The sequence below is a fragment of the Anaerotaenia torta genome, assembly GCF_050433395.1.
GTDB lineage: Bacteria > Bacillota > Clostridia > Lachnospirales > Lachnospiraceae > Mobilitalea > Mobilitalea torta.
This window is the reverse complement of record NZ_JBNPXH010000014.1, coordinates 57,672-115,342: the sequence shown is the minus strand read 5'-3', so window position 1 is coordinate 115,342 and position 57,671 is coordinate 57,672. Positions and strand designations below refer to the sequence as shown.

Genomic DNA, 57,671 nt, shown 5'->3' with positions numbered 1-57,671 from the left:
GTAACAAAAAGTCCGTGTGAATCTCCAGGAAGGAAAGCTTGCTCTGGTAATCCAGCCGGAAGCTGGGAGCAAATAACGGCTCATATTGCGGTGTAAACAAGCCCTTCTTTCTGGTATAGCAGTTGGAGGGCTTTGCTTTTATCCGGAACTCCTTGTCCACATATTGGGCAAGACTTTTATGAATCACACTGTCCTCTGAGGTAAGATAATAGTAATCCCGGTAATTCTCATAAAAATATTTTAACTCTCCGTCATAGATCTGTATCTCCAGGGCAGCATCTCTGCCTTCTGCCGTCAGGCGGGCCAGATCATTCCCCCCGGAAATTCTCGCGGGCAGGGAAGAGGACAGCTGAAAGCGGATCAGGAAATGAGCCCCTTCTACCTGGGCCTGAAGAATCCGGATAGGCTTTTCAAGCAAATCCGTATAGCTTAAGACGGAACTGACCAGCAGAAGGCCTCTAAGGTCATCCTCATTATGTAGCAGAAGCAATCCCAGCAATTCCTCAGCCTGGGAAGGCTCTGTGGAGTGTTCATCCGGAACACGCCGGCTGCGGAGAAGCTCATAATGTCTCTTGCCCAGATAGCTCTGGTATACCTGTATCAGTTCTCCGCCGTCAAAGAGATCCTTACGCTGAATCCCTAAGAAGGTCTCAATGGATTTCAGCCGGAGGCTGGGCAGCTGGAGCAGCTTCTTCAAGGGGAGAAGCTTCTTGTAGATATCAATGCTGATAAGATGGTCAAAGGAGTAATCCAGCTTCCACTGGGCGCATTTTTTCAAAAGATAGGGAAGATCGAAGCCGGAGCCGTTGTAATGGATCAGTATCTCATAGTCCTTCAGAAACTCGAAGAAAGAGGACAACAGCAGCGGTTCTTCCTTAATATCCTCGGCAAACCATTGAATCAGGAAAAAGGAGGAGTCCTTATAAAAGGTACAGCCGATCAAATACAGATAGGTGGAGTTGGCGGCAAAGCCCGTGGTCTCTATATCAAAAAACACAAGCTTTTCAAGCGGGTACTCCTGTTCAAAGGGATATTCCGGCATTTGTTCCAGGGAAAGCTGTCTGGTGATCATAATATTCCTCCTTTTGTCGAATCGGTTTATGTCGATGAATATAAGGGTATTCTAACATAAATTCTGTTATAATAGAAGTGCCTGCACGGATATCCTGATGGAACATTCAGCCTGTAATTTCATTGAGTCAGGCCAGGGAGGAGCAGGAACACTTCCTCACTGCTATATGGCAGCCGGATAATTCGTTGAATTCTATAGCATGATTTAGTATAATATAAATATTATGGGAAATGGAGCATTATAAAAGGATGGATGTGTTCCGGTTCTGAGGAATTATCATGAGGGATGGAGGATTGCCGGGTGGGATAACCTGTTTCCAATCTGACAGCTTCAGAAGAAAGGGAGATTGCACAGCGTATGTGGAGCATAAGATTGTTCGGACAAGAGTTTTACTATATATTCTATGTGTTTGTAATATATGGGGTGGTTGGATGGATCTATGAGTCAATCCTGGGATCTGTGAAAAGCAAATCTTTTATAAACAGAGGCTTCTTAACGGGGCCGCTGATACCGATTTATGGCTGCGGGGCCCTGCTCTACTATCTTGTATTCTGGAACAGCAGGGATCAGTACCTGCTGGTGTTCTTCGGGAGTATGGTTCTGGCTACGGTTCTGGAATATGTTACCTCTTTGGTGATGGAGCTTTTATTCCATGCACGCTGGTGGGATTACAGTGATTATCCCCTTAATCTGAACGGCAGGGTATGCCTGCCGGTGTCCTTCTTCTGGGGAATTCTTGCCTTGCTGATGCTTCATTTCATCCATCCGCGGATGGAGCAGGTGATCGCATTACTGCCCAGAAGGACAGGGGAGATGGCGGGTTATGTCATCCTCCCGGTATTCGTCCTTGATACAACGGTATCGGCAGTGACCTCTGTGAAATTTGACCGGATTCTGGCAGGGCTTCAGAAGCTGCGTCAGGATATGACGGAATATATTGAATCCAGCAGGTTATATGAGACCGGCAGTGAGCTCAGAGAGAAGCTGGCGGGAATGCATATGCCCGCTCTTTTTTCCGAGATCCGGGCGGGCATTGAGGCAAGGATGCAAAATACCAGACAGACCCTGTCCGGTGCCAGGCTGACGATTCAGAATGTGGGAAAGGTCCGGGAGCTGATCCCTGAGATCGAGGCTAAAATGGCGGAGTTTGTAAGACGTTATCAGAACATCCGGATACTGCCTGCTCACGTCCGTCTGTTGAGAGCCTTCCCTACCATGAAGGTGAGCAAACGGGAATCGGCACTGAGTGACTTGAGAGATAGACTGGCGAAGAAGGGTGTGCGTGAGGTGAGCAAGGATTTGAAGGAAGAGGTAACCGGAACCATAAAAAATAATCTTAGCGGGATTCTGCGGGCAGCTCTGGTAGGGCTTCTGGTTCTGGCCCAGTTTGCGCTGATTATCTATCTTTCCTTTGAATTAAGGGGCTATACCATATATTTCTATTCCCTCCTCCAGGTGTTGAGTATGATTATCGTAGTGGCTCTTGTGAACGGCAACCGCAATGCTTCCTACAAGATCAGCTGGATCTGTATTATTGCCGCCCTGCCGGTGACCGGACATATTATGTTTCTACTGTGGGGTAACCGCAGGAGGAAGAAGATTGATAAGGAAATCCTGAGAAGGCTGCGCAGGGGAGCGGAGAATCTGGAGTGCAATCCGGAGGTGGTGAAAGCATTCTCAGAGAAATATCCTACCAAGAGCAGGATGGCAAGGTATCTGGAATCCAACACCTTTCCTTTATATAAGAATAATAAGGTGGATTACTACCCCATGGGAGAGGATGTGTTTGAGGCGATTTTTGATGAAATTGAAAAGGCGGAGCAGTTTGTGCTGCTGAATTTCTTCATTATCGGGGAAGGCGCGCTCTGGAGCCGCCTGCATGAGCTGATGCTGCGAAAAATAAAAGAAGGAGTCCGCGTCATGTTTCTCTATGATGATTTCGGGGCAATGCTGCGAACGCCCACGAATTTCAGGAGAAGCCTGGAGGCGGAGGGCTTTGAAGTCCGCGTATTCAATCCAGTGCACCGATATACGGATAAGCTGTATCTAAATTACCGTTCCCACCAGAAAATCATAGTAGTGGATGGGAATGTAGGATTTACCGGAGGAATGAATCTGGCGGATGAATATGTGAATCTGGTACAGCGCTTCGGCGTATGGAAGGACAACGCGGTTCGGGTGGAAGGAGACGCCGTATGGGGGCTGACGGTAACCTTTCTGCAGATGTGGGAGGTGTCCTCCTCCGCCGGAGAGCCCATGGATTACTCTCCCTATCGTCCAACCAGGACATTCCCGGAAAACAATGTATTCTGCCAGGTGTTTTCTGACGGACCTGCCAACAATCCCAGGAATCCCGTGGAGAATATATATAAGCAGATGATGTATTATGCGAAGAAGCTATTGTACATTACCACACCATATCTTATAATTGAAGATGACATGAGGGAGGCTCTGATTATGGCAGCCTCCAGCGGGATTGATGTGCGGATTATCACCCCCTTTATCCCGGATAAGAGAAATGTAAAGATACTGACGAATTATAATTATGGAAAGCTATTGGAGAGCGGGGTAAGGATTTTTGAATATACCCCCGGCTTCATTCATGCCAAGACTATTATCACAGAGGATTGCGGTATTGTAGGAACGGTCAACATGGATTACCGCAGCTTCCATCTTCACTATGAATGCGGCGTATGGATCTGTGACAGAACTACGGTTGATACAATTAAGGAGGATTTGCTGGGGACCATGGAGCAGTGCCGTGAGGTAAGCTATGAAGAATGGAAGAATCGCCCTGTGACCGTGAAGCTGCAGGAGCTGTTTCTGAATTTGTTTTCGACACTGATGTAAGGCGGAGGAGATTATGTATACAAATGTTTGCAAGCATTGTCATAAGGTGTTCCTGTCCAGGCTGAAGAGCTATTCCTGTACAGAGTGCAGACAGACGGACAGCGATCATTTCGATGATATTGAGGCCTATCTGAAGGAATATCCCAACAGCAATGCTCTTCAGATATCCGAGGCCCTGGGAATCACAGCCTTCGAAGTGCTGAACTATCTGAAGGAGGGCAGGTTGAACATATCCCGGGGGCGTTTTGAAAGGCTGCCGGATCACTATGACGAATGACGGGAGGAAATGAGTTTGATTGGATATTTGAAAGGGGAATTGGCAGAGGTTAAGGAAAATTACGCGGTAATAGAGGTGGGCGGCATAGGTTATGAAGTGTATCTTCCTTCCTCGGCCATCACGGAGCTGCCCTCTAGAGGGAGTGCCGTCAAGCTGTATACCTATCTTCATGTCAGGGAGGATGCCGTCAGTCTCTTTGGCTTCCTGACGAAGGATGACCTGGAGATGTTTAAGCTGTTAATCACCGTCAACGGAATAGGGCCCAAGGGAGCCCTGGGTATCCTGTCCGGAATATCGGCGGATGAGATTCGCTTTGCTGTTCTGGCCGAGGATGCCAAGACGATTGCCAAGGCGCCGGGAATCGGAAATAAAACAGCGGGCAAGCTGATTCTGGAATTGAAGGATAAATTCAAGCTGGAGACCGCGTTTGAACAGCGGCTGATCAACCAGGAGGAGAATCGGGAAGGCTCCGGCATCTTCGGAATGCGTGAGGAGGCGGTGCAGGCTTTGACGGTGCTGGGATATTCTGCTGCGGACGCTTTAAAGATTGTAAATCAGGTAGAGATTACGGAAGATATGACTTCAGAGGAATTGCTGAAGCGTTGTTTAAAGAGAATGTAAAAAGAGTTGGAAGTATTGGAGAAGGTAATGGCAAAACGAGTGATAACAACGGAATTGACAGAAGAAGATAAGAGGGTGGAGGGTTCCCTCCGGCCCCAGCTGCTGACGGATTACATCGGACAGGCTAAGGTGAAGGACAACCTGAAGATCTATATCGAAGCGGCAAAGCAAAGGAAGGAAGTGCTGGATCACGTTCTTTTCTTCGGACCGCCGGGACTGGGAAAGACCACACTGGCAGGGATTATTGCCAATGAGATGGGGGTTAATATTAAGATCACCTCCGGTCCGGCCATCGAAAAACCCGGTGAGATGGCGGCTATATTAAATAATCTGTCGGAGGGGGATGTACTGTTTGTGGATGAGATCCACCGCCTCAACCGTCAGGTGGAGGAGCTGCTCTATCCCGCCATGGAGGATTATGTTATTGATATTGTCATAGGAAAGGGCTCGACAGCCAAATCCATCCGGATTGACCTGCCCAAGTTCACCCTGGTGGGAGCCACCACCAGAGCGGGGATGCTGACTCCGCCGCTGAGGGACCGCTTCGGAGTAGTGAGCCGTCTTGATTTTTATACCATTGAGGATTTGAAGAAGATCATTGTCCGCTCGGCAGAGGTGTTCCAGGTAGAGATCGATGAAGAGGGAGCGCTGGAGCTGGCCCGCCGTTCCAGGGGGACGCCCCGCCTGGCAAACCGGCTGTTGAAAAGAGTGAGGGATTTTGCCCAGGTGAAGTATGACGGAAGGATCACCAGGGAGGTGGCAGGCTTTGCCCTGGATCTGCTGGAGGTGGACAAGCTGGGCCTGGACCATATTGACCGGGAAATTCTGGTCACTATGATTCAGAAGTTCGCGGGAGGTCCGGTAGGAATTGAAGCGGTTGCAACTACCATCGGCGAGGATGTGGGAACCATTGAAGAGGTATATGAGCCCTATCTTGTCCAGAACGGATTAATCCTTCGGACTCCAAGGGGAAGGGTCGCCTCGGAATTGGCCTATCAGCACCTCGGTCTCAGAATGGAATCTTAGCTTGTCAACAAATATAATGTGGGATATAATGAAGGCGTAATGAGCATGATGCGAGCTTGCTCGTAATCTTGCGATCGGAGCCGGAGATTATGAGCATGTTCTTTGCTCATAATATAATGTCCAAGAGAAGCTAAATCGTCTACAAAATTCAGAGAATAGTGGGACAAGGCTGTGTAAGAATGATGCGGGAGGCTGGGAGAATGAATAAGTATCACGATATCGAGGTCATAATCAATAACAAGAGATATACATTAAGCGGCTACGAGAGCGAGGAATATTTACAGAAGGTCGCCTCCTACATCAACGGCAAGCATACGGAATTCCGCAACAAGGATGCCTATAAATTCCTGGATTCTGATTTGAAGAATATTTTAATGCAGATTAATATTGCGGATGATTATTATAAAATGAAAAATAGAAATAGTGAGCTGGAGGCAGAGAATGAAGCCAAGGACAACGAGATCTTTAACCTGAAGCATGAGATCGTTTCTGCACAGACGAATCTGGATGCCGCCCGGAAGGAGATCGAGGAGCTGAGGCAGGAGTTTTACGAGGCTCAGAAGAAGATAGTACGGCTGGAAACGGAAATAGCGGAAGGGGAAAAGCTTAAGCAGAAAGCGGTAAAATAGCAGGAATAGGGAAAATGGGACAAGGCTGTCTAAGGTTACTTACGGCTCCGAAAGAAGCTTCGGGGAATGTGAGAGGCCGGGCAGCCGTTTCTTGTTTTCAATGTCTGTACAATGCCGGAATGCGCAGGAAGCATGTGCGGGAATGGAGGAAAGGATGAAACAATCAATTGAGATACTTGCCCCTGCCGGTTCCTATGAGGGAATGCGGGCGGCAATGAATGCCGGGTGTGATGCGGTTTATATCGGGGGCAGCAGCTTCGGGGCCAGAGCCTATGCTAATAACCTGGATGAGAATACTTTGCTGGATGCCATTGATGAGGCTCATATCAGAGGCAAGAAGCTTTATCTTACGGTCAACACCCTGCTAAAGGAGAAGGAGCATAGGGGGAAGCTCTATGGTTTTCTGGAGAAGTTCTACCGACAGGGCCTGGATGCGGTTATTATTCAGGATATGGGGGTACTTCATTTCATCCATGAGTATTTTCCGGAGCTTACGATTCACGCAAGCACGCAGACGACCCTGACCATGGCGCAGGGAGCCAATCTGCTTAAGCCCTACGGAGTAACCAGGCTGGTTACCGCCAGGGAGTTAAGCCTGCAGGAGATAAGGGCTATTCGCGACAATACGGATCTGGAGATTGAGACCTTCGTCCATGGCGCCTTATGCTATTGCTACTCCGGTCAATGCCTGATGAGCAGTATGATCGGGGGAAGAAGCGGCAACCGGGGCAGGTGTGCGCAGCCCTGCCGGATGACCTATCAATTCTATTCCGGCAAGAAGAAATTATCCTCCGACCAGGAGAAATATTTGCTGAGTCCCAAGGATATCAATACCCTGGCTTATATCCCCGAGCTGATGGAGGCGGGAATCAACTCCTTAAAGATAGAGGGAAGAATGAAGAGACCGGAATATGCCGCAATGGTTTCCAATCTGTACAGAAGCTATGCGGATCTTTATCTGGAACGGGGGAAAGAATATTATAACGATCATATCCATAGCGAAAGCTTCCGCAGGGATATGCAGAAGCTTCAGGACCTTTATAACAGGGGAGGCTTTTCAGAAGGATATGGGAAGACTTATCACGGCAAGGCTATGATGAGTTTGAGCCGCCCCAATCATAGCGGAGTGTATGTGGGAGAAGTGGAAACGGTCAAGGGATCACAGGTCTCCATCGCTCTGGAGGAGGACGTTAATCCCCAGGATATCCTGGAAATCCGGCACCGGGAAGAAGAGGGCTATGAATTCACTGTGAAGGATGCCCATAGTAAAGGAACGCTTCTCTCAGTCAATGCGGGGAGAAGGCCGGAAACAGGGGAAGAGAAAGGAAAACAGCGCAGAGACAGATATTCTAACCCGGGGATTCAAACGGGTGATAAAGTATACCGGACAAAAAACAACCGGCTGCTGAAGGAGCTGGAGGAAGAGTATTTGTCGAAGAACAAGAGAGTTGGAATCGATGGAATACTCACGGCAAAGAAGGGTGAAAGGCTGAAATTGACCTTAACCCACGGGGAGCTTCAGATCTGTGCATATGGGGATCAGGAGGTTCAGGCAGCCCAGAAGCAGCCGATGACTAAGGAAAAAATATTGGCCGCCATTGATAAAACCGGGGATACTTTTTATTATTTTAACAGTCTAATGATTGATATGGATGAAGAGATCTTCATACCTGTTTCCTGGCTTAATGAACTGAGAAGACAGGCGGTCGGACTGCTTATGGAAGCGGCGGCGGGAAAATACCGCAGAAATCCTGCGGAGCAGATGCCTCATTCTGTACAGGAAATCCAGACTTTGCGGGAGGAGCAGCCGGATAAAGGAAGCCGGATCTGTGTTTCCGTTCAAAGGAAGGAGCAGTTAGAGGTGGCGCTGCGTTATGAAGAGGTATCCGCCATCTATGCAGACTATGACTGGCTGGGTGATTCCGCCGCGGAGCTGGCACAGAGAGCACGGGAGGCAGGAAAGGAATTTTACCTGGCATTGCCCCATATCTGCCGTTTGATGCAGTATGAAAGGTTAAAAACAGATTTATTAGAGATAATAGATGATGATGCAGTTACCGGTTTTCTTGTGAAGAATTTTGAAGAAATTGAGTTGCTGCAGTCGTTACAGTATTATGAAAAGCAAAAAAGGTTACTTGCGAATTATAATATGTATATCTATAATTCGGAGGCAAAGACCCTTTTTGAAGAATTAGGCATCACCCATTATACCGCACCGGTGGAGCTGAATTACCAGGAACTGAAGGAACTTGGGATTTCAGACTGTGATCTGATCGTATACGGATACCAGCCGGTTATGGTGTCCGCCCAATGCCTCTTTGCCAACACCTCCGGCTGCCGGAAGAATAAGCAGGGAAATACGGGCAATCTGGTGGACCGCCTGGGGAAAAGCTTCTTTGTACAGGCCCGCTGCAACAGCTGCTATAATATCATTTACAACAGCCAGGTACTGTCGCTGCTGAAATATTCCAGAGAGATCGCCGAATTGGGACCGTCCGGGCTCCGGCTTGATTTTACCCTGGAGGACGGGGAAGAGGTACGGAAGGTATTGTCGGCTTTTGTTACGGAGTTTTATCAAAAGAAAAACGGCGGGCTGGAGCTTACGGATTATACAACAGGCCATTTTAAGCGCGGGGTGGAATAGAAAGCAGGTTATCGTTATGAATCTGATCTCAGAATTAATTAAATATATGATGATATTTTTGATCGGGATCTATACCTATTACAGCTTTAATGTTTTCCGGTTCAAGAGTAAACGGCATCAGAGCAAAACCTATGCTATGTTAACGGTTGTTACCTTTTTGCTGCATTTTATCGGCCATTTTACCCTGTTTATGCAGAGTATCAATAGCGGGCAGTATTCGATTGTCATGGCAGAGAAGGGACAGCAGCCTTCCGGTGCCGGTCTTATCTTAAATAATAAGCTGTTTTATCTGTACTGCGCCGAGGTAGTGCTGTTTGTGCTGGTCTTAGCCCTGTACCGGATCATTTATCCGAAGATATCAAGGCTGCTCCTTCATAATATGCTAATGCTTCTGACCGTAGGATTTCTGATACAGACAAGGCTGTCTTTTTCCAAGGCCCTGAGACATGTGGTAATTGTGGGAGCGGTCTTTCTGGTCAGCCTGGCGGTGCCCCAGATCATCCGCAGGGTGGGAAGCCTGAAGTATTACGGCTGGCTCTACGGGGGAGCGGGAATTGCGCTTCTTCTGGTCGTCCTGATTGCGGGAACCACCAGCCACGGAGCTACCAACTGGCTGGATCTTGGCGGAATCATCAGCGTCCAGCCCTCGGAGGTGGTTAAGCTGCTCTTTGTGTTCTCGGTTGCCGGGCTTCTGGGAGAGGGAAGGAATTTCAAAAGGGTGATGCTGATTTCCCTGCTGGCGGGCGCTACGGTTATTCTGCTGGTGCTGCAGAAGGATCTGGGCGGCGCCCTGATCTTCTTTATCACCTATATCTTTATGCTGTATGCCGCTACAGCAAAGCCTTTGTATCTGGTCTCCGGGCTGGCAGCAGGGAGCGGGGCGGCTTACCTGGCGTACCAGGTCTTCGGCCATGTCAGAGTGCGAGTTCTGGCCTGGAAGGATCCGTTTTCCTATATTGATAACGAGGGTTATCAGATCACCCAGTCCCTGTTTGCCATTGGAACCGGAGGGTGGTTTGGAATGGGTCTGAACAGAGGGCTGCCCACAGGGATTCCGGTGGTTGGCAGTGATTTTATATTCTCAGCCATATCCGAAGAGCTGGGAGGATTGTTTGCAATCTGCATTCTTCTGATCTACGCCAGCTGTTTTGTTATGTTTTTAAATATAGCCTTGGAGCAGGAGGAGCTGTTTTACCGGCTGATTGCCGTCGGCTTCTCCGTAATGTTTGCATTCCAGATTGTGCTTTGCATCGGAGGGGTGATTAAGTTCATTCCTTCCACGGGAGTTACGCTTCCCTTGATCAGCCTCGGAGGCAGCTCCATGCTGTCTGTCATCGTTATGTTTATGATCCTGCAGGGAGTATCCCTGGCAGGCAGGGACGCAGTCAGGGAGGAGAGGAAGCAGGAGGAGGGAACAGGACAATGAAGCGTTGGAAGGAAGCGGTAAAGAAGATAGCTGCCGCGTGGACCAAATATTTTTCGGAGAAGAGAGCCGGTGAGCTGGCGGCAGCCAGGGAGACACAGGAGGCTTCCGGGCCGCAGGATGTGAGAAAGCCAATTTTCAGCATCCTGTATATCTTTCTGGGAATTTTTGTTCTTATTGCGGGATATTTTTCCTACTACCTCATTATCCGCAGCGATGATGTGATCAATAATGCCTATAACAGACGGCAGGAGGTATTGGAGCAGCGTGTTATCCGGGGCAGCATCCTGTCGGCGGACGGAGAGATTCTTGCACAGACACTGGTGGACGGAGAAGGCAAGGAGACCAGGGAGTATCCCTTTAAGAAGGTCTTTGCCCATGTGGTGGGGAGATATTCCAAGGGTAAGAGCGGAATTGAAGAAATGGAGAATATACGGCTGCTGACCTCCAATATAAACAGCATTGAGGTTATGTATTCCGATCTCATGGGAGAGAAGAGCCAGGGGGATAATGTGATTACCACTCTGGATTCAAAGCTTCAGAAGCTGGCCTATGATGCCCTGGGAGATAACCGGGGAGCGGTGGTGGTGCTGGAGGTTGCCACGGGCAGAATTCTGGCTATGGTGTCCAAGCCCTCCTATGATCCCAATCTGGTGGATCAGGAGTGGGAAACGATTCTGGAGGACGAGGATAAGAAAGCTCCTTTGCTGAATCGGGCAACCCAGGGGCTGTATGCTCCCGGATCCACCTTTAAGGTGCTTACGGCGCTGGAGTATATGCGGGAAAATATGACCTATCTGGAATATGAATATGATTGTGACGGGGCAATTGAATATGAGGATGAATATGGTGAAATGGTCATCCACTGCCATTTCAGCAAAGCTCACGGAAAGTTGAGCCTGCCCATGGCCCTGGCTAAATCCTGCAACACTTCTTTTGCCAATATCGGCATGAGCCTTGATCTCACCAAATTCCATGCGTTGTGTGAAGATTTTCTGTTCAACCGGAATATTCCGGTCAGGATGGCCGCCAGCGTCAGCCAATTCTCCCTGCAAAAAGGTGTCTCGGGAACGAAGGAGGCGATGCAGACAGCGATCGGTCAGGGGCAGACCCTGATCTCTCCCCTGCATAGTGCGATGATAGCTGCCACAATAGCCAATGACGGAATGATGATGAAGCCCTATGTGGTGGAGCGCATTGAAAATGCGGAAGGGGCTGTGGTTAAGGAGTATTCCCCGGATAAAATCGGAAGAAAGATGTCCGGCTCCGAGGCGGAGTATCTGACCAAAGCAATGCGGCTGGTGGTTACCAAGGGCACCGCGACAAAGCTGAGTGATCTGAAGGTGGCGGTGGCGGGAAAAACAGGTTCCGCAGACAACCCAGCCGGAAAAGCCCACTCCTGGTTCATCGGCTTTGCACCGGAGAAGGATTCGGAAATCGCAGTCAGCGTCATTGTGGAAAATGTGGGGACCGGCAGTGAGTATGCTGTCCCCATTGCGAAAGAGATATTTCAGGAATATTATAAAAAGAAATAGAGGATTAGGAGTAAAAATCTGTATCAGCTGTTTGGAACCGGCGGCGTTATTATAACTCAGTATCGGTACAATGCAGTTTTGCAGGGCAAAAAAGGGAATGAAGAAGAATACCTGCATCTTGTGAAGCGGAGCGTTCTGAACGCACGAAGGTAAGGCAAGTAAAAGCAACTTGGTGGAGTGACTCCCTTTGACATATAACCTTCGGTGCTTTTTAACATCTTAATCAATAATTTCGGGTTGAAAACTTGTGCATATTGATGTATACTTCTACTAGATAAGGCGATACACCAAAAAGCAGGAGGAATTGCGATGGTAGAAGCAACGAGCTGTGGTGGTGTAGTTATATTCAGAGGAAAGATTTTATTACTGTATAAAAATTACAAGAACAAGTATGAAGGGTGGGTGCTACCGAAAGGGACCGTAGAAGAAGGAGAGGAATATAAGGAGACGGCAATCCGTGAAGTATTGGAGGAGTCAGGAACCAATGCTTCCATTATCAAATATATCGGAAAAAGCCAATATTCCTTCAGCACACCACAAAATACAGTATTAAAGGATGTTCATTGGTATTTAATGATGTCTGATAGCTATTACAGCAAACCACAGAGGGAAGAGTTTTTCATGGACTCCGGTTACTATAAGTTTCATGAAGCGTATCATATGTTGAAATTCGCTAATGAAAAGCAGATCCTGGAGCGGGCTTACAATGAATACATGGATTTGAAGAAAAGTAATCTATGGGGTAATAAAAAGTATTTTTAACATCCGTCGTACCGGGAGGACGCAACGCACAACTTAATTCGAACAGGATGCGCTGCGTCCTCTTACTATGTTATGGGTGATTGGGAACACAGCAATGTCAGAAGAAAAACGATACTGGGAGAGAAGAGCGGAAGGACTTGAGAAAGTGAGGACGGGGAATGATTGATATTCCAGGTTATGCAGGCTTTATCAAAATCAAAGAGATTACCAAGGGCATGTCCGGTGATAAGAAATATTATATCGAAACCGCGGATGGAAAGCGTCTGCTTCTTCGTATTGCGGATATCACCAATAATATGTGTTATGACAATAAAAAAGCGGAGTTTGAGACCGTAGGCTGCGCTGCGGCGCTGGGCATTCCTATGCCGCAGCCGGTCTATTTCGGAACCAGTGAGGATGGTAAGAGCGTATATACTCTGCTGACCTGGGCTGACGGCGATGAAGTGAAGGAGCTTCTGCCCGCACTATCAGACGAGGAACAATATGCCTTAGGTGTAAAGTCCGGTGAGGTTCTTCGCAAAATTCATGCAATGCCCGCCCCGGAAGCTGCGGGTGACTGGGCAGAGCGGTACTTTGCCGTAATTGACAAACGGCTTGAGGCATTTCGGACGGAGGGTGCGGCTTTTGAAGGAAATGAAAAGATTCTGCAATACCTGGAAACCAACCGCAGTCTGCTGAAAGGGCGTCCGCAATGCTGTCATCATGGAGATTATCATGAAGGCAATCTGATTCTGTCAGAGGACGGAAAGCTGTCTGTGATCGATTGGCATAAAGTTGATTTTGATAACTATGGTGATCCCTGGTATGAGTTTAATCGTATCGCCTGTGCTTTTCCGCTGTTCGCATCGGGGCAGATTGACGGTTATTTCAGCGGAGACCCTCCGGAGGAGTTTTGGAGTTTATTTGCCTATTATCTTGCGGCGAGTGCAATCACCTCCATTACCTGGGCCAAATATTTTTCGCCGGAAGAGCTTGATTCAATATTACAATGGAATGCAGATATCCTGCGCTGGTTTGATGGCATGGATAATCCCGTACCGTCATGGTATCGGAAGGGCTCACTTGTACAAACGAATTCAGAGGGAAGGCATGAGTATTATGAAGCTGATAAAAAAAATCACGGATAAAGAGATTGTCGGTACGGACCGGCTTTCCAGTGCTTCACCAAGAGTAGCGGTCAGGGCAGTCCTATTGGATGACAGGGAAGAGATGGCCGTGATGTATATGGGGAAGTATGGGTTTTATACAATTCCCGGCGGCGGAGTTGAGACAGGCGAGACTTTAGAGGCTGCTTTAAAGCGGGAGATCCGGGAAGAGACCGGATGTGAGTGTGAGGTTTTGCAGGAGCTGGGGTATATTGAGGAGAACCGGGCCGAGCATAATTTTACCCAGATCTCAAATTATTATCTGGCCAAGGTGATAGGAGAAAAGGGGCTTCCATGCCTGACAGAAGAAGAAAAAGGCGGAGATATCCGCGTGGAATGGCATCCCATCCGGGAGGTCTTTGACATGATTGCTTCTCCCGTTCATGAAAAATACCAGAGAAAATACATACAATGCCGGGATGTGGCGGTATTAAAAGAAGCAATAAAAAAAATCCCCAAAGCTTTTGAATTTATAAAGCTCTGAGGAATTCTCATCTTACTGCGGATAGAGGGACTCGAACCCTCACGAAGTCGCCCTCGGCAGATTTTGAGTCTGCTGCGTCTGCCATTCCGCCACATCCGCATTAGTGACGAGGATTATTCTAACACAATTAGTTTTATATTTCAAGTATGAAAATAATATATTAGCTCAAAATATGAAGGATATGCTGTTCTCTGGGAAATAAGGAGTGGATTAGAAGAATGACTTGTAATAAAGCCCAAAGTATGATTATGCCATTTATCAACAATAAGCTGCGATTGAAGGAACTGGAGGAGTTTGTTGATCATATCGGCACCTGCCCGGCCTGCAAGGAAGAGCTGGAGGTGTACTATGCACTGCTGACAGCGATGAAGCAGCTGGACGAGGATAAGAATCTGTCCTCGGATTTTGGCCTGGAGCTGAATCAAAAGCTGGACCGGATCAGGGATAGAATTTTCCATGCGAAGTTTACATATTATCGTAAAAAGGTTATTCTGATATTAACAATTTTATTTTTTGCATTTGTCATAAGCTTTGGGTATGTTAATCGAAGCACGGAAGAGGAGAGGAACATCACAGAGAGCGAGTTTCGGATGCGCCGAGCCTTCCATACGGGGCGGAATGCCTATTATGATGGCTTGCTGCGGGAGTATCTTGAGGAGCAGGAGCGATTGCAGCCCGAGAAACCCGAGCTGTTTCCGTAGAGGTATCCGCATTAGGGACGTTGCACTAACCGGTTATGAGTAAATGAGGGACGGGATATCCTTCCTTGAACGATATGCCGGAATAAAATAATACGCCTGTATCATGGGAAGCAGGGCTTCCTCATAAGATCCGCAGGCTATGAAAGGTATGGTTATTAATTATGAATAAGAAGCTTGTTTTGATTGACGGACACAGCATACTGAACCGGGCATTTTACGGATTGCCGGACATGACTACCTCGAAGGGGGAGCATACCAACGCGGTTCTGGGATTTCTTAATATTATGTTTAAAATACTGGAGGAGGAGAAGCCGGATCATCTGGCGGTGGCTTTTGATACCCATCATCCCACCTTCCGCCATGAGCGGTTTGCCGAGTATAAGGGAACGAGAAAGGGAATGCCGGAGGAGCTTCGGGAGCAGGTACCTGTGATGAAGGAAGTCCTGAAGGCTATGAAGATTCTGATTTTGGAAAAGCCCGGCTATGAAGCGGATGATATTCTGGGGACCCTGGCCACCAGAGCCGAGAAGGCGGGGGATATTGTGTCGCTGATCTCCGGTGATCGGGACTTGCTGCAGCTTGCCAGTGAGAAGATTAAGATCCGGATACCCAAAACAAAGAAGACCGGCACGGAGATAGAAGATTATCTGGCTCCGGATGTGATGGAGACTTACCATGTGACCCCAAAGCAGTTTATTGATCTGAAAGGGCTTATGGGAGACCCCTCGGATAATATCCCCGGAGTGCCGGGAGTGGGAGAGAAGACAGCCGCTAAATTGATTGAGACCTATCGCTCCATCGAAAGCATCTATGAGCATATCGAGGAAATGAAACCCGGCAAGGTTACGAATTCTTTGAAGGAGAACCGGGAGCTGGCTTTCTTATCCCGGGAGCTGGCCACCATCTGTGTGGATTGTGAGCTGGATTTTGATCCGGAGGAAGCGGTGCTGGGGAATCTGTACAACGAAGATGTATACATGCTGTTTAAGCGGCTGGAATTCAAAAATTTACTGACCCGTTTTCAGACGGAGGAAGTGAGCCACTCTATAGGGATTGAGAAAGGATTTATCCTGATTGATGATCTGGGAGAGGCAGAGCGGATATTTGAAGAAATGGGCGGAAGGAGGGAAGCTCCTCTTCCCATGGGAATACAAGTAGTTTTCGAAAACGGCTGCATTCTGGGTATATCCCTTTGTGACAATGAAAAGAAAGCATATTTTCTGTGCTGCCGCGGCTTCCTTACGGAGGATTATCTGCTGGACCGTTCCCGGAAGCTGGTCCGCAGCGGCAGAACGATATCGGTGATAGGGCTGAAGGAACAGCTTCCCTGGCTTCAGCTTACGGAGGCGTATCCGGTATTTGATGCGGCAATCGCGGCATATCTTCTGAATCCGCTGACAGATACCTATCTTTATGATGATATTGCCAGGGATTATCTGGGTATGACGGTTCCTTCCAGAGCGGATTTATTGGGGAAGGCATCCTTAACAGAGGCATTGGAGCAGAAGGAAGAGGCTTTCTTATCCTATGCCTGCTACTGTGCGTATATTGCAATGCATTGTGTTAAGCGTATGGAGGAGCTGCTGTCAGAAGAAGGAATGCAGGAGCTGTTTACCACCATTGAGATGCCTTTGATCTATACTCTGTACGATATGGAAACGAGGGGCATTCGTGTTAATAAAGAGGCTTTGAAGGAATATGGTGATCATCTGGCAATTGGAATTGAAAGGCTGGAGAAGAGCATCTACCAACAGGCCGGAGAAGAATTCAATATTAATTCTCCGAAGCAGCTGGGAGTCATACTATTTGAGAAGCTGGGGCTGAAAGGCGGGAAGACGACAAAGACAGGCTACTCTACTTCGGCGGACATTCTGGAGAAGCTGCAGGGCGAGCACCCGGTGATTCCGATGATTCTGGAATACCGCCAGCTGACCAAATTAAAGTCAACCTATGCGGACGGCCTGGCGGAGTATATCAGAGAAGACGGACGGATTCACGGAAAATTCCATCAGACAATCGCGGCGACGGGCCGGCTCAGCAGCACGGATCCTAATCTGCAGAATATCCCCATCCGGATGGAGCTGGGCCGCCAGATCCGTAAGGTATTCATTCCGAAGGAGGAGTATGTGTTCCTGGACGCGGATTATTCCCAGATTGAGCTTCGGGTGCTGGCCCATATGTCCGGGGATGAGAGACTGATTGCGGCATACCGGGAGGCGAAGGATATCCATCGGATCACCGCCTCCGAGGTGTTCCATACTCCTTTTGAGGAGGTAACTCCTGCCCAGAGAAGCAGCGCCAAGGCGGTGAACTTTGGTATTGTATATGGAATCAGCTCCTTTGGACTGGGGCAGGATTTGAATATTACCAGAAAAGAAGCAGAACGTTATATTGCAAAGTATTTTGAAACCTATCCCAAGGTAAAAGAGTATCTGGACCGGCTGGTGGCCGATGCCAGGGAGCTGGGATATTCCTCCACGCTCTTTGGGAGGAGGAGACCGCTTCCGGAATTAACCTCCAGCAATTTCATGCAGCGTTCCTTCGGGGAACGGGTGGCTATGAATGCGCCGATCCAGGGAACGGCGGCCGATATCATCAAGATCGCCATGATCCGGGTGAACCAGCGCCTGAAGAGGGAAGGCTTCCGTGCGGAGCTGATTCTGCAGGTTCACGATGAACTGCTGGTAGAAGCCCACAAGGATGAGGCGGAGCAGGTATCCGGGATTATCGTGGAAGAGATGCAGGGTGCTGCCCGGCTCTCCGTCATACTGGAAGCGGAGGTCAAGGAAGGCAGCAACTGGTTTGAAGCAAAGTAAACGGGGTAAAAAAATAATAGCAGGGATGAGGATAAATGAAAGTAATCGGTCTGACCGGCGGGATAGGGAGCGGTAAATCCCTGGTTGCCAGGATTATGAAGGAGCAGTATGGTGCCGGAATTCTCGATACGGATGGAATTGCGCGGGAGCAGATGGAGCCCGGCGGCGCAAGCTATCAGGAGGTTGTGGATTATTTCGGGCAGGGAATTCTGGCGAAGGATGGAAGAATTGACAGAGGAAGACTTTCCGCCGTTGTATTTGAGAATAAAGAAAATCGTCTTAAAATAAATGAAATTACGCACCCTAAGGTACTGATAAAGGTTCGGGAGGAGATCGACCGCTGCCGGAGGAGGGGCGGAATCGCCTATCTTCTGATTGAGACGGCGCTGATGATTGAAGCCGGATATGATTTCCTCTGTGATGAGGTCTGGTATGTCTATGCACCGGAAGAGCAGCGCAGGAGCTGGCTGAAGGCGGAGCGGGGATATACGGAAGAGAAGATAGATGTGATTATAGGGAATCAATGCACGGCAGAGGAATTCCGGAGTAAATTTCCCAAAGTCATAGAGAACACAGGGGATCTGCAGTGGCTGGAACAGCAGGTGAAGACGCTGCTGGCAGAACAGGAGTAGAAGGATAGCACTATTTACAACATAATGGACAGTAAGAGCTCTTATCATGCTGTATAATATCGATATAATAGTATATATCAAGATATTATAAAGAGATGGGGAGGGTTCATCTGTGAAAAACTTTATAAAGAATTACAAGATGTCATTGCTTCTGTTACTCTCTGTGATAGTGGGCGGAGTCCTGGGTCTGGTCCTGGGGCCGGAGGCAAGGGTACTGGAGCCCTTGGGGCAGATTTATCTGAATCTGATGTTTACCATTATTGTGCCTCTGGTATTCTTCAGCATCACCTCATCCATTGCCGGAATGAAGGAAATGAACCGGCTCGGTAAGATTATCATCTATATAGCGGTCATTTTCACGGTGACGGCATTGCTGTCCGGGATACTGGCTATTCTTGGAGTATTTGTTGTAAATCCCACAGAGGGCCTGGCTCAGGATACGGTCCGGTCCATCCTGGCCGGATCAGGCGAAGAGCTGGTATCGGAGGCACAGCAGCTCTCTCTTGCCGAGCAGCTGGTCAAAACCATTACCGTGGGGGATTTCTCGGAATTATTGTCTCGGAATAAGATGCTTCCTTTAATTATCTTCTCTGTCATGTTTGGAACTGCCGCAGCCATGGTTGGTGACAAGGCCCGGCCTGTAAGAGAATTTGTCGCAGCCGCCTCGGAAGTGCTTATGAAAATGATTAATATTATCATGTATTATGCTCCCATCGGTTTGGGCTGCTACTTTGCATCGGTGATCGGCCAGCTGGGATCGCAGATACTGGAAGGTTATCTCCGGGTGTTTTTATTATACCTGGGCTTATCCGTCATCAATTATTTTCTTTTCTTCAGCATTTATGCCTATATTGCGGCGGGGAAGGATGGGGTCCGCAGCTTCTGGAGAAATGCCCTTGCTCCGACGGTTACCGCTCTTGCCACCTGCTCCAGTGCGGCTACGATTCCGGTGAACCTGGCTGCCACGAAGAAAATAGGCGTGTCCGGAGATATCGCCGAAACAGTAATTCCTCTGGGGGTCAACACCCATAAGGACGGCTCTGTGATCGGAGGAGTACTTAAGGTGGTGTTCCTCTTCGGCTTGTTCGGAAAGGACATGAATAGTGCCGGAGCGTTTCTTTCCATTCTGGCAGTTGGTTTTTTGGTGGGGGCGGTTATGGGAGCCATACCCGGCGGCGGGCTCATCGGAGAGATGCTTATTATCAGTATCTACGGGTTTCCTCCGGCAGCTCTTCCGGTTATTGCTGTCATCAGCACCATCATTGACGCGCCTGCAACGGTATTAAATTCCTCAGGCAACACGGTATGTGCCATGATGGCCGCTAGATTTGTGGACGGCAAGCAGTGGCTGAAGAAGAAAAATTAATCTGCGGCAGGGCAAAAGGCGCGGAAGAAAATCGTTCCGTATAATATACTTGCATTTCATATGGAGGGCATGTATTATGTTAGAGGGTATGCGGCCTGTGCAGAATGAGATTTTGCCTGAGGCAGGATGCACGTTATGTGGCTGCATAACTCCGGAGAGCATAAGGAGACCAGCATATGAATAATTTGTTAGTAGCACAATCCGGCGGACCGACTGCTGCCATCAATGCAACATTGGCCGGTATATTGCAGGGAGTGCAGGGAAGTGAAGGAGTGAACCGGGTGTACGGTGCAAAGAATGGAATTGAAGGGGTGCTGAAGGAGCAGTTCCTTGACTTGAGCGAGCTTGCGAAAGACAATCGGTCCCTCGATATCCTTGCCTGCACGCCCGCCTCGGCCCTCGGTTCCTGCCGCCGCAAAATGAAGGACTGGCATGAGGACGAAGAGACCTATAAGAAGATCATAGCAACTCTTGACCGGTATGGAGTTCAATATTTTATCTACATCGGCGGAAATGATTCCATGGATACCGTAAATAAGCTTGCCAGGTACTGCAAGGCAAAAGGACATGACAAAATCATTGTGGGTGCGCCTAAGACAATTGATAACGATCTAAGCCTTACCGATCACAGTCCCGGCTATGGCTCCGCGGCGAAATATATTGCAGCTACCATATCAGAGCTGGCCTGTGACATTGGCGTCTATGATATTCCGTCAGTGACCATTGTCGAGATCATGGGACGTGACGCAGGATGGCTGACGGCTTCCGCAGCGCTGGCCAGAGTGAACGGAGGGCGGGGGGCCGATCTGATCTATCTATGCGAAAGGAAATTCGACAGTACCCGTTTTATAATGGATGTTAAGGAGAAGCTGACGCAGAAGCGGGGAATTCTTGTTGCCGTCAGCGAAGGAATTAAGGATAAAGAGGGTGCCTACATATCCGATCAGGTTTCCAGCGGAAAAGTAGATAATTTCGGTCATAAATATATTGCGGGGGCGGCCCGTGTACTGGAACAGCTGGTGCGCCGTGAAATAGGCTGTAAGGTTCGTTCTGTGGAGCTGAATTTAATGCAGAGATCCGCCGCGCATATCACAAGTAAAACAGATATTATGGAATCCAAGATGCTGGGAGAAAAGGCATTGCTCTGCGCGCTGAGCAAAGAAGCAGGCCGCATGGCGGCAATCGGGCGGCTGAGTGACCGGCCTTACCGGGTGGAGCTCCTCTCCGTTCCGGTAGATGAAGTGGCAAACCGTGAGAAAACAGTTCCCCTAAATTGGATTACCCCGGACGGACATGATGTGACAGAGGAATTAATAGACTATATGATGCCATTAATTCAAGGAGAGACGGAAGTAAAATTTAAGAATGGAATACCGCTTCAACTAAAGCTGTATTAAAAGAAAGGCTGGACGGCTGCCGGGATAACACCCAGAACAGCCGCCAGCCTTAAAATCTGATGGGATTTTCAAGGTTCCAAAATCTGTCCTTCAAGAAAATTTCTTGACAAAATGGAAGAAATGAGGGATACTCAGTTTATTGTAAATGCAAAATGATGATGACAGAATAGGGAGATAAATATGAAGCTATGCAGTATTGCAAGCGGCAGCAGCGGAAACTGTATTTATGTCGGCAGTAATCATACAAATTTATTGGTGGACGCCGGAGTGAGTGCAAAGCGTATTGAAAACGGATTAAATGGAATTGATATTCTGCCGGATTCGATACAGGGAATTCTGATTACCCATGAGCATTCCGACCATATATCCGGTCTTGGGATACTGGCGCGGAGATATCATATCCCCATCTATGCCACTTATGAAACAGCATGTGCCATTAGCAGAATGAAAAGCATTGGGGATATTCCGGGCGAACTGTACCGTTATGTGAAGCCCGATGAGAGCTTTATGATAAATGATATCTGTGTGGAGCCATTTTCCACCTCCCATGATGCTTCCAATCCGGTCTGCTATACCATGAGATCCGAGGGGCAGAAGGTGGGAATAGCAACCGATCTCGGGAAATATGACGATTATATTTTATCCAAGCTGGAGGGATCCGAGCTTCTGCTGATAGAGGCAAATCACGATGTAAATATGCTAATGGTAGGTAAGTATCCCTATATGTTAAAGCAGAGGATATTGGGTGAGCGGGGACACCTGTCCAATGATACCTCGGCAGATATGATCAGCCGTTTGATTCACCCCGGGCTGCATCATATATTTTTGGCGCATCTGAGTAAAGAGAATAATTATGAGGAGCTGGCGTATGAGACGGTTTGCTACGAGTTATCGAACCGGGGCAGCGCTTTTTCTGCAAAAAATGTAAGTGTGGCCCATCGGGAGCAGCCTTCTCAGATAGTTATGATATAATGAAAGCGTAGTGAACAGTGCGAGAAGGGCACTTGCACATCAAGCTTGCGATCATGTGAACGGAGCCGGAGATCATGAACACGTTTTATGTTCATGATATAATGAAAGCGCAGGGAACACGTCTTTGGTACATAATAATGATAAGGAGGAGCGAGGGTATGAAACGTACGGTTATAACTGTAGTGGGTAAGGATACGGTTGGTATTATCGCCAGGGTATGTACCTATTTGGCGGATAATAACATTAATATATTGGATATTTCCCAGACCATCGTCCAGGACTTTTTTAACATGATGATGATCGTTGATATGACAAATATGAGCAAGGATTTTGAGGTGATATCGGAGGAGCTGGAGAAGCTCGGTTCCGAAATTGGGGTAATGATTAAATCCCAGCGTGAAGACATATTCGACAAGATGCATAGAGTTTAACACTGGGGAGAAGGCTATGATAAATATAAATGAAGTTCTTGAAACCAATAAAATGATTAACCAGGAGAATCTCGATGTCAGAACCATCACCATGGGGATCAGCCTCCTGGACTGTATCGATCCCGATCTTGACGAACTGAACCGCAAGATTTATGATAGAATAACAACAACAGCAAAGGATCTGGTGTCCGCAGGCAATAAGATTCAGAGAGAGTACGGTATTCCCATTGTCAACAAGAGAATCTCGGTAACTCCCATCGCCATCATCGGGGCTGCGGCCTGCAGGACGAAAGAGGACTTTGTAACCATAGCAAGGACCCTGGATCGTGCCGCAACGACCGTTGGCGTGAACTTTATCGGAGGATATTCGGCTCTGGTCTCCAAGGCAATGACGGCTGGTGACGAGCTGCTGATTAAGTCGATTCCCCTGGCGCTCAGCCAGACGGAGCGGGTATGCAGCTCTGTCAATGTGGGATCCACCAAGACCGGCATCGATATGAATGCCGTCAAGCTTCTGGGAGAGATCATCCTTCAGACGGCGGAGGGAACCAAAGACAGGGATTCCATCGGCTGTGCGAAGCTGGTGATATTTTGTAATGCTCCGGATGACAATCCCTTTATGGCAGGGGCCTTCCATGGGGTCACAGAGGGAGATGCGGTGATCAATGTGGGAGTCAGCGGTCCGGGGGTTGTGAAGAAGGCCTTAGAGTCTGTCCGGGGGCAGGATTTTGAGATGCTTTGCGAGACCATTAAGAAAACAGCCTTTAAGATTACCAGAGTAGGCCAGCTGGTAGCGCAGGAAGCGTCCAGAATGCTGGGAATTCCCTTTGGCATCATAGATTTGTCCCTTGCTCCTACTCCGGCTGTCGGCGACAGCATAGCGGAGATTCTGGAGGAAATGGGGCTGGATAAGGTGGGAGCACCGGGGACAACGGCGGCTCTGGCCCTGCTCAATGACCAGGTTAAGAAAGGCGGCGTTATGGCCTCTTCCTATGTGGGAGGATTGAGCGGCGCATTTATTCCTGTCAGCGAGGATCAGGGAATGATCAACGCGGTTGAGGCGGGAGCGCTGACCCTGGAGAAGCTGGAGGCAATGACCTGTGTGTGCTCCGTGGGACTGGATATGATCGCTGTACCGGGGGATACGAAGGCAACCACCCTCTCCGGGATTATTGCAGATGAGATGGCAATCGGAATGATTAATCAGAAAACAACGGCAGTCCGGATTATTCCGGTCATCGGAAAAGAAGTCGGTGAACGGGTGGAATTCGGCGGTTTGTTGGGATATGCTCCGGTAATGAGTGTGAATTCCTTCGGGTGTGACCGTTTTATCAACCGGGGAGGAAGAATTCCTGCGCCAATTCATAGCTTTAAAAATTAATCATACTGTGGAAAAGACATAAATAATTGAAAGAAATTGTTAATGAATTACAGGAACCGGGCCGGAATCTTTGTCGTCTAATTATTATCATGACATCGGGAGACTGCTTCTCGGTTCTTTCCCGCTTTTGTTTATGCCCAGGGATCAAGAAAGACAGAGGAAAGGAAGAGTTATGGTGAATCAGACATTGGAGCAATTAGATTATAAAGGAATATTCAGATACTTTGCTGAGATTTCAAAAATTCCCAGAGGGTCGGGAAATGAGAAGGCGGTCAGCGATTATCTGGTAGCCTTTGCACAGAAGCATAATCTGGAGTATACACAGGATGCCGCATATAACGTTATCATGATTAAGGAAGCAACACCCGGATATGAGCAGGAGCCGGCCATTGTTCTTCAGGGACATATGGATATGGTGTGTGAGAAATGGAAGGACTCCGCTCATGATTTTCTGAAGGATGGGATTAAGCTCATTGTGGAAGGAGACTTTCTCCATGCCGACGGAACCACCCTGGGAGGGGACAATGGTGTGGCGGTTGCCTATATACTTGCCATGCTTTCCGATAACAGCCTGGAGCATCCAAGACTGGAAGCCATTATTACCACGGACGAGGAGGTGGGGATGGGCGGCGCAAAAGCCCTGGATCTGTCCCGGCTTCAGGGAAAGTTCCTCATCAATCTGGATTCCGAGGAAGAGGACTGTGTTCTCACCAGCTGTGCCGGAGGCATGAGATGCAACTGTACCCTTCCGGTTCAAAGGGTCGAGGCCGCAGGTAAGAGGATTAAGCTCAGTCTCGGAGGAATGCAGGGCGGTCATTCAGGTACGGATATTGTTAAGAACAGAGCTAACGCGCCCAGGCTTTTGGGACGGCTTCTGTTTGAATTGCGTGAAAACTACAGCTTTGCCCTGGTTCATATGCAGGGCGGTTTCAAGGATAATGTTATCCCAAGAGAAGCGCAGGCGGAATTGCTGTTAGTGGGTACGTCCCAGGAGACAGGGAAGAAATATAAAGAGATCAGCTCCGGTATTGCAGAGTTGATGAAAGGGTATCAGCAGGAGTTTTCAGCCAGCGAGCCCCAGCTTAAATATGAACTGGAGGAGTTGGATGAGGGAAGCTTCCAGGTACTTCATCCCCTGTCTTTTGAAAAAATGCTGTTTATGCTGATCAATATGCCCAATGGCGTACAGGTTATGAGTTCCCATATTCCGGGACTGGTGGAAAGCTCGTTAAATCTTGGAGTGTTCCAAACAGAGGAGGAGCATGTGACCTTTGTGTCAGCCATTCGCAGTTCCGTATATAATTATAAGCATTATATGAGCAGTCAGCTGAATTATTTGATCGATTTCCTTGGCGGCGAATTCCGTGAGTATTCGGAATATCCCGGCTGGGAATATAAACCGGATTCTCTGCTGAGGGAGCATTACAAGAGAATTTATCGTGAAAGTACCGGAAAGGATATGAGAGTAGAGGCGATTCATGCCGGTTTGGAGTGCGGCATCCTTGGTGAAAAGCTTCCCGGTATCGATGCGATTTCCATCGGGCCGGATTTGTTTGATGTTCATACTGTGGAGGAAAGGCTGAGTATTTCCTCTGCAATCCGTGTATATCAGCTGCTGGAGCGGGCCGTTAAAGAAAAGATCAGGGCATAGAGGGGATAAGCGATTGATTAGGAGATGAAGAAATGGGTAACGAGGGTAAGAATGATACCGGTTCAAAATTTGATTTTGACCAGGATCCGGAATTCAATGCAAATTTTTACAGGAACATCGAGAAGGTCCTTAACGATTCCTATGTTGAGGAGCCGGATGACACCAAGGAGTCAGGGCGTCCCGATACGGCGGAGACTGCCGGGGAAGCAGCTGATGCCGGTGTATCCCAGGAGGGGAAGGAGTCCGAAGACAGCGGAGCAGCCAGAGAGGACAAGGAATCGGAAGGCAGCAGTGTCTCCGATATGAATATGGAGTCGGAAGGCGGTACCGCTGGAAGAAATGAGGAAGCGGAAGAAGATGGAACCTCTTTGGCGGACAGGGAATCAGAGGATGAGGGAAGCGATGAAAGTGCCGTGTCAGGAGAGGCAGCTCCCGCATCGGATGGGGAAGCCGTATCAGAAGACGCTGCCGGAAACGAGTTAAGACAAGAGCAGGAACCGTCTGAGGAGACGGCGGCAGCCGTTGCCGCGGAAGATGCTGACACCCAGGGATTGTCTGAGGAGGAGCTGGAAGAGGCTTTAACCGGAATTAATGCGGCACTGGCGAGGAAGATCTGTGAGGAGATGGACTGCATCGGTGCAGAGCAATCAAAGGAAGAGGGAAAAAAGAAGCATTCCGTGAGAATTCGCAACAGAATACTGCTTACCCTGCTCTGTTTGGTTGGCTTCGGCTTCTTTTTCGGCTTTACCTCACCCGGTAATATGCTGTTGATGAGAATGGGAATCAATCTTTCCAGTGCCGTTTGGGGTACTTTTACAGATGATTTTGAAGAGGATGTCCCGATGGTTGAGGATATCGATGTTCCGGACCCTATTGAAGATAATACGGATTTGGTTAAGGTAGATCCGGATACCATTGAATGGACATCCAACACTCACGGGGACGGAAGGCATGAAGAAGGGGTATACAATATCCTGGTTCTTGGAGAAGAGGCAATTGGCTCCGGATCAGCCAGGGGCCGTACGGATGTTATTATCATTGCTACCATGAATACCAATACAAAGAAATTAATGCTGACCTCTCTGATGCGGGATACTTTAGTCCAGATTCCCGGCTACAAGGATAATAAGCTGAATTCGGCCTATGAAAAGGGAGGACTCGATTTACTCTATAAGACCATAGCCCTGAATTTCGATATTCAGCTGGAAGGCTGTGTAATGGTCAATTTCGAGAGCTTTGAGAAGATCATCGACAAGCTTGGCGGATTGGAAATTACTCTGACCCGCGGAGAAGCCAATTACCTGAATACCACCAATTATATCTCGAAACCGCAATACCGTAATGTGGTTGCCGGCACCCAGATTCTGAACGGCAATCAGGTCTTGGGTTATACCCGTGTCCGCAAGAAGGCAACCATCACCGGAAATAACAATGATTATGGGCGTACTGACAGGCACCGGATTGTCTTAAATGCTATCTTTGAAAAATATAAAACCAAGAGCAAGATGGAGCTTGCCACCACGATGCTCGGCATGCTGCCCATGATTACAACCGATATCAGCAGCAAGGATTTTGAATTGCTTTTGAATAAATTCATCGAAATGGGAACCATGGATATCGCTCAGCTGAGAATTCCGGCAGACGGAACCTTTACCGATAATGTAGAAGTACGGGGCATGGATGTGCTTATTCCTGATTTGCAGGAAAATGTCAAGCTGCTACATAATTTTATTTTCGGTGAGAATTAAGGATAGTTATTCTGTGCAAAGTGCATCAGACCTCCGGAAAGGGAGGTCTGATGCATTTGCTCGGTTATATTCATTCCAATAGAGACATATAATTAGTTGTCCAAAAGTCTTTGATTGGAGTGTGAGTAAAACATGGGGCAGATATGGTATACTAATAAGTATGGGGGCGGAAAAAAGAGAACACGAAAGGATATAAAAGTCCTGGCGGTGCTTCTGATGATGCTGCCTGTGATAATTGTCACGGGGCTTCAATTGAATGCAATATCAACAACTCTGCTTCTGCGTGACATAGAGCGTCGGGGAATTGATTATGATGCCTTCCGTGAGCTGAAAATAGCGGAGGATACCCTTGAGCTGGCGAAGGCTAGGACAGGGAAGCTGATGCAGAAGCATAGCGGGCTGGGATCGCCTAAGGGAATTGATCCCATTGAATATCTGACCTTTAGTATGCTGGCCAGATCCTTTGATCTGGAAAAAGAAGAGCCGGTAAAAGAAGCTCTTTTTCTAAAAGGCATCGGTTCCATTGGTACTCTGAAGGGATATCAGCGGCTGTACGGTTATTATAGGGCGATTTTTCAAGATCTGGAGTACTTTCCGGTTCCAAGAATAGAGGGTGATGCTACGGACATTTTTTATTCGGATACCTGGAGTGAACCGAGAAGCTATGGAGGCAATCGCAGACATGAGGGGACCGACATCATGTCGGGAGATCATCCCAGGGGATACTATCCTGTTATCAGTATGACCGAGGGAATTGTTGAGAAAATAGGTTGGTTGGAGCAGGGAGGATACCGAATCGGAGTACGCTCCCCTTCTGGCGGTTATTTTTATTATGCCCATCTGGCCTCCTACGCCCCGGATATGAAGGAGGGAGCCTGCGTCCTGGCCGGGCAGCTTCTGGGCTTCATGGGAGACAGCGGCTACGGAGCGGAGGGGACTGTGGGAAAATTCGATGTACATCTGCATCTCGGAATTTATGTGGACACCGCTGCAGGCGAACTGAGTGTAAACCCTTACCATGTGCTGAAGATGATGGAGAGCCGCAGGCCAAGCTATGGGGGATATCTCAGATGAAGTTTGGGAGACTTTTTATTTATAAGTAGCTTATTGATAGGATGTTATGGTATAATGTCGGCAGACATTATACCTGCGCATTTATGTGCATGCGCATTTATGCGTGTGCGCCGGAGCAAAGCGGAGTGCCATACCATAGGGGCTTGCGACTATGGTATAATGTCCACGATAAGCAGATTAGTCCATGAGTTTCTAATCTGCGGAAGAGATATAAGAAATAGTCCATGACGGATGGAGTAAACAATGGAAATATATTTAGATAATTCAGCAACTACAAGAGTAACAGAAGGAGTCAGAGATAAGGTTCTGCAGGTGATGTATGAGGATTACGGCAACCCTTCCTCCATGCACCGGCTGGGAATCCGGGCGGAGCAGCATGAGAAGGAAGCGGCGGCGGTCATCGCGTCTCATCTGAAGGTGGAGCCCAAGGAGCTTATCTTTACCTCCGGCGGAACGGAATCAAATAATCTGGCGCTGATTGGAACTGCTTTTGCAAACAGGCGGCGTGGCAATCATATTATTACCACCAGAATAGAGCACCCTTCGGTGCATCAGCCCCTGGTCTATCTGGAGACGGCAGGCTTTGAAATCAGCTTTGCGCCGGTGGACAGCGGAGGAAGGCTTATTAAGGAGAAGCTTTACGAACTGGTCAGGGAGAATACCATTCTGGTATCCCTGATGTATGTGAATAATGAAATAGGAGCCGTGCAGGACATTGGGGAGCTGGCGGGAGAGCTGAAGAAGAGGAAGCCGGACATTATTCTCCATGTGGATGCGGTTCAGGCTTTTGGCAAATACAGAATTTACCCGAAGCGGGAGGGAATCGATCTTCTTTCCTTCAGCGGTCACAAGATCCACGGTCCCAAAGGGGTGGGTGCCCTTTATGTCAATGAAAAAATCAAAATGAATCCCATTGTATTCGGAGGCGGACATCAAAGAGGGCTTCGCTCCGGCACCGAGAATGTGCCGGGAATTGCCGGATTGGGACAAGCGGTGTCCGAGCTTTTTGAGGATTTTGATTCCAAGATCAGCAGGATGTATCTTTTGAAACAGCGATTTCTCCGGGAGGTGAGCCGGCTGGAGGATGTGACAATAAATGGTCTTCCCATGGGATGTGCTCCGGATTATGAGCTGGAACAGATTAAGGAAACCGCCCCCCATATCATGAGCGTAAGCTTCCGGGGGGTGCGCAGCGAGGTATTTCTCCATGCACTGGAGGACCGGGGAGTGTATGTATCCTCCGGCTCTGCCTGCAGCTCTCACCATGCAACACCAAGTGTAACACTGGCAGCAATCGGCCTGGAGAAAAATCTAATGGATGCTACCCTGCGCTTTTCCATGTCCGGCACGACAACGGAGGAAGAGATTGACGATACCCTGGAACAGATCCGGGAGCTGCTGCCCATGTTAAGAAGGTATACCCGCAAGTAATGATAAAGCAGTAATAACAGTGTGAAAAGCACGTGGATGGAGGAAGAATGTTTAAAGCATTTTTAATAAAATACGCAGAGATAGGTTTGAAGGGAAATAACCGTTATATTTTTGAAAATGCCCTGCGGGACAGAGTAAAGGATGCCCTGGCCCCTCTGGGAGAGTACCAGGTGAGTAAAGAACAGGGGAGAATCTTTGTGGAATGCCCGCCGGTTTATGATTATGAAGAGACGGCGGAGGCTTTGCAAAAAGTTTTTGGAATCTCCTCCATCTGCCCGGTGGCTGTTATTGAGAGCTCGAAATGGGAGGATTTAACCCGTGGTGTGGGAGATTATGTGGAGGCAATGTATCCGGAACGAAGCTTCACCTTCAAGGTGGAGGCAAAGCGTGCGGATAAGAATTATCCTTATACCTCTCCGGAGATCTGTATTGAGATGGGATCCTATCTGCTGAAGCGTTTTCCTGAGCTCAGAGTGGATGTTCATGAGCCGTCTGAGAGGATTACGGTCGAGGTGCGTACCAAGTGTTATGTATATTCCATTTCAATTCCCGGGCCGGGAGGTATGCCCGTAGGCAGCAATGGGAAAGCCATGCTCTTATTGTCCGGCGGTATCGACAGTCCGGTAGCCGGATACATGATATCCAAGCGGGGAGTATCCCTTGCCGCCACTTATTTTCATGCGCCGCCGTATACCAGTGACAGGGCGAAGCAGAAGGTAGTGGATCTGGCAAAGAAGATATCCCGGTATACCGGCAGTGTGAAGCTGTTCGTGGTGAATTTTACAGATATACAGCTATACATCTATGAGCAGTGTCCCCATGAGGAGCTGACCATTATTATGAGACGATATATGATGCGGATTGCGGAGGCAATTGCCAGGCAGGAAGGGTGTATGGGGCTGATTACCGGGGAGAGCATCGGCCAGGTGGCAAGTCAGACCATGCAGAGCCTGGCGGCAACCAACGAAGTCTGCACCATGCCCGTATACCGGCCTTTGATCGCCTTTGATAAAAAGGATATTGTGGAGGTAGCAAAGCAGATTGATACCTTTGAGACCTCAATCCAGCCCTTTGAAGATTGCTGTACCATCTTTGTTGCAAAGCATCCGGTGATCAAGCCGAGCATCAAGGTGATCAATAAATCCGAGGAGAAGCTGGAGGAAAAGATTAGCGGGATGATTGAGACAGCATTGAACTCCTTGGAAGTTATTACTGTTTGACAGAACAGGAGGAAAGGTGTTCCTGGTGTAATAAAATAGAGGCTGCCGTAAACGGCAGCCCCTAAGCTCTTCGCGATAGCATGAACGCAAGGGACACACTATGGCACTTCGTGCCGGAATGCGCATTCCCTTTGTCAGCGCAGAATAATGTCTGCTGAGATTATTCTACGATGTAAGGCTTCAGAATTGCAAGGATGTTCTCCATGTTCTCCTCGCTATGAATATTTAAATCAATATTCTTAGATAAGTCAAGACTGAATATACCCATGATGGATTTTGCATCTATAACGTATCTACCGGAAACCAAGTCAAAATCAGAATCAAATTTTGTCACGTCATTTACAAAAGCTTTAACCTTATCGATTGAATTTAAAGAAATCTTTACGGTCTTCATTAACAATTCCTCCTTTATTCAGTATATGTATATACTATAATTTACCTAATTAAAAGTCAATATACAAAGTTCATAAAAATAGAGGAGAAAGTTGTACAGGTGTATAGTGCCTGTGCTTGTATGTAAATGGCTGATTTGAATATTTTATATGGAAAGGACAATAAGATACATGAAGAAAACAGCGGCATTTTTGACTCTCGGCTGCAAGGTGAATTCCTATGAGACCGAAGCGATGCGCACAATGTTTGAAGCGGCCGGCTACTCCATAGTAGATTTTAAAGATATGGCGGATGTATATGTGGTTAATACCTGCACCGTAACGAATATAGCGGACCGCAAATCCCGCCAGATGCTGCATCAGGCGAAAAACCGGAATCCCCAGGCGGTGATCGCGGCGGTAGGCTGCTATGTACAGACCGCGGAAGAGCTGCTGCTGGCGGACAGTGCGGTGGATCTTGCGATAGGCAATAACAAAAAGTCGGAAATCGTAGCCATGGTAGAACGGTGCATGGACAGCCGCCAGAAGGAAGAGCTGATAGCCCGGATCGATGAGGAGCGGGTTTATGAGGAACTGCCGGTTATCACCACAATGGAGAAGACCAGAGCTTTTATTAAAATTCAGGACGGCTGCAACCGTTTCTGCTCCTACTGCATCATTCCCTATGTCAGAGGAAGGGTGAGAAGCAGGAGGGAGGAAGATATTCTGCAGGAAGTCGAAGAGCTGGCGAAGAAAGGGTATCAGGAATTCGTTCTGACCGGTATTCATATCTCTTCTTACGGAACGGACCGGACGAAGCTTCCGATGGAGAAGGAAGTACCCGCGGAGAGCGGGCAAGAACAAGAGAAAGAACAAGATCAGCAACGGGATCAAGATCGGGAGCGGGAACAAGAACCGGAAGAAGGGGAGTGGCAGGCGGATCAAGGCCCATCCGGGGAAAATCTGCCCTTAGCCCGGTTGATTATAAAGATAAGCCGGATGGAAGGCGTTTTGCGTATTCGCTTGGGATCGTTGGAGCCGGGAATTATTACAAAGGAGTTTCTGGATGCCATTGCATCCGTAGAACAGTTCTGCCCCCATTTTCATCTCTCCCTGCAAAGCGGAAGCGACTCTGTGCTGAAGCGGATGAATCGCAGGTACAGTGCCAGGCAGTACTATGAGCGGGTGAGTCTGATCAGACAGTACTACCGGCTTCCCTCCTTTACAACGGATGTGATAGTGGGCTTCCCCGGAGAGACAGAAGAAGAGTTTTGTGAGACCCTTGATTTTGTGAAAAGTATTGGGTTTTCCCATATCCATGTCTTCAAGTATTCCAGGCGTGCCGGTACGAAAGCGGCTGCCATGCCGGATCAGATACCGGAAAACATCAAGAATCAGAGAAGCGAGCGCCTGATTGCCCTCTCAAATTCCATGTCGGAGGAATACCGTACCTTGTTTTTGGGCAGAATAGAGAAAGTTCTTTTTGAAGAGTCAATGGAAATAGAAGGAAAACAATATCAGGTCGGTCACAACGAAAGATACTTGAAGCTGGCGGTTTTGGAGGACCGGGATCTGTCCAACCAATTGCTGCAGGGAAGGATTACCGGATTTTTGGAGGGGGAAATTCTCCTTTGTGAAATAACTAATTGAAATTTTCCTCCAAATAGATTAATATATAATTTATATAGATTCTTTTTTGTTCGGTAAGCTGTAGGGCGAACTGTCTAATACCATAAAAGGAAGTGATGCAATGCAGAAATTAAACAATACACAATATTTTAAGGTACAGAAGGATACGGAGATTATTGTTGGCGAAGTAATCCGTACCGTCTATTCCGCGCTGACGGAGAAGGGCTACAATCCCCTGAATCAGATTGTAGGATATATTATGTCCGGAGATCCCACCTACATAACCAGTCACAAAGGTGCCAGGAGCTTGATCATGAAGGTGGAACGGGATGAGATTATTGAGGCATTGTTGCGTTTTTACATTGAGAACGAGCTTCAGCAGGAGAAGTAGCTTCGGAGGTAGGAATGAAGAGAATCATGGGGCTGGATTACGGTTCCGTAACGGTGGGAGTGGCGGTCAGTGATGCTTTGGGCTGGACGGCCCAGGGTGTCGAGACCATTCGGAGAAAACAGGAGAATAAGCTACGGCAGACCCTTGCCAGAATTGATGCGCTGATTGCGGAGTATGAGGTGGGCGAGATTGTACTGGGCCACCCCAAACATTTGAACAATACGGTAGGAGATCGGGCGCAAAAGTCGGAAGAATTTGCGGAGAAACTGAGGCAGAGAACCGGACTTAAGGTGGTTCTCTGGGATGAACGTCTTACCACGGTTGCAGCCCACCGGCTGCTTGACCAGGGAGGACTGGGTTATCAGGAGAAGGCGCTGGTAGTGGATAAGCTGGCGGCAGCCATTATACTGCAGGGGTATTTGGACAAATTGTATTTTATGAAAGAGGAAGAGAAGAAGAATGAATCATAGACCGGATGAAATCAATTTCATCACTGAGGATGGAGAAGAGATTATATTTCAGGTATTGGAACAGACGAGACTGGGCGGAACAGATTACCTCTTGGTCAGCACGACGGAAGAAGAGGATGAGGAAGCCGAGGCTCTTATTTTGAGGGATATTTCCCAGGATACCGACGAGGAAGCGGTATACGATATTGTGGAGGATGAAAAGGAGCTGCAGTCCGTAGCAGCCATTTTCAAAGAATTATTGGATGATATAGAATTATATTAAATGCATAGAGATAGGATTAGATGAAAATAGGTGATGATATGCCTGATAGCCAGGAACAGTTTAAGAAATTGTTGAAACAGAACGGACTGAAGGTTACCACCCAGCGGGTGGCTATACTGGAGGTGTTAAGCAGTAGGCCGGGGATGCATCTGACAGCAGAAGAGATTTATGATTATGTCAGGGAGAAGTATCCGGAGATCGGTATTGCTACTGTTTATCGTACGATTCAAGTATTATCAGAATTAAATCTAATAGATAAGTTAAATCTTGATGACGGATATGTGCGCTATGAAATCGGCAAGCAGAGCAATGAAGAGCCTGGCCACCATCATCATCATTTAATATGCCTGGAATGCGGCAATGTGTACGCCTTTCAGGACGACCTGTTGGAGAAATTGGAAGAACGGATCATGGAAGCCATGGGATTTCTTGTGAAAGACCATGAGGTCAAGCTTTACGGCCACTGCAGTGCGTGCAGGGAAAAGGATACCAGCAATCAATCTGTTTAGAGTCTAAGATTATCATATGCACTTAGTTAATGGATAAAGAAAGTACATAAAACCATTGGAGGTGCAATTATTTTGAAAGAGAAAGAAAAAAACATAACAAAAGCAATTGAAATGAAAGGTGTTAAAATTATTCCGCTGGGCGGATTGGAACAAATCGGAATGAACATTACCGCGATAGAGTATGAGGACAATATTATTGTCATTGACTGCGGATTATCCTTCCCGGAAGACGAGATGCTGGGCATTGACCTGGTTATCCCGGATGTAACCTATCTGAAGGATAATATAGATAAGGTAAAAGGCTTTGTCATTACTCACGGACATGAGGACCATATCGGTTCCCTGCCTTATATTTTAAAGGAAGTGAATGTTCCTGTTTATGCAACCAGGCTTACGACTGCAATTATTGAGAACAAGCTGAAGGAGCATAATTTATTAAAGAATACAAAGAGAAAAGTAATTAAATACGGTCAATCCATTAATCTGGGGTGCTTCCGTATAGAATTTATCCGAACCAACCATAGTATTGCGGATGCGGCGGCACTGGCTATCTTTACTCCGGCGGGAATCATTTTTCATACAGGAGATTTTAAGGTGGATTATACCCCGGTATTCGGAGAACCCATCGATCTGCAGAGGATCGGTGAGATCGGCAAGAAAGGCGTGCTGGCCCTGTTATGCGACAGCACCAATGTGGAGAGGCCGGGTTATACCATGTCAGAGCGCACGGTGGGCAAGACCTTTGACACAATCTTCTCCGATTACGCCAGGCAGAGAATTATTGTTGCAACCTTCGCTTCCAATGTGGACCGGGTTCAGCAGGTGGTGAATTCCGCCGCGAAGTTCAACCGGAAGATCGTGATCGAAGGCCGCAGTATGGTGAATATCATCACCGTGGCAAGAGAGCTGGGATATATCAAGATGCCGGATAATATGCTGATTGATATTGAGCAGATGAAGAATTATACCGATGACCAGCTGGTTCTGATCACCACGGGAAGCCAGGGAGAGACCATGGCGGCCCTTCCCAGAATGGCAGCTTCGATTCATAAGAAGGTTACCATCAAGCCGGGCGACGTTGTTATCTTAAGCTCAACCCCGATACCGGGCAATGAAAAAGCGGTATCCAAGGTAATCAATGACCTGACGATGAAAGGAGCTAAGGTAATCTATCAGGATACCCATGTATCCGGCCATGCCTGCCAGGAAGAGATCAAATTGATGTATACTCTGCTTAAGCCCAAATATGCGGTGCCGGTGCACGGGGAATACAAGCATCTGATGCGTCATGCGGAGCTGGCAGAGTCCCTGGGCATTGCCAAGGAGAATATCTTTATCATATCCTCCGGCGATGTATTGACGCTGTCCGCAGAGCGGGCAGGAGTTACCGGAGAGGTACCGGCACAGGGAATTCTTGTGGATGGTCTTGGTGTGGGAGATGTGGGTAATATTGTCCTGCGCGACCGTCAGCTGCTGTCGGAGAACGGACTGATTATTGTTGTAATATCCCTGGAGAAGTACAGCAATCAGGTGCTGTCGGGCCCCGACATTGTTTCCCGCGGCTTTGTCTATGTCCGAGAGTCCGAGAACCTCATGGACGAAGCAAGGGATGTGGTAGAGAAGGCCCTGGATAAATGCCTGAGCAGGAAGAACAATACGGACTGGGGAAAGATGAAGACGGAGATTAAGGATTCCCTGAGTGATTTTATCTGGAAGAAGACGAAGAGAAATCCGATGATATTACCGATTATTATGGAAGTATAAAGGGAAACTCCTGTGGTACGGTACAGATAGAGAGGTAAACATATGGCGACAAAATCTACGGCAGTGAAATTGACATTGAAGGTGACAAGCTTTATCGTAAGGCTGTTGCTGAATATTATTTTCTATATCCTGGTGGTTGTTCTTATTGTTAATGTCAGTAAAACAGCCTTTGCATTCACCTATCAGATCTATGGTCCGGAAAGGGTGGATGAGGCACCGGGACGGGATATCATATTCCAGATTGCCAAAGGTGAGTCCAAAATGGATATTGCAGCCAAGCTGGAGCATAATCACGCCATAAAAAATAAATATTCCTTTTATCTTAAGACGAAGTTTCAGGAGTATGTGATCATACCGGGGACTTATGTGATTAACTCCTCCATGACCTATGACGAGATACTGGCGGTAATCACGGATTATTCCAAAGCCATTATCAAGGACAGTGAGGATGCGGAGGAGGATACCGGCGATGCTGCCGATGATACTGAAAAGTAGAAGGTATGAGGTCTCTATATGATTGTGAACGAAAGAATTACAGCCTATCTTAACTCATTGGAAGCGGAATTGCCGAAGGAGCTTGCAGAGTTAGAGAGGGAAGCCCTGGAGCATCAGGTTCCCATTATAAAAAAGGAAACCCAGGGTGTTCTCCGGTTTTTACTGGGATTACAACAACCAAAACGAATTCTGGAGGTCGGAACAGCCATTGGCTTTTCCGCCCTCTTTATGAGTGAATACACCGGAACGGATTGCAGAATCACAACCATTGAAAAGGTTGCCATGAGACTGGCGGAGGCGGAGAAGAACCTGTCCGACACCAGATTTTCCGGCCATCACAAGATTGTACTGCGAAAGGGAGAGGCCCTGGAGGAACTGAAGGCTCTGGCAGAGGAGAAGGAAGGCTATGATTTTATCTTTCTGGATGCGGCCAAAGCCCAATATATGAGCTTTCTTCCGGAGCTGATGAAGCTTCTGGACACAGGCGGGATGCTGGTAACGGATAATGTGCTTCAGGACGGTACGGTGATTAATTCAAGATACAGCATTACCAGAAGGGATAGGACGATTCATTCCAGAATGAGGGAGTATTTATATACGATTACCCATATGGAGGAGCTGGATACGGTAATACTGCCCGTGGGGGATGGAATTGCGCTGAGCCGCCGTTTGGCATAGGGAAATACTTACATTTGACTGTTTCCAGGAGTGTTTCAGATTGGAGGTTTTAGATTGATCGAATATATGGAAAAACCGGAGCTTTTAATTCCGGCAGGAAATTTGGAAACATTGAGAACAGCGGTTATCTATGGAGCCGATGCGGTCTATATTGGCGGAGACATGTACGGACTTCGTGCGAAGGCCAAGAACTTCTCCATGGAGGATATGAAGGAAGGCATCGCGTTTGCTCACTCCTACGGTAAGAAGGTTTATGTAACTGCCAATATAACGGCACACAATCAGGATATGGAAGGGATTAGAGCCTATTTCAGAGAGCTGCAGGCGTTCGGAAGGGAACGTCCGGATGCTTTGATTATTTCCGATCCCGGCGTGTTTTCCATCGCCCGGGAGGAGATGCCGGAGACCCAGCTGCATATCAGCACCCAGGCCAACAGTACCAATTATGAGACCTATCGGTTTTGGCATAAGCTTGGAGCAACCAGGGTAGTATCCGCAAGAGAATTATCTCTGAAGGAATTGACGGAGCTTCGTTCCAAGATCCCGGCAGAGATGGAGATTGAGACCTTTGTCCATGGTGCAATGTGTATCGCCTATTCCGGCAGGTGCCTGCTGAGCAATTATTTTACCGGAAGGGACGCTAATCTGGGAGCCTGTACCCATTCCTGCCGTTGGAGGTATCATATCGTGGAGGAGACCCGGCCCGGAGAATATCTTCCGATTGAGGAGAATGAGCGGGGAACCTATATCTTCAACTCCAAGGATTTGTGCATGATTGAATATATTCCCGAGCTTGTGAAGGCCGGAATTAACAGCTTTAAGGTAGAGGGCCGCATGAAGACGGCTCTGTATGTGGCAACGGTAGCAAGAACCTATCGCAAGGCAATTGACGACTTCTTTGCAGATCCCCGGCTTTATGAGAGTAATAAGGCGCACTATATGGAGGAAATAAGGAAAGGGGTGAACCGTCAGTTTACGACGGGCTTCTTCTTTCATAAGCCTGCGCATGAAGATCAGATTTATGATCATAATACCTATGAAAAGGCGTATACCTATCTGGGAACCATCTCTGGGGAGAGGGATGGCCTCTATGAGCTGGAGCAGAAGAATAAATTCAGCGTCGGAGAAAAGATTGAGATCATAAAGCCGGGCGGGGGCACATTCGAGGTGACGGTGAAGCAGATTCAAAACGCCCAGGGTGAGGCGATGGAAAGCTGTCCTCATCCCCAACAGCTTATCTATGTTGATTTTGGTATGGTAATGGAACCGTATGACATGGTACGGAGGAAAGAATAGGAAGTCCTTCTGTCCTTTTTTAAGAGGGATAGGCACTTTATGTCATTTATCATCATAAGATATAAATGAATCAATTGGGCATTGAGGGTGCTTATCTTCGTGAAGTCATTTCCAAAGCCACTGGGTACGAAGGAAGAAGCCGACTATCTGAAACTTTGCAGAGAAGGCAACAAGGCTGCCAGAGACAAACTGATTGAGCACAATCTCAGACTGGTTGCTCATATTGTAAAGAAATACAATATGATAGATAAGGAAACGGATGATTTGATTTCGATAGGAACCATCGGCCTGATTAAAGCAATTGATACCTTTGATGAAGGAAAGGGAATCCGTCTGGCGACCTATGCTTCCCGATGTATTGACAACGAGCTTTTAATGATGCTTCGAAGCGGCAAGCGTCTGTCGAAGGAAGTATATCTGTATGATCCCATTGGATCGGACCGGGAAGGAAATGAAATAAATCTGCTGGATATTATTGAGGAAGCGGAGACGGATATTGTTGATAATATTGTGCTTGAGGACGATATTAAAAAACTGTATCACATCATCGGCAAGGTATTGACAGATCGGGAGCGTGAGATCATCTGCCTGCGCTATGGACTAAGCAACCACAGGGAAGTGACCCAGCGCGAGATTGCCGGTAAGCTTGGGATCTCAAGAAGCTACGTCAGCCGTATTGAGAAAAAAGCTCTAAAGAAATTGCGGGAGTGCTTTGAGTAATAGAAAGCCCGGAGCGCAATTTCTTTGAGAAAGTTGCGGGAGTATTTTGAGTAATGGAATTAAGAAGGCTGTAGAAAATGGGCTCTCTATGAGAAAGAAATTCATAGGGAGCCTGTTTTATAATTTGTATGGAATAGGAACAATATCCATTGACATAGTAGGAATTACAGATTATAATAGGAACGTTATGCTAAGCCCCTGCAGGACCCATTTCATGCCAGGGCCGGATTCCCCACCGGCGTCTGAACGATGGAAACGCCTTGCAGGGGTTAATTGCGGTAAATTATGAAGGCGGATGATGACCGGGCTGGTTGTCAGACCCATTAACTATAAATATATTGTAATAGATAGGAGTGTCATATGCTATATCTTGATTACGCTGCCAATACTCCCGTTGATCCGCGGGTTTTGGATTACTACACCTGGCATTGCAGCCGTTATATTGCCAATCCGAATTCTTCTCATCCCCTGGGCAGAGAGGCCCGGGCAAGAATGGATGAAGTGACGGAGCATATTGCAGAACTTCTGAAGGTCAAGCCCGGGGAAATTATTTATACCTCCGGAGCCAGCGAAGCGAATAATCTTGCTATAAAAGGCGTGGTGCAGGCCTATAAGCATAACGGAAAGCACATCATCTCCACCTGCCTGGAGCATCCTTCTGTCAGCGGTGCCCTGACCCATCTGCAGACCCTGGGCTATGAGATTGATCTGGTGGATATAACCGGCGACGGATTGATTGATCTGGAGCATTTAAAGGAGCTCCTTCGGGAGGATACGGTTTTGGTGTCCGTCTGTTATGTTGACAGTGAATTGGGCGTGCAGCAGCCCATTCCGGAGCTGGGAGAGCTTCTTAAGCAATATCCCAACTGCCGGCTTCATGTGGATGCCACCCAGGCGGTGGGAAAGCTTCCGCTTCCCATAGAGAATATTGATTTGCTCACCTTTACCCCCCATAAGTTCTTCGGGATGAACGGCTGCGGGATATTGATCCGCAAGGAACCGGTGGTATTGGAGCCCCTGCATCACGGAGGGACGAGCACTACGATTTACAGAAGCGGAACCCCTGCGCTAGCCCTGGCGGCATCGGTTGAGAAGGCTCTGGAGCTGGCAATGAAGGAGCAGGAGGAGAGGAACCTTCTGGTGCGGCAGCTTCATGATATGCTCCTGCTTAAGCTTTCCGGATACAAAAAGGTACGAATCAACAGCACCGGCGGCAGTGTTCCTCATATCATCAATCTCAGTGTACAGGGTGTAAAAGGGGTATTATTCCAGGAAGCCCTATCCCAGGAAGGAATCTGTGTATCCGTCAAATCCGCCTGCTCGGCGGTGAGTGCTCTTTCGCGCCCCGTATATGCAGTGACGAAGGATAAGAAAAATGCCATGTGTTCCTGGAGAATCAGCTTAAGCCATTGGACAACGGAGGAGGAGCTGGAGTATTTTTATCAGGCGTTCGACCGGTGCTATACAAAATTGAGCCAGTGAGATGCGTTGACAGGACCAGTCTATGAAGTATGGTGATGGAGCAATTCGATCAAATGGTGAATGGAAGGTAGAAAATAGATGGAACGATATGAACAAATTGAACGAAGCATTATAACAAAATTCCGCAAGCCCCTCTGGAAGAAGTTCATCAACGGGGTAAATGACTATCAATTGATTGAGGAAGGGGATAAGATTGCGGTATGCATCTCCGGCGGAAAGGACTCCATGCTGCTGGCCAAGCTGATGCAGGAGGTCCAAAGGCATGGGAAGGTTGCCTTTGAGCTGGAATTTCTGGTGATGGATCCGGGATATAATGAGATAAACCGCCAGACCATCATTAACAATGCAAAGCTGTTGGATATCCCGATCCGGATTTTTGAGACACAGATATTTGACATTGTTGCGGAGGTGGATCAATCCCCCTGCTACCTGTGTGCCCGCATGAGAAGGGGCTATCTTTACAAGAATGCGCAGGCGCTGGGCTGCAATAAGATTGCCCTGGGACATCATTTTGACGATGTAATTGAGACAATTTTGATGGGGATGCTCTACGGAGGACAGATCCAGACCATGATGCCGAAGCTCCATAGCACCAACCATCCTGGAATGCAGCTGATCCGCCCCATGTATCTGGTGAAGGAAGCGGACATTCTTGCCTGGAAGCAGTATCACGATCTGCAGTTTATCCAGTGTGCCTGCCGCTTTACGGAAAACTGCACGCTCTGTGACAACGGGGGCGGAGGATCGAAGCGCCAGGAGATGAAGACGCTCATTAAGAAATTCCGTCAGACGAATCCCAGCATTGACATGAATATTTTCCGGAGCATCCATAATGTGAATCTGGATACGGTAATCGGGTATCATAGTAAGCAGGGACAGTATCATTTTCTGGATGATTATGATACGAAGGGAAAGACCGGGCAGCATACATGATTTTTTATGAAACTTTATATATTTTTAATAGGAAAATGATGAAAGATATAGTATTATTCTTTTAGGCTGTAGTAGCCTATACGTGGATCATACTGGGAGGTATCTATGAATCGATTTCGTAATTTTATGTATGGAAGATACGGGTTTGACCAATTGACCAGGGCGCTGGTGATTGTTTCCCTGATTCTGTCCCTTGTCACCAGCCTTTTCCGTTTGAGCTGGCTGATTCTGCTGGCTTACATTCCTTTCTTCTATGCCCTGTACCGCACTTTCTCAAAGAATCATCCAAAGAGGTTCAAGGAGAACGCGGCATATCTTAAGATGGAAGGGAATGTAAGAGGTAATCTAAAGCATGTTAAATTATCCCTGATAGGAACAAAAACTCATAAGTACTATACCTGTTCCAAATGCAGGCAGAGCATACGTGTTCCCCGGGACAAGGGTAAGATCGCCATTACCTGCCCCAAATGCAAGCATGAATTTATACGGAAAACCTGATGGGAAGAACCGGCGAATCAAGCTTAGAGATTGGATGAATGATATAAAATAGAAATAAAAACTGCTGATCCCGGGATCTGGGCCGATCCGGGAACAGCAGTTTTATTATTCAGAAAAAGAAGCCGGGGATTACTTCTTCGTGGTCCATTTGGAGCAGTCCCAGACCTTGGTTATCACATCCTCATAGAAATCCGGTTCATGGCAGATGAGAAGCAGGCTTCCCTTGTATGCCTTTAACGCGCGCTTCAGCTCCTCCTTGGCATCCACATCCAGGTGGTTGGTGGGCTCGTCCAGAAGCAGGATATTGGTCTCCCGGTTGATCAGCTTACATAAGCGGACCTTGGCCTGTTCTCCTCCGCTGAGGACTCTGACCTGGCTTTCGATATGCTTTGTGGTCAGACCGCATTTTGCCAGGGCGGAGCGAACCTCGTACTGGGTATAGCCGGGGAACTCCTGCCATAGCTCTTCCAGACAGGTGCGGGTGCTGGGAGCCATCTCCTGTTCAAAATAACCGATGCTCAGGTAATCGCCCAGCACCACCTTGCCGCTGAGGGCCGGAATCAGACCGAGAATACTTTTCAGCAGGGTAGTCTTGCCGATACCGTTGGCACCCACCAGCACGATCTTATCACCCCGTTCCATGGACAGGGTGAGGGGGGAGGAGAGGGGCTCATCATAGCCGATGGTCAGATCCTCTGTTTGGAAGATATATCTGCCTGCGGCGCGCGCCTCCTTGAAATGGAACTCCGGCTTCGGCTTTTCTTTGGCGAGCTCTATGATATCCATCTTGTCCAGCTTCTTCTGCCGGGACATAGCCATATTGCGGGTGGATACCCGGGCTTTGTTTCGCGCCACAAAATCCTCCAGATCTTCAATTTCTTTCTGCTGGCGGTTGTAGGCAGCCTCCAGCTGGCGCTTCTTCATCTCGTGTACTTCCAGGAATTTGTCGTAATTGCCGACATAGCGGTTCAGCTCCTGATTCTCCATATGATAGATGATATTAACCACACTGTTGAGGAAGGGAACATCGTGGGAGATCAGGATAAAAGCATTCTCATATTCCGTCAGATAGCGCTTCAGCCATTCGATGTGGGCCACATCGAGATAATTGGTGGGCTCGTCCAGGAGCAGGATATCCGGCTTCTCCAGGAGAAGCTTGCCCAGGAGCAGCTTGGTGCGCTGGCCGCCGCTGAGATCGGTCACATCGCTGTCCAGCCCCAGCTCGTCCAGTCCCAGGGCATGGGCGATTTCCTCCACCTTACTGTCAATAATATAAAAATCGTGCATGGACAGCAGCTCCTGTATGGTGCCCAGCTCCTCGATCATATCATTCAGGGCATCTCCCTCTGCCTCACCCATGGTGTCGCAGATCAGATTCATCTTTTCTTCCAGCTCAAACAAATAGGAAAATGCAGATTGCAGAACACTGCGCAGCGTCATTCCCTTCTCTAACACGGCGTGCTGATCCAGATAGCCCACATGAACGTGCTTGGACCATTCCACCTTACCTTCGTCGGGCATCAGCTTGCCGGTCACGATGTTCATGAAGGTGGACTTGCCCTCCCCATTGGCACCGATCAACCCAATATGTTCCCCCTTCAGCAGCCGGAAGGATACCTCATGAAAAATGGCCCGGTCACCAAAACCATGGCTTAGATTGGTTACATTTAATATACTCATAAAAACTCCTTTGGTCATGTTGTGCTACGGATAACTATTTTACATGATTATTGATAAAAATACAATTGAGAACTGAAAATCTATTAATCCTTTACGAACTGCTGAAAAGCAAGTATAATGATTTAAGATATCAGAAGCTTTGTCACAGAATGATTTTTGGAGGCTTGAAATGTTAAGAGAAGAACCGCAGGAAAAACAACGGCAGGCGGCAGGCCGCCGGTCTTCCATCCAATGGAGATGGAGAAACCTTGTTGGAAAGGTGGTTAACAGGGAGACAATCACCTATATTATTACCGGAGTTTTAACGACAATCGTGAATTTCATCAGCTATGAGAGTCTTTACCGGCTGGGGGCGGGCAATCTTACGGCCAATGCCTGTGCCTGGGTAATTGCGGTCACCTTTGCCTATATTGTCAATAAGAAGAAGGTCTTCCTGTCTGTGAGTGAGAATGCGGCCGATGAGGTGACGAAGCTCTCGAAATTCTACGGGGCCAGGCTGATTACCCTGGGGGTGGAGCAGTTGGGAATGTTCCTCTTTGTTGAGAAACTTGGCTTTTACCGCCTGTTGGTGAAGGCATCCCTGGCAGTGATTGTTATTGTATTGAATTACTTATGCAGTAAGCTTTATATATTCAAAAAGAATTAAGGTGCCCGGGGCACCTTTAATTCTTATCAGAAAGACCGGCAGGGCTGCCCTGATTTTCTGGGCGGCAGAATGGAGATTATTATGACCTATGAAGAAGCAAGGGAATTTATTGATCATTCGAATCTATATGGGAGTAAGCTGGGGCTGGAGGCTGTCACGGAGCTGCTGTCCAGGCTGGGCAATCCCCAGAATCAGCTGAAGATCATCCATGTGGCAGGAACCAACGGGAAGGGCTCAACTACGGCATATATCGCGGCAATGCTGGCCATGGAAGGTTACAAGACGGGACGTTATGTGTCTCCCGCGGTATTTTCTTACCGTGAAAGAATACAGATCAGCCGCCGCAGGGAGAATCTCTGTAATGGAGAGGATACCTGTCATGGGGAGGCGACCTGGAACGGGAAAGAGGCAGGCTGTCAGGAGGATACTGACAGGATCGAGGAAAAGTGGCTGGACACCGAATATATCTCCAGACAGGGAGTCTGTGATGCGATGGAACGGATTAAATCCGTATGCGAAGCCATGGTAAAGGATGGCTTCCCTCATCCTACTTCTTTTGAGATAGAGACTGCTATGGCATTCCTTTATTTCATGCGGGAGCAGGTGGATTTTGCGGTGGTGGAGGTGGGGCTCGGCGGGAGGCTGGATGCTACCAACACGGCAGAGAGGCCGGTCTGCTGTGTGATTACTTCCATCAGCATGGATCATATGCAGTATCTGGGGGATACCCTTGCCGAAATCGCCAAGGAAAAGGCCGGGGTTATAAAACATGCGGTGCCGGTGGTTACGATCCTGCAGGAACCGGAGATCCTTCGGGTGCTGGAGGATACCTGCCGCGAGAAGGAAGCAAGGCTGCTGATTGCGGATGAGAAGGAAGCAAAGGTGCTTTCCTTTGGCCCGGAGGGGACAGCTTTCCGCTATAAGAACAGAGAGTACGACATACGGCTCCTGGGCAGGCACCAAATCGCCAATGCGGTTCTTGCCCTGGGCGCGGCAGAGATCCTTCGTCAGCAGGGTTATTCACTCAGTGACAGAGCCATATATCTGGGGCTTCTTGCAGCCCGCTGGAGGGGCAGGCTTGAGATCCTTTCAAGGCAGCCTTACTTCCTTGTTGACGGAGCTCACAATCCGGACGCGGCAAAGAAGCTGGCGGAAGCAATCCGGGAATACTTTCCCGGGAGAAGGATTATCATGCTTATGGGCGTGCTGGCCGATAAGGATTATCCCGGTATATTGAGGCATACCGCACCTCTGGCCAGTCTGATCATCACTCTCACTCCTGATAACAGCAGGGCGCTGGAATCCGGTGAGCTGGCGCTGGAAGCGCAAAAATACTGCCCTGCAGTAATTGATGCGGTTACGGCAGAGCAGGCAGTAAAAGAGGCTTATAAAACAGCGGCGGAGGAGGATGTGATCATTGCCTTTGGTTCCCTGTCCTTCCTGTCCTCCATTTCTTTGGGTTAGCGTTGCACGGGAGCCGGCTATCTGCGCTTTGAACGGGGAGAAGGGCTGGCCGTGGCGCTCAGATTCGGGGGTTCAAAGGTACTGATATCGATAATGCCGTCTGCATCCATGATGTATGTATTGGTATTGTCGTAATCCTTAAAAAACACATAACCGCCGGCGATATGAATCTGCTTGAAGTCGCCCTCCATCAGGGTTCTGCTCTCCATGGTCTGCAGGTTCAGCCGGCAGATCCGGTTGTTTTTGCCGTTGTCCACCTGGTAGAACAGATAACGTCCATCCTCCGTTATATTATAGGTAAAGCAGCGTTCCTTCACCAGCCGGGTCGGTTCTGAGCCGTCGGAATTCATCCGGTAGATGCGGTATTTATCATCCAGATTCATATAGTAAATATAATCCCCCTGAAAGATGGGATAATAATAATTTCCCTCGAATTTGGTATGGGAGGTATAACTGGATAAATTCATGGCATTGATATTATGGTTCTCGGAATAACCATTATAAATCAGAGAGTTATCTATGACTGTGGAAGGGATGACGGCGTCATCCACCAGCATCCGTTCCCGGGTGGCGTCAATCTGGTAGCGGTACAGGAAGAGTCCGGTGCCGACATCATAACGCTGAAAATAGATATTGTTGCCCCGCAGCATCAGATAGGCTCCGGGATTGCCGGTAAAGGCTTTCAGACCCTTGCCGTTATGATTCAGCCGGTACACACCATTATTAAAGAACATGAGGATGCTGCCGGCCTGGTTCTCTCTGGTATTATTGGCGCGCACATAGTAGATATAGTTATCATCTGCATTGATGAATACGGACTTGTCATCACTTATTTTCTTCACATTGGATAAATTGGAGTTCATAACATACAGACTGCCGTCATCCATATCATTGCTGAAAAAAATTCTTCCTCCCCGTTCACAGAAGAGCCCGCCATTGTAAATATTACCGGAAGTATTGCCAACCTCCTCTTCCCCGTTAAAGTAGGTTCTGCCGGAGGAATATACAAGAAGGCCGCCCAGAGCAAGAATTGTGACCATCGTAAGAAGAATTAGGATAAGGCGAATTGTCTTTAACATAAGTACCTCCATTAATTAGATTCATTTGTTCCAACATATACTAATTATATATCGTAAGAGCAGGAATTTCAATATATAGTGTAAAAGGGCTAAAACAGACCGTTCAAGCCATCCGCTGAGCCGATGTCATCCGGTTGGGCACGGGGAGCCTCCGCCAGGTTACTTTTACGCTGACCGTCTGAGTGCATCTTGTGAAGCGAAGCGTTCTGAACGCACAAAGGTAAGGCAAGTAAAAGTAACCTGGCGGAGGCTCCCCGTGCCCAATCGGATGATATTGGCTTCTGAACCGGTAGGCTCAAGTTAACGGTTGCATCCATTGTCCGATAAGGGTATAATGGGGCAAAAGAAGGGAAAGCACAACAGCATAGGGAGGTATTTGATGACCGATTTACAGGAAAGCAGACAAAAAATTGATGCGATAGACCGTCGGATGGTGGAGCTGTTCGAGGAACGGATGAAGCTGGCGGTTGATATCGCGGAATATAAAAGGAGTGTGGGGAAACCCATTTTTGATGCCGCCAGGGAGGAGGAAAAGCTGACGGCTCTCAGGCAGCTGACCAAAGAGGAGTACAATCAGAAGGCGGTTACGGATCTTTTTAAGCAGATCATGTCCATGAGCCGCAGATTGCAGTATACCCTTCTGGAGCAGAAGGACAGTCTGGGCTTTTCCAGGATGGAGCGCAGTCCTAAATATGCGGATACGCACACAGATATGAAAGTAGCCTTTTATGGAGAACGGGGAGCCTATACGGAGCAGGCGATGCTGGAATACTTTAATGCAGGGCAGACAGGAATGCCCATGGCGACCTTTGGGGAAGTAATGAAGGCGGTTCGTGACGGAGAGGCACAATACGGTGTCCTGCCTATTGAGAATTCCTCCACCGGCACCCTGTCGGATATCTTTGATCTTCTGGCGGAATTTGATAATTATATCATCGCCGAGCATCTGGTAAAGATTGAGCACAGCCTATGGGGACTGCCGGGAGCGGAGCTTTCGGGAATTACCAGGGTATATTCCCATAAGCAAGGTCTGCTGCAGTGTTCCGGATTTCTTAAGGAGCATCCCCGGATCAAGCAGATAGAAGGCGGCAGTACGGCGGGAAGCGCCCGCAGGGTTCTGGAGGAACAGGATATAACCCAGGCGGCGATTGCCGGCAGGAGAGCGGGGGAATACTATGGTCTGAGTCTGCTGAGGGAAGGGATTCATGACGAGGATCATAACACCACGCGTTTTATTATTATTTCAAACCGGAAGCGGTATGAACAGGGGGCAAACCGGACCAGTATCTGCTTTGCGCTGCCCCACCGGAGCGGTTCGCTGTACCATATGCTCTCTCATTTTATTTATAATAACATTAATATGACCAAGATTGAGTCCAGGCCCATCGCCGGAAAAGCATTTGCCTATCGGTTCTTTGTGGATATTGAAGGGGGACTGGACGACCCGGCTGTGATGAATGCCCTCCATTGTATTAAGGAAGAGGCAATTGAGATGAAGATATTAGGGAGCTATATTCCTGTTTCGGCCTCGTAAGAAGGAGGAGAGGTATGCGGTTTTATTTCTTCATATATTTTTCAAAAACAGAACACAAAGTGAACATAATTTATTGATAAACTTCTCTTATCAAAAGGAAATACCAGGTGCACCTGATCGATAGCAGCCAAGTAATATTTGAAAGGAGAGTTTTTATGAACGACGAATACAGAAATAATGAATACACCGGCAGTGATCCCAATTCCGGGCAATTGAATGAGAATGCGGCTCAGAACAGCCAGGGCAGCCAAAGCAGTCAGAGTATTTATTCTTATACCGGCAGCGGTATTATTCAGGATTATAACCGCAGCAACAGCCAGAATTATCAGGGTTATGAGACATCAGGCCAGACATATTATTATACGCCTTCTGAGACAGTTGATGTAAAACCCAGGAAGAAGAGAAGGTTTGGCGGAATAATGAAGCTTGCCGCATCCGCGGTGGCCTTTGGGCTTATCGCAGGAGTGGTTTTCCAGGGGTATTATTCAGCGGTATGGTCCCATAAGATAGCCCGGTACCAGGAGCAGATAGATGCCCTCCAGATTACCGAGGCAGAACAAGGCGTGAGTAAGAATGATACCATCAGGACAGCGAACAGCTCCCCGGATAAGATAGTAACCGACGTATCCGATGTAGTAGCCAATGTTATGCCTGCCATTGTCGCCATTAATTCCACGGTGGAGAGCGCCTCTTATGATTATTTCTTTGGCAGGGAGTACACCCGGGAAGCCCAGAGCAGCGGCTCCGGCATCATTATCGGGCAGAATGGCTCACAGCTGCTGCTGGTGACCAATAATCACGTAATCGATGGCGCCACTGCAATTGAGATTGTATTTTCCGATAAGACCACGGCTTTTGCATCCGTTAAGGGAGCGGAACCCTATGCTGACCTTGCGGTGCTGTCGGTTGACATGGACAGCTTGTCCGAGGATACCATCGCTGCTATTAAGGTAGCTACCTTGGGGGATTCAGAAGAGATGGTTCCCGGTGAGATGGTAATTGCCATCGGTAATGCCCTGGGCTACGGGCAGTCGGTGACGGTAGGCTATGTAAGCGCTGTTAACAGGGAGATTACCATTGACAATCAGAAGATGACTCTGCTTCAGACGGACGCGGCTATCAATCCGGGTAACAGCGGCGGCGCACTAATTAATACCGCCGGTGAGGTGATCGGCATTAATTCCGTGAAGTTTGCTTCCGAGCAGGTAGAAGGTATGGGCTACGCAATTCCCATCTCCGACGCAATTCCAATGATTAACGAATTGATGAACCGTGAAGTGGTGGCATCCGAGGAGCAGGGCTTCTTAGGAATTAACACCTCCACAGCCCAGGAGGTAACCGATGTTTATGCACAGCGTTTCAATATGCCCATCGGCATCTATGTCAATGATGTGGTGGAAGATTCTCCGGCAGACAGGGCCGGCCTGATGCAGGGAGATATTATCACCGGACTGGATGGAAACAAGATTGAGACCATCGCGGATTTGAAGAGAGCGCTCAGCTATAGAAAAGCCGGCCAGATGGTACAGCTCAAGGTTCAGGTAATGGACGGCGGAAAATACGTGGAAAAGGTACTGGAGGTTACTCTTGGCGAAAAGCAGAATTAATCAGCGAAAAGAATAGCCCCGGATATTGATAGTACTGGCACACCCCATATTACCCTCCGAATATACTATAAGCGTATAGTATATTTGGAGGGTTTTATGAAACGCAGGCTTATATGCATACTGGCAATACTTACCTTAACCGTAACCATGTTTTCCGGCTGCAAGCGCAGCTCCGGACTTACGGAAATTACATTGAATGAAGTGGCTCACTCCATCTTCTATGCACCGATGTATGTGGCGTTCGAGAAAGGATACTTTGAAGAGGAAGGTTTGAAGGTGAATCTGGTGAACGGCCTTGGCGCTGATAAAACGATGACGGCATTGCTGTCAGGGGAATGCGAGATCGGCTTCATGGGTGCCGAGGCTTCCGTCTACGTCTATAATGAAGGAGCCCAGGACTATGTAGTGAATTTTGCCCAGCTGACCCAGAGAGCGGGCAACTTTCTGGTAAGCCGTGACCTGAATGAGGAATTCACCTGGGATAATATCAAGGGTATGACGGTGATCGGCGGACGAGCCGGAGGAATGCCTGAAATGGTCTTTGAATACATTCTGAAAAAACAGGGGATTAATCCGAGGACGGATCTGAACATTGTTCAGAACATCGATTTTGGATTGACCGCTCAGGCATTCTCCTCCGGCCAGGGGGATTATACCATTGAATTTGAACCCGCCGCTACCGGACTGGAGTTGGCCGGAGCCGGCAAGGTAGTTGCCTCCCTGGGTGTGGAGAGCGGTAAGGTTCCTTACACCTCCTTCTCCGTAAAGAAGAGCTATCTGAAGAAGCACGGAGATATTGTACAGAAGTTCACCAATGCGCTGCAGAAGGGAATTGATTATGTTGCAACCCACACACCGGAAGAGATTGCCGGGGTAATCCAGCCTCAATTTGCCGAGACGGAGAAGGAGAAGCTGGTTATGATCGTAACCAGATATTATAATCAGGATACCTGGAAGGAAGATCTGATCTTCGAGGAATCCAGCCTTAATCTGCTTCAGGATATTCTGGATGATGCCGGTGAACTGAAACAGAGGGTGCCGTATAAGGATATTATAACTACGGAATTTGCTGAGAAGGCTGCAAAGAAATAAAATTGTGTTAAAAAAGAAGGAGCAAAGAACCGGTAAAGGGTCTTTGCTCCTTCTTTTTTCTACTCTTCCGAAGGGGCAGGGGCTTCTTCCTCTTCCTCAGCTTCTTCTGTGTCATCCTCATAATCATCAAAATCGTCGTCAAAATCCTCAAGATAATTGGGCCTCATATAACGGTATACAGCATATGCAATTGCGGCTACGGCGGCAACAGCGCCAATGATTGCCAGAACGCATAGGATTGTCTGTTTTTTCTTCTCCATTGGGTCTTTTCTGTGAATCAATTCACCAAGCTTCATTGCACTTAACAGCTCATCGATTTTAGTTCCCATGAATTGCACTTCCTTTCCTATTGAATTATCATGCTTACTACGACTTTAATACGCCTTTAGTATATCACAATATAGGTCGTTTTACTATAATATTTCAGCTTTTATGAAAAATTATTCAACGGTTTCATCAATTTTTGTAAGATTGGCAAAGGCGGAGAGAAGCTTTTTAATTCCAAAGCCGGGAAAATCCACCGTTACTTCATAGTCCTTGCCGCCCATTGTAATATCGGCTACGGTTCCTGTTCCAAACTTGATGTGCTTTACCGTATCACCCACGCCATAGTTCAGAGATCCCATTTTATTTCCCTGGAATTGCCTGGTCTCAGCACTAAGAAAGGGTTTATAGGCAGCCTGGCTCTGTTTGTAACCGCCGGGGATGGGCTTGTCAAAATCCAGTGAAGCAGAAGAAGGGCTTCCCTTGGAGCTCCCATAGGCTTCCTCCCGGAAGGTGTATACCGGGCGGCGGGGGCCGGGGGAGGTTATCTTCAGCAGGTATCGGGGAATCTCATTAATAAAACGGGAAGGTCTGTTATACTGGGTCTCACCCCGGAGCATACGCTGCTTTGCCGCAGTCAGGGAAAGCTGCTTCATGGCACGGGTGATTCCCACATAGCAGAGCCTGCGTTCTTCTTCGATCTCTTCCGCCGGATTGTCTGCAAAGATGGACATATAGCCGGGGAAGATTCCTTCCTCCATTCCGCAGAGGTACACATAGGGGAATTCCAGCCCCTTTGCGCTATGTAAGGTCATTAATACAACATGGTCTGCGCCCTCCTCCAGATTGTCAATATCGGCTACCAGCGCCACTTCCTCCAGGAAACCGCCCAGAGTAGGCTCCTCCGTATTATCCTCATAGGTTACCAGCTTGTTCACCAGTTCGTTGATATTGCCGATACGGTCCTGGGCCTCTTCTCCGTTATCCTGCTCCAGCTCTCTTAAATAGCCGGTAGCATCCAGGATATCGTCGATCAATTCCGTCAGGGCATAACCCTCCTGGTTCAGTCTGGCGCGCAGCCCTTCAATGAGGCTGAGGAAGGGAGTGATCTTGGAAGCGGCTCTTTCCACTCCGGGAATATAGCTGGCTCTGGTCAGGGCGTCGTAGAAGCTCAGGCCGTTCTCCACGGCATAATCATTTACCCGGTCCACGGTGGTCAGGCCGATGCCCCGTCTGGGAACATTGATGATACGCTTGACGGCGATGCTGTCCAGGCCGTTGTCAATGGTTTTCAGATAAGCCAGTATGTCCTTAATTTCCTTACGCGCATAGAAGTTTACGCTGCCAATGATCTTATAGGGAATATTGCGGTTAACCAGCTTCTCCTCGAAGAGACGGGATTGGGCGTTAGTCCGGTACAGGATGGCAAAGTCCTGGTAAGCAGCCCGGCCGTCCTCTACCATATTCTGAATCTCCGAGGTAATGAAGTCAGCCTCTTCGAAATCTGTCTCAAATTGGGTGAAATGCACCGGTTCCCCTTCGTCGTTCTCCGTCCACATGGACTTGTCCTTCCGCCCCTGGTTATTGCAGATCACTTCGTTGGCGGCATTGAGAATACTTTTGGTGGATCGGTAGTTCTGCTCCAGCTTGATTACCGTCGTATTGGGAAAGGTATGTTCAAAGTTGAGGATATTATAGATATTGGCTCCGCGGAATTTGTAGATGGACTGATCATCGTCACCGACAACACAGAGATTATATTCCTGTTCGCCGTACTCGTTCTTTCCGCTTGCCAGCAGATGAATCAGCTGGAACTGGGCGGTGTTGGTATCCTGGTATTCATCCACCATAATATAGCGGAAGCGGTACTGGTAGTATTCCAGAGCCTGGGGATTCGTCCGGAACAGCTCTACCGTCCGGCAGATCAAATCATCAAAGTCAAGGGCATTGCTCTGTCTCAACCGCTTCTGGTATTCCGTATATGCCTGGGCATAGCGCAGCTGATTGGCATCCCGCCCGGCGAGCCGGGTGAATTCATCAGGAGAGATGAGCTCGTCCTTTGCCTTGGAGATGACCGAAAGGATGGCGCGTTCATTGGTCTTCTTTGTATCAATATTCAGATACTTGCATATCTCACGCATCAGGGTCTTCTGATCATCCGAGTCGTAGATGGTAAAGCTCCGGGTAAAGCCCAGGGTTTCGATAAATCTCCTGAGAATGCGAACGCAGGTGGAATGGAAGGTGCTGACCCAGATCTGCTCCGAGCCATAGCCCACAATGCTGTCCACCCTTTCCCGCATCTCTCTGGCGGCCTTGTTGGTGAAGGTGATGGCAAGAATATTATATGGATTTACACCCCGCTCCTCAATCAGGTAGGCAATCCGGTGCGTCAGCACCCTGGTCTTGCCGGAGCCCGCTCCGGCGAGAAGCAGCAGCGGACCCTTATGGTGCAGTACCGCACGCTTTTGTTCGGGATTTAAAGTGTCGTAGATACTCATAATAACCTCCGGTTTACAAACATATGTTTATTATAGCATGCGGGAGCAGGGGTTTCAATCATGTTTATTTTTGCTTTGACATCTAGTAACGAATACTATATAATAAAGCGTAGTGAGCATGATGCAAGCTTGCTTGCAATCATGTGACCGGAGCTGGAGATCATGATACGAGGTGATACTATTGGAAATGACAAAAGAAGAGCATATTAAAAGTTTGATTGACGGTTTAAAGGATATCAAATATATTATGCCGGATGACATACCGAATATTGATTTATATATGGACCAGGTAACGACATTTATGGATAAGCATCTTACTTCCTCGAAGCGCTACAGCGAAGATAAGCTTCTGACGAAGACGATGATTAATAATTATACCAAGAATGAGCTGCTTCCGCCTCCAAATAAGAAGAAATATACAAAGGAGCATATGTTCCTTCTTATTTTTATCTATTATTTTAAGAACATACTGTCCATTAATGATATACAGAGTATCTTTAATCCCCTGACAGAGCGTTACTATGGCGATAAATCGGAGATTAAGCTGGAAGAGATCTATAAGGAAATCTTCCGACTGGAGAAAGAGCAGACGGATGCTCTGGCAAAGGACATGATCCGTAAGATGACAAAAGCAAAGGAATCTTTTGCCGGGATAACCGAGCCGGAGGATAAGGAGTTTCTGACCACCTTTTCCTTCATCTGCATGCTTTGCTTTGATGTATATATGAGAAAGCACATGATTGAGAAGATGATTGACGGTTCGCTGATGGGTTCCAGGAAGTGCAGTAAGCCGACGGAGAAAAAGGCTGAGAAGGGCGAAGCGAAAAAGACGGAGAAGAAAAACAATACTTAGAATAAGAAACAGGGCTGGTCGCAAAAGCGATAGCCCTGGTTTTTATTTGTCTGAAAAAGGATCCTTCATTCTGGCAAATACCATGTCATATCCATCGTTGCCGTAGTTCAGAGAACGGTTGACGCGGCTGATGGTGGCCGTAGAGGCGCCGGTTTTTTCCGCAATCTCCAGATAGGTCTTATGGCAGCGGAGCATCCGTGCCACCTCGAATCTTTGAGAGAGGGATAGCAGTTCGTTTACAGTACAGACATCTTCAAAAAAGGTATAACATTCCTCTGCATTCTTCAAACTCAGAATTGCTTCAAACAGATGGTCCACGGCATCCGTCTTAATATTTTTACTCATATCGATTAGGACTCCTTTCATCCCACTGGCTCTCGTACAGTATGCATGTTTTGCTCCTGTACTATGATTTTAACACTACAGAGTGGTAAAGTAAAGGACTTTTTTAAAAAGAGCCCGTCCAATTGGACGGGCTCCCCGGGGATTTAGTTGCAGCTTCCAACGCTGCAGTATTTTAAAATCTGATTTAATAAATCGCTGAAATTGCATGAGCTAAATTTAAAACACATAATGTCTGCCTCCTTTTGAAGATTACTATCTCTTAGGAACAATAGAATTGTAACATGTCTGTAACAAAATTGTAATATTTAAATGATGGTTATTCAGTCATCATATGGACGCAGCTGAAAATTAAGGAATCATTTACAAATATAGGCCTAAACCCGCCTGAATTATACGGATTTGTTTGCGGGGGGAAGGAAAAGACTGAGAGAAGACAGGGACAAGGGGTTATTGTTGAATTATTAGCCAAAACTTGACTTTCCGTGGGTTTGAGATTATCATATACATAAATGTTATTTGACATAATAAGATTTTTGTCAGGAGGACTGCATGAAAAGAAGTAGAAGGCGCAGGAGACGTATTCTAAGGAGAATGATTCTGGGACTCAGCACAGTGCTATTGGTGCTTATTATAGGAATTTTTTATTTTGAGCTGCGGCCGGTGGTGGCGAAGGAAATTACGGTAGAGGCCGGAGACAAAGGAGTCCGTGTTGAGGACTTCCTGAAGCATAAAAAGCAGAAAGGCAGATTTATAACAGATATCGAGAGTTTGAATACCAGTATTACAGGGAACTATGAGGTGAAGATCCTGGTGGGCAATAAGACCCATACTTCTGTGTTGAAGGTGGTAGATACGGTGGCACCGGTCATTACCCTGCAGGATTATGTGGCTCTGCGGGGCGAGGAAGTGGATCCGAAATCCTTTGTAAAGGATATTGCCGATGCGACCCAGGTGGATATATTCTTTGAGATCTCCCCGGACACATCAAAACCGGGGGAGCAGGAGGCAGTCATTATCTGCAAGGACGGCGGCGGGAACACTGTCTCCGGGAGAGCCGGGCTCACTGTGTTGGATGTCCGCAGCTCAGTGACCATGGAAGCGGGCAGCAAGATGAGCCTTACATCGGCAGATTTCGTAAATGACAGCAGCTATGATATCGCTTTTGTCACTGACTTAAGCACATTGGATATTAGTAAGCCGGGAGTTTACCCCATTGAATTTACGGTGAATGGGAAGCTGGTTACGGGACATCTTGAGGTGGTGGACACCATCCCTCCCAAGGCAACCGTGAAGGCGCAGGAGACATGGACAGGAGAGAAATTGGAAGCCATGGAGCTTCTGGAGAATATCACGGATGCTTCTAAGGTTACGGCTGATTATAAGACGCAGCCGAATTGGGACAGGCCGGGCGTACAGGCGGTTATTCTGGTATTAACGGATGAGGCGGGTAATGTAACGGAGCTTCCGGCCTCCCTGACGGTGGTGGCGGATACCGAACCTCCGGTTATTAAGGGAGCATTGGATAAAACGGTCTATATCGGGAATTCCGTTTCTTATAGGAAAGGGGTAACGGTAACGGACAATAAGGATGGAGAGGTTTCCTTTGAGGTTGATTCCAACGGGGTGAATCTGAAAAAGGAGGGGGAATATAAGGTCACTTATACCGCGGTGGACTCCTCCGGCAATGTGGCCCGCAAGGATATTACGGTAAGAGTGAAAACATTTACTGTAGCAGAAGAGAAAGTAAATGAATTATGTGATGAAATACTGGATAAAATTACAAATAGCTCCATGTCCCAGCGTGAGGTGGCCTATGAGATTTA

The 57,671-nt window shown here is 47.9% G+C and carries 52 protein-coding genes and 1 tRNA gene (2 of these 53 cut by a window edge); 45 read left to right on the top strand and 8 right to left on the bottom strand.

Annotation, left to right across the window (positions count from 1 at the left end):
* Positions 1-1,072 carry the 5' portion of a ribonuclease H-like domain-containing protein gene (locus HNQ56_RS20435; protein WP_429149963.1) on the bottom strand. 59 nt of this gene lie to the left of the window's left edge, so the window shows 1,072 of its 1,131 coding nt (coding positions 1-1,072); its start codon is at positions 1,070-1,072; its stop codon lies beyond the left edge, outside the window.
* Between the two features lie 357 nt (positions 1,073-1,429).
* Here HNQ56_RS20435 and cls point away from each other — a divergent pair, with 357 nt between their 5' ends.
* From cls to HNQ56_RS20380, 11 genes are all read left to right on the top strand, one after another.
* Entirely contained in the window at positions 1,430-3,922 is a 2,493-nt protein-coding gene (cls, locus tag HNQ56_RS20430) for a cardiolipin synthase (RefSeq protein WP_429149961.1), read from the top strand.
* 13 nt (positions 3,923-3,935) lie between these two features.
* On the top strand, positions 3,936-4,199 hold the full coding sequence (locus HNQ56_RS20425) for a hypothetical protein (RefSeq protein ID WP_429149960.1): 264 nt from the start codon (positions 3,936-3,938) through the stop codon (positions 4,197-4,199).
* A 15-nt stretch (positions 4,200-4,214) separates the two neighbouring features.
* Positions 4,215-4,820: a Holliday junction branch migration protein RuvA gene (gene ruvA / locus HNQ56_RS20420; protein WP_429150042.1), complete on the top strand. Its 606-nt coding sequence runs from the start codon at positions 4,215-4,217 to the stop codon at positions 4,818-4,820.
* A gap of 27 nt (positions 4,821-4,847) precedes the next feature.
* Entirely contained in the window at positions 4,848-5,846 is a 999-nt protein-coding gene (gene ruvB / locus HNQ56_RS20415) for a Holliday junction branch migration DNA helicase RuvB (RefSeq protein WP_429149959.1), read from the top strand.
* 200 nt (positions 5,847-6,046) lie between these two features.
* Positions 6,047-6,475, top strand: coding sequence for a cell division protein ZapA (locus HNQ56_RS20410; protein ID WP_429149958.1), 429 nt, complete (start codon positions 6,047-6,049; stop codon positions 6,473-6,475).
* Positions 6,476-6,629: 154 nt separating this feature from the next.
* Positions 6,630-9,119: a U32 family peptidase gene (locus HNQ56_RS20405; protein WP_429149956.1), complete on the top strand. Its 2,490-nt coding sequence runs from the start codon at positions 6,630-6,632 to the stop codon at positions 9,117-9,119.
* Positions 9,120-9,135: 16 nt separating this feature from the next.
* Positions 9,136-10,545, top strand: coding sequence for an FtsW/RodA/SpoVE family cell cycle protein (locus HNQ56_RS20400; protein WP_429149955.1), 1,410 nt, complete (start codon positions 9,136-9,138; stop codon positions 10,543-10,545).
* Positions 10,542-12,077: a peptidoglycan D,D-transpeptidase FtsI family protein gene (locus HNQ56_RS20395; RefSeq protein WP_429149954.1), complete on the top strand. Its 1,536-nt coding sequence runs from the start codon at positions 10,542-10,544 to the stop codon at positions 12,075-12,077. The genes HNQ56_RS20400 and HNQ56_RS20395 overlap by 4 nt, the downstream gene beginning before the upstream one ends.
* Before the next feature lie 309 nt (positions 12,078-12,386).
* Positions 12,387-12,839: an NUDIX hydrolase gene (locus tag HNQ56_RS20390; RefSeq protein ID WP_429149952.1), complete on the top strand. Its 453-nt coding sequence runs from the start codon at positions 12,387-12,389 to the stop codon at positions 12,837-12,839.
* A gap of 158 nt (positions 12,840-12,997) precedes the next feature.
* A complete protein-coding gene (locus HNQ56_RS20385) occupies positions 12,998-13,966 on the top strand; it encodes a phosphotransferase family protein (RefSeq protein WP_429149950.1) in 969 nt (322 codons plus the stop codon).
* Positions 13,938-14,468, top strand: a complete 531-nt coding sequence (locus tag HNQ56_RS20380; protein ID WP_429149948.1) for an NUDIX hydrolase — start codon at positions 13,938-13,940, stop codon at positions 14,466-14,468. Before HNQ56_RS20385 ends, HNQ56_RS20380 begins: the two co-directional genes overlap by 29 nt.
* Positions 14,469-14,484: 16 nt before the next feature.
* Here HNQ56_RS20380 and HNQ56_RS20375 read toward each other — a convergent pair.
* Positions 14,485-14,567, bottom strand: a tRNA-Leu gene (locus HNQ56_RS20375).
* Between the two features lie 143 nt (positions 14,568-14,710).
* Between HNQ56_RS20375 and HNQ56_RS20370 the strand changes: the two genes are divergently transcribed.
* The 13 genes from HNQ56_RS20370 to thiI all read left to right on the top strand — a co-directional run bounded on the left by HNQ56_RS20370 (position 14,711) and on the right by thiI (position 31,288).
* A complete protein-coding gene (locus HNQ56_RS20370) occupies positions 14,711-15,169 on the top strand; it encodes an anti-sigma factor (protein ID WP_429149947.1) in 459 nt (152 codons plus the stop codon).
* Between the two features lie 161 nt (positions 15,170-15,330).
* Positions 15,331-17,985, top strand: a complete 2,655-nt coding sequence (gene polA / locus HNQ56_RS20365; RefSeq protein ID WP_429149945.1) for a DNA polymerase I — start codon at positions 15,331-15,333, stop codon at positions 17,983-17,985.
* A gap of 35 nt (positions 17,986-18,020) precedes the next feature.
* Positions 18,021-18,617 (top strand): dephospho-CoA kinase, encoded by a 597-nt coding sequence (gene coaE / locus HNQ56_RS20360; protein WP_429149943.1) that lies wholly within the window; start codon positions 18,021-18,023, stop codon positions 18,615-18,617.
* 112 nt (positions 18,618-18,729) lie between these two features.
* The gene (locus HNQ56_RS20355) at positions 18,730-19,983 is read left to right on the top strand and encodes a dicarboxylate/amino acid:cation symporter (RefSeq protein ID WP_429149942.1); all 1,254 of its coding nucleotides are present in this window, start codon (positions 18,730-18,732) and stop codon (positions 19,981-19,983) included.
* A 176-nt stretch (positions 19,984-20,159) separates the two neighbouring features.
* Complete coding sequence (locus HNQ56_RS20350) at positions 20,160-21,380, top strand: 6-phosphofructokinase (protein ID WP_429149941.1); 1,221 nt, start codon at positions 20,160-20,162, stop codon at positions 21,378-21,380.
* Positions 21,381-21,560: 180 nt separating this feature from the next.
* Positions 21,561-22,352: an MBL fold metallo-hydrolase gene (locus HNQ56_RS20345; RefSeq protein ID WP_429149940.1), complete on the top strand. Its 792-nt coding sequence runs from the start codon at positions 21,561-21,563 to the stop codon at positions 22,350-22,352.
* A 158-nt stretch (positions 22,353-22,510) separates the two neighbouring features.
* Complete coding sequence (locus HNQ56_RS20340) at positions 22,511-22,783, top strand: ACT domain-containing protein (protein ID WP_429149938.1); 273 nt, start codon at positions 22,511-22,513, stop codon at positions 22,781-22,783.
* A gap of 16 nt (positions 22,784-22,799) precedes the next feature.
* On the top strand, positions 22,800-24,164 hold the full coding sequence (locus tag HNQ56_RS20335) for a PFL family protein (RefSeq protein WP_429149936.1): 1,365 nt from the start codon (positions 22,800-22,802) through the stop codon (positions 24,162-24,164).
* A gap of 175 nt (positions 24,165-24,339) precedes the next feature.
* Complete coding sequence (locus HNQ56_RS20330; RefSeq protein WP_429149935.1) at positions 24,340-25,815, top strand: aminoacyl-histidine dipeptidase; 1,476 nt, start codon at positions 24,340-24,342, stop codon at positions 25,813-25,815.
* Positions 25,816-25,847: 32 nt separating this feature from the next.
* Entirely contained in the window at positions 25,848-27,563 is a 1,716-nt protein-coding gene (locus HNQ56_RS20325) for an LCP family protein (RefSeq protein WP_429149933.1), read from the top strand.
* A gap of 132 nt (positions 27,564-27,695) precedes the next feature.
* Positions 27,696-28,637: a M23 family metallopeptidase gene (locus tag HNQ56_RS20320; protein ID WP_429149931.1), complete on the top strand. Its 942-nt coding sequence runs from the start codon at positions 27,696-27,698 to the stop codon at positions 28,635-28,637.
* A 243-nt stretch (positions 28,638-28,880) separates the two neighbouring features.
* Complete coding sequence (locus HNQ56_RS20315; RefSeq protein WP_429149930.1) at positions 28,881-30,068, top strand: cysteine desulfurase family protein; 1,188 nt, start codon at positions 28,881-28,883, stop codon at positions 30,066-30,068.
* A 47-nt stretch (positions 30,069-30,115) separates the two neighbouring features.
* A complete protein-coding gene (gene thiI, locus HNQ56_RS20310; RefSeq protein ID WP_429149928.1) occupies positions 30,116-31,288 on the top strand; it encodes a tRNA uracil 4-sulfurtransferase ThiI in 1,173 nt (390 codons plus the stop codon).
* A gap of 160 nt (positions 31,289-31,448) precedes the next feature.
* Here thiI and HNQ56_RS20305 read toward each other — a convergent pair whose 3' ends face one another.
* The gene (locus HNQ56_RS20305; protein WP_429149926.1) at positions 31,449-31,682 is read right to left on the bottom strand and encodes an HPr family phosphocarrier protein; all 234 of its coding nucleotides are present in this window, start codon (positions 31,680-31,682) and stop codon (positions 31,449-31,451) included.
* Between the two features lie 148 nt (positions 31,683-31,830).
* Between HNQ56_RS20305 and HNQ56_RS20300 the strand changes: the two genes are divergently transcribed.
* The 14 genes from HNQ56_RS20300 (at position 31,831) to HNQ56_RS20235 (ending at position 42,786) form a co-directional block, all read left to right on the top strand.
* Positions 31,831-33,309 (top strand): MiaB/RimO family radical SAM methylthiotransferase, encoded by a 1,479-nt coding sequence (locus HNQ56_RS20300; protein WP_429149924.1) that lies wholly within the window; start codon positions 31,831-31,833, stop codon positions 33,307-33,309.
* 100 nt (positions 33,310-33,409) lie between these two features.
* Positions 33,410-33,679, top strand: a complete 270-nt coding sequence (locus HNQ56_RS20295) for an IreB family regulatory phosphoprotein (protein WP_429149922.1) — start codon at positions 33,410-33,412, stop codon at positions 33,677-33,679.
* Between the two features lie 14 nt (positions 33,680-33,693).
* Positions 33,694-34,149, top strand: coding sequence for a Holliday junction resolvase RuvX (ruvX, locus tag HNQ56_RS20290; RefSeq protein WP_429149921.1), 456 nt, complete (start codon positions 33,694-33,696; stop codon positions 34,147-34,149).
* Positions 34,139-34,411, top strand: coding sequence for a DUF1292 domain-containing protein (locus HNQ56_RS20285; protein WP_429149919.1), 273 nt, complete (start codon positions 34,139-34,141; stop codon positions 34,409-34,411). The genes ruvX and HNQ56_RS20285 overlap by 11 nt, the downstream gene beginning before the upstream one ends.
* Before the next feature lie 38 nt (positions 34,412-34,449).
* The gene (locus HNQ56_RS20280) at positions 34,450-34,920 is read left to right on the top strand and encodes a Fur family transcriptional regulator (RefSeq protein ID WP_429150040.1); all 471 of its coding nucleotides are present in this window, start codon (positions 34,450-34,452) and stop codon (positions 34,918-34,920) included.
* Positions 34,921-35,031: 111 nt separating this feature from the next.
* Complete coding sequence (locus HNQ56_RS20275) at positions 35,032-36,684, top strand: ribonuclease J (RefSeq protein WP_429150038.1); 1,653 nt, start codon at positions 35,032-35,034, stop codon at positions 36,682-36,684.
* Between the two features lie 42 nt (positions 36,685-36,726).
* Positions 36,727-37,179, top strand: coding sequence for a hypothetical protein (locus tag HNQ56_RS20270; RefSeq protein ID WP_429149917.1), 453 nt, complete (start codon positions 36,727-36,729; stop codon positions 37,177-37,179).
* A gap of 18 nt (positions 37,180-37,197) precedes the next feature.
* A complete protein-coding gene (locus tag HNQ56_RS20265; protein WP_429149915.1) occupies positions 37,198-37,857 on the top strand; it encodes an O-methyltransferase in 660 nt (219 codons plus the stop codon).
* A 66-nt stretch (positions 37,858-37,923) separates the two neighbouring features.
* Positions 37,924-39,153: a peptidase U32 family protein gene (locus HNQ56_RS20260; RefSeq protein WP_429150036.1), complete on the top strand. Its 1,230-nt coding sequence runs from the start codon at positions 37,924-37,926 to the stop codon at positions 39,151-39,153.
* Between the two features lie 99 nt (positions 39,154-39,252).
* On the top strand, positions 39,253-39,873 hold the full coding sequence (sigK, locus tag HNQ56_RS20255; protein ID WP_429149913.1) for an RNA polymerase sporulation sigma factor SigK: 621 nt from the start codon (positions 39,253-39,255) through the stop codon (positions 39,871-39,873).
* Positions 39,874-39,919: 46 nt separating this feature from the next.
* The gene (locus HNQ56_RS20250; RefSeq protein WP_429149912.1) at positions 39,920-40,162 is read left to right on the top strand and encodes a hypothetical protein; all 243 of its coding nucleotides are present in this window, start codon (positions 39,920-39,922) and stop codon (positions 40,160-40,162) included.
* 71 nt (positions 40,163-40,233) lie between these two features.
* A complete protein-coding gene (locus tag HNQ56_RS20245) occupies positions 40,234-41,355 on the top strand; it encodes a cysteine desulfurase family protein (protein WP_429149910.1) in 1,122 nt (373 codons plus the stop codon).
* A 78-nt stretch (positions 41,356-41,433) separates the two neighbouring features.
* Positions 41,434-42,288: a tRNA 2-thiocytidine biosynthesis TtcA family protein gene (locus HNQ56_RS20240; protein WP_429149909.1), complete on the top strand. Its 855-nt coding sequence runs from the start codon at positions 41,434-41,436 to the stop codon at positions 42,286-42,288.
* A gap of 105 nt (positions 42,289-42,393) precedes the next feature.
* Positions 42,394-42,786, top strand: a complete 393-nt coding sequence (locus HNQ56_RS20235; protein WP_429149907.1) for a hypothetical protein — start codon at positions 42,394-42,396, stop codon at positions 42,784-42,786.
* A gap of 129 nt (positions 42,787-42,915) precedes the next feature.
* Here HNQ56_RS20235 and HNQ56_RS20230 read toward each other — a convergent pair whose 3' ends face one another.
* Positions 42,916-44,466, bottom strand: a complete 1,551-nt coding sequence (locus HNQ56_RS20230) for an ABC-F family ATP-binding cassette domain-containing protein (RefSeq protein WP_429149905.1) — start codon at positions 44,464-44,466, stop codon at positions 42,916-42,918.
* Positions 44,467-44,635: 169 nt separating this feature from the next.
* Between HNQ56_RS20230 and HNQ56_RS20225 the strand changes: the two genes are divergently transcribed.
* Entirely contained in the window at positions 44,636-45,112 is a 477-nt protein-coding gene (locus HNQ56_RS20225; protein WP_429149903.1) for a GtrA family protein, read from the top strand.
* 69 nt (positions 45,113-45,181) lie between these two features.
* Positions 45,182-46,576 carry a bifunctional folylpolyglutamate synthase/dihydrofolate synthase gene (locus HNQ56_RS20220; protein WP_429149901.1) on the top strand — a complete coding sequence of 465 codons (1,395 nt, stop codon included), beginning with the start codon at positions 45,182-45,184 and terminating at the stop codon, positions 46,574-46,576.
* Between the two features lie 17 nt (positions 46,577-46,593).
* Here the strand turns inward: HNQ56_RS20220 and HNQ56_RS20215 are convergent, their stop codons facing one another.
* Positions 46,594-47,655: a DUF5050 domain-containing protein gene (locus HNQ56_RS20215; RefSeq protein WP_429149900.1), complete on the bottom strand. Its 1,062-nt coding sequence runs from the start codon at positions 47,653-47,655 to the stop codon at positions 46,594-46,596.
* Positions 47,656-48,034: 379 nt separating this feature from the next.
* On the opposite strand from HNQ56_RS20215, the gene pheA reads away from it, so the two are divergent.
* The 3 genes from pheA (at position 48,035) to HNQ56_RS20200 (ending at position 51,888) form a co-directional block, all read left to right on the top strand.
* Positions 48,035-49,189: a prephenate dehydratase gene (gene pheA / locus HNQ56_RS20210; protein WP_429149899.1), complete on the top strand. Its 1,155-nt coding sequence runs from the start codon at positions 48,035-48,037 to the stop codon at positions 49,187-49,189.
* Positions 49,190-49,344: 155 nt separating this feature from the next.
* Positions 49,345-50,796, top strand: coding sequence for a S1C family serine protease (locus HNQ56_RS20205; RefSeq protein WP_429149898.1), 1,452 nt, complete (start codon positions 49,345-49,347; stop codon positions 50,794-50,796).
* Between the two features lie 96 nt (positions 50,797-50,892).
* Complete coding sequence (locus tag HNQ56_RS20200; RefSeq protein ID WP_429149896.1) at positions 50,893-51,888, top strand: ABC transporter substrate-binding protein; 996 nt, start codon at positions 50,893-50,895, stop codon at positions 51,886-51,888.
* 59 nt (positions 51,889-51,947) lie between these two features.
* Here HNQ56_RS20200 and HNQ56_RS20195 read toward each other — a convergent pair whose 3' ends face one another.
* The gene (locus tag HNQ56_RS20195; protein ID WP_429149894.1) at positions 51,948-52,217 is read right to left on the bottom strand and encodes a hypothetical protein; all 270 of its coding nucleotides are present in this window, start codon (positions 52,215-52,217) and stop codon (positions 51,948-51,950) included.
* 111 nt (positions 52,218-52,328) lie between these two features.
* The gene (pcrA, locus tag HNQ56_RS20190; protein WP_429149892.1) at positions 52,329-54,650 is read right to left on the bottom strand and encodes a DNA helicase PcrA; all 2,322 of its coding nucleotides are present in this window, start codon (positions 54,648-54,650) and stop codon (positions 52,329-52,331) included.
* Between the two features lie 187 nt (positions 54,651-54,837).
* Between pcrA and HNQ56_RS20185 the strand changes: the two genes are divergently transcribed.
* Positions 54,838-55,503, top strand: a complete 666-nt coding sequence (locus HNQ56_RS20185; RefSeq protein WP_429150034.1) for a DUF1836 domain-containing protein — start codon at positions 54,838-54,840, stop codon at positions 55,501-55,503.
* A 42-nt stretch (positions 55,504-55,545) separates the two neighbouring features.
* Here HNQ56_RS20185 and HNQ56_RS20180 read toward each other — a convergent pair whose 3' ends face one another.
* Complete coding sequence (locus HNQ56_RS20180; protein ID WP_429149890.1) at positions 55,546-55,848, bottom strand: YerC/YecD family TrpR-related protein; 303 nt, start codon at positions 55,846-55,848, stop codon at positions 55,546-55,548.
* A 549-nt stretch (positions 55,849-56,397) separates the two neighbouring features.
* Here HNQ56_RS20180 and HNQ56_RS20175 point away from each other — a divergent pair.
* Positions 56,398-57,671: the 5' portion of a transglutaminase domain-containing protein gene (locus tag HNQ56_RS20175; protein ID WP_429149888.1), read on the top strand. Its footprint extends 367 nt past the window's final position; only the first 1,274 of its 1,641 coding nucleotides appear in the window; the start codon lies at positions 56,398-56,400; its stop codon lies off the right edge, out of view.

What these genes read in the sequence shown, in the direction of transcription:
- HNQ56_RS20345 (WP_429149940.1), top strand. Translation starts at nt 21,561, where the DNA reads ATGAAGCTATGCAGTATTGCAAGCGGCAGCAGCGGAAACTGTATTTAT.
- HNQ56_RS20380 (WP_429149948.1), top strand. Translation starts at nt 13,938, where the DNA reads ATGAAGCTGATAAAAAAAATCACGGATAAAGAGATTGTCGGTACGGAC.
- HNQ56_RS20215 (WP_429149900.1), bottom strand. Translation starts at nt 47,655, where the DNA reads ATGTTAAAGACAATTCGCCTTATCCTAATTCTTCTTACGATGGTCACA.
- HNQ56_RS20390 (WP_429149952.1), top strand. Translation starts at nt 12,387, where the DNA reads ATGGTAGAAGCAACGAGCTGTGGTGGTGTAGTTATATTCAGAGGAAAG.
- HNQ56_RS20410 (WP_429149958.1), top strand. Translation starts at nt 6,047, where the DNA reads ATGAATAAGTATCACGATATCGAGGTCATAATCAATAACAAGAGATAT.
- ruvB (WP_429149959.1), top strand. Translation starts at nt 4,848, where the DNA reads ATGGCAAAACGAGTGATAACAACGGAATTGACAGAAGAAGATAAGAGG.
- HNQ56_RS20335 (WP_429149936.1), top strand. Translation starts at nt 22,800, where the DNA reads ATGATAAATATAAATGAAGTTCTTGAAACCAATAAAATGATTAACCAG.
- HNQ56_RS20405 (WP_429149956.1), top strand. Translation starts at nt 6,630, where the DNA reads ATGAAACAATCAATTGAGATACTTGCCCCTGCCGGTTCCTATGAGGGA.
- HNQ56_RS20185 (WP_429150034.1), top strand. Translation starts at nt 54,838, where the DNA reads ATGACAAAAGAAGAGCATATTAAAAGTTTGATTGACGGTTTAAAGGAT.
- HNQ56_RS20275 (WP_429150038.1), top strand. Translation starts at nt 35,032, where the DNA reads ATGAAAGGTGTTAAAATTATTCCGCTGGGCGGATTGGAACAAATCGGA.
- thiI (WP_429149928.1), top strand. Translation starts at nt 30,116, where the DNA reads ATGTTTAAAGCATTTTTAATAAAATACGCAGAGATAGGTTTGAAGGGA.
- HNQ56_RS20400 (WP_429149955.1), top strand. Translation starts at nt 9,136, where the DNA reads ATGAATCTGATCTCAGAATTAATTAAATATATGATGATATTTTTGATC.
- HNQ56_RS20280 (WP_429150040.1), top strand. Translation starts at nt 34,450, where the DNA reads ATGCCTGATAGCCAGGAACAGTTTAAGAAATTGTTGAAACAGAACGGA.
- HNQ56_RS20240 (WP_429149909.1), top strand. Translation starts at nt 41,434, where the DNA reads ATGGAACGATATGAACAAATTGAACGAAGCATTATAACAAAATTCCGC.
- HNQ56_RS20270 (WP_429149917.1), top strand. Translation starts at nt 36,727, where the DNA reads ATGGCGACAAAATCTACGGCAGTGAAATTGACATTGAAGGTGACAAGC.
- HNQ56_RS20220 (WP_429149901.1), top strand. Translation starts at nt 45,182, where the DNA reads ATGGAGATTATTATGACCTATGAAGAAGCAAGGGAATTTATTGATCAT.
- HNQ56_RS20320 (WP_429149931.1), top strand. Translation starts at nt 27,696, where the DNA reads ATGGGGCAGATATGGTATACTAATAAGTATGGGGGCGGAAAAAAGAGA.
- HNQ56_RS20285 (WP_429149919.1), top strand. Translation starts at nt 34,139, where the DNA reads ATGAATCATAGACCGGATGAAATCAATTTCATCACTGAGGATGGAGAA.
- coaE (WP_429149943.1), top strand. Translation starts at nt 18,021, where the DNA reads ATGAAAGTAATCGGTCTGACCGGCGGGATAGGGAGCGGTAAATCCCTG.
- pcrA (WP_429149892.1), bottom strand. Translation starts at nt 54,650, where the DNA reads ATGAGTATCTACGACACTTTAAATCCCGAACAAAAGCGTGCGGTACTG.
- HNQ56_RS20395 (WP_429149954.1), top strand. Translation starts at nt 10,542, where the DNA reads ATGAAGCGTTGGAAGGAAGCGGTAAAGAAGATAGCTGCCGCGTGGACC.
- HNQ56_RS20225 (WP_429149903.1), top strand. Translation starts at nt 44,636, where the DNA reads ATGTTAAGAGAAGAACCGCAGGAAAAACAACGGCAGGCGGCAGGCCGC.
- HNQ56_RS20260 (WP_429150036.1), top strand. Translation starts at nt 37,924, where the DNA reads ATGGAAAAACCGGAGCTTTTAATTCCGGCAGGAAATTTGGAAACATTG.
- HNQ56_RS20325 (WP_429149933.1), top strand. Translation starts at nt 25,848, where the DNA reads ATGGGTAACGAGGGTAAGAATGATACCGGTTCAAAATTTGATTTTGAC.
- HNQ56_RS20195 (WP_429149894.1), bottom strand. Translation starts at nt 52,217, where the DNA reads ATGGGAACTAAAATCGATGAGCTGTTAAGTGCAATGAAGCTTGGTGAA.
- HNQ56_RS20265 (WP_429149915.1), top strand. Translation starts at nt 37,198, where the DNA reads ATGATTGTGAACGAAAGAATTACAGCCTATCTTAACTCATTGGAAGCG.
- HNQ56_RS20205 (WP_429149898.1), top strand. Translation starts at nt 49,345, where the DNA reads ATGAACGACGAATACAGAAATAATGAATACACCGGCAGTGATCCCAAT.
- HNQ56_RS20180 (WP_429149890.1), bottom strand. Translation starts at nt 55,848, where the DNA reads ATGAGTAAAAATATTAAGACGGATGCCGTGGACCATCTGTTTGAAGCA.
- HNQ56_RS20245 (WP_429149910.1), top strand. Translation starts at nt 40,234, where the DNA reads ATGCTATATCTTGATTACGCTGCCAATACTCCCGTTGATCCGCGGGTT.
- polA (WP_429149945.1), top strand. Translation starts at nt 15,331, where the DNA reads ATGAATAAGAAGCTTGTTTTGATTGACGGACACAGCATACTGAACCGG.
- HNQ56_RS20425 (WP_429149960.1), top strand. Translation starts at nt 3,936, where the DNA reads ATGTATACAAATGTTTGCAAGCATTGTCATAAGGTGTTCCTGTCCAGG.
- HNQ56_RS20315 (WP_429149930.1), top strand. Translation starts at nt 28,881, where the DNA reads ATGGAAATATATTTAGATAATTCAGCAACTACAAGAGTAACAGAAGGA.
- HNQ56_RS20230 (WP_429149905.1), bottom strand. Translation starts at nt 44,466, where the DNA reads ATGAGTATATTAAATGTAACCAATCTAAGCCATGGTTTTGGTGACCGG.
- HNQ56_RS20300 (WP_429149924.1), top strand. Translation starts at nt 31,831, where the DNA reads ATGGAAAGGACAATAAGATACATGAAGAAAACAGCGGCATTTTTGACT.
- HNQ56_RS20305 (WP_429149926.1), bottom strand. Translation starts at nt 31,682, where the DNA reads ATGAAGACCGTAAAGATTTCTTTAAATTCAATCGATAAGGTTAAAGCT.
- HNQ56_RS20200 (WP_429149896.1), top strand. Translation starts at nt 50,893, where the DNA reads ATGAAACGCAGGCTTATATGCATACTGGCAATACTTACCTTAACCGTA.
- HNQ56_RS20235 (WP_429149907.1), top strand. Translation starts at nt 42,394, where the DNA reads ATGAATCGATTTCGTAATTTTATGTATGGAAGATACGGGTTTGACCAA.
- HNQ56_RS20370 (WP_429149947.1), top strand. Translation starts at nt 14,711, where the DNA reads ATGATTATGCCATTTATCAACAATAAGCTGCGATTGAAGGAACTGGAG.
- HNQ56_RS20340 (WP_429149938.1), top strand. Translation starts at nt 22,511, where the DNA reads ATGAAACGTACGGTTATAACTGTAGTGGGTAAGGATACGGTTGGTATT.
- pheA (WP_429149899.1), top strand. Translation starts at nt 48,035, where the DNA reads ATGACCGATTTACAGGAAAGCAGACAAAAAATTGATGCGATAGACCGT.
- HNQ56_RS20385 (WP_429149950.1), top strand. Translation starts at nt 12,998, where the DNA reads ATGATTGATATTCCAGGTTATGCAGGCTTTATCAAAATCAAAGAGATT.
- cls (WP_429149961.1), top strand. Translation starts at nt 1,430, where the DNA reads ATGTGGAGCATAAGATTGTTCGGACAAGAGTTTTACTATATATTCTAT.
- ruvX (WP_429149921.1), top strand. Translation starts at nt 33,694, where the DNA reads ATGAAGAGAATCATGGGGCTGGATTACGGTTCCGTAACGGTGGGAGTG.
- HNQ56_RS20350 (WP_429149941.1), top strand. Translation starts at nt 20,160, where the DNA reads ATGAATAATTTGTTAGTAGCACAATCCGGCGGACCGACTGCTGCCATC.
- HNQ56_RS20295 (WP_429149922.1), top strand. Translation starts at nt 33,410, where the DNA reads ATGCAGAAATTAAACAATACACAATATTTTAAGGTACAGAAGGATACG.